At 68.8% G+C, this 54,277-nt stretch carries 40 protein-coding genes; 28 read left to right on the top strand and 12 right to left on the bottom strand.

The annotated features are described in order from the left end of the window. From ACO6D5_RS11550 to ACO6D5_RS11540, 3 genes are all read right to left on the bottom strand, one after another. Nucleotides 1-1,660: acetyl/propionyl/methylcrotonyl-CoA carboxylase subunit alpha (locus tag ACO6D5_RS11550; protein WP_485825465.1), on the bottom strand; the 1,660-nt coding region annotated here is incomplete at its 3' end. A gap of 16 nt (nt 1,661-1,676) precedes the next feature. Next, entirely contained in the window at nt 1,677-3,296 is a 1,620-nt protein-coding gene (locus tag ACO6D5_RS11545; RefSeq protein WP_485825464.1) for a 5-oxoprolinase subunit B/C family protein, read from the bottom strand. Nucleotides 3,297-3,352: 56 nt separating this feature from the next. Continuing rightward, nucleotides 3,353-4,123, bottom strand: coding sequence for a LamB/YcsF family protein (locus tag ACO6D5_RS11540; protein ID WP_485825463.1), 771 nt, complete (start codon nt 4,121-4,123; stop codon nt 3,353-3,355). A 216-nt stretch (nt 4,124-4,339) separates the two neighbouring features. On the opposite strand from ACO6D5_RS11540, the gene ACO6D5_RS11535 reads away from it, so the two are divergent. Continuing rightward, nucleotides 4,340-5,008: a GntR family transcriptional regulator gene (locus ACO6D5_RS11535; RefSeq protein ID WP_315847431.1), complete on the top strand. Its 669-nt coding sequence runs from the start codon at nt 4,340-4,342 to the stop codon at nt 5,006-5,008. Here the strand turns inward: ACO6D5_RS11535 and ACO6D5_RS11530 are convergent. After that, nucleotides 4,975-6,396 carry a PepSY-associated TM helix domain-containing protein gene (locus ACO6D5_RS11530; RefSeq protein ID WP_485825462.1) on the bottom strand — a complete coding sequence of 474 codons (1,422 nt, stop codon included), beginning with the start codon at nt 6,394-6,396 and terminating at the stop codon, nt 4,975-4,977. The two genes, ACO6D5_RS11535 and ACO6D5_RS11530, sit on opposite strands and share 34 nt — an antisense overlap. A gap of 75 nt (nt 6,397-6,471) precedes the next feature. Beyond that, nucleotides 6,472-6,924 carry a DUF2946 family protein gene (locus tag ACO6D5_RS11525; RefSeq protein WP_485825461.1) on the bottom strand — a complete coding sequence of 151 codons (453 nt, stop codon included), beginning with the start codon at nt 6,922-6,924 and terminating at the stop codon, nt 6,472-6,474. Nucleotides 6,925-7,133: 209 nt separating this feature from the next. Here ACO6D5_RS11525 and ACO6D5_RS11520 point away from each other — a divergent pair, with 209 nt between their 5' ends. Together ACO6D5_RS11520 and ACO6D5_RS11515 are read left to right on the top strand one after the other, a co-directional pair. Continuing rightward, entirely contained in the window at nt 7,134-7,517 is a 384-nt protein-coding gene (locus tag ACO6D5_RS11520) for a hypothetical protein (RefSeq protein WP_315847434.1), read from the top strand. Nucleotides 7,518-7,527: 10 nt separating this feature from the next. After that, nucleotides 7,528-7,752, top strand: coding sequence for a hypothetical protein (locus ACO6D5_RS11515; RefSeq protein WP_485825460.1), 225 nt, complete (start codon nt 7,528-7,530; stop codon nt 7,750-7,752). An 89-nt stretch (nt 7,753-7,841) separates the two neighbouring features. Here the strand turns inward: ACO6D5_RS11515 and ACO6D5_RS11510 are convergent, their stop codons facing one another. The 4 genes from ACO6D5_RS11510 to ACO6D5_RS11495 all read right to left on the bottom strand — a co-directional run bounded on the left by ACO6D5_RS11510 (nt 7,842) and on the right by ACO6D5_RS11495 (nt 12,736). Next, complete coding sequence (locus ACO6D5_RS11510) at nt 7,842-8,564, bottom strand: ribonuclease activity regulator RraA (RefSeq protein ID WP_315847436.1); 723 nt, start codon at nt 8,562-8,564, stop codon at nt 7,842-7,844. Between the two features lie 144 nt (nt 8,565-8,708). Beyond that, the gene (locus ACO6D5_RS11505; RefSeq protein WP_485825459.1) at nt 8,709-11,144 is read right to left on the bottom strand and encodes a TonB-dependent receptor; all 2,436 of its coding nucleotides are present in this window, start codon (nt 11,142-11,144) and stop codon (nt 8,709-8,711) included. A 133-nt stretch (nt 11,145-11,277) separates the two neighbouring features. Continuing rightward, nucleotides 11,278-12,246 (bottom strand): FecR family protein, encoded by a 969-nt coding sequence (locus ACO6D5_RS11500; protein WP_485825458.1) that lies wholly within the window; start codon nt 12,244-12,246, stop codon nt 11,278-11,280. Continuing rightward, nucleotides 12,233-12,736 (bottom strand): RNA polymerase sigma factor, encoded by a 504-nt coding sequence (locus ACO6D5_RS11495; protein ID WP_485825457.1) that lies wholly within the window; start codon nt 12,734-12,736, stop codon nt 12,233-12,235. Before ACO6D5_RS11495 ends, ACO6D5_RS11500 begins: the two co-directional genes overlap by 14 nt. Before the next feature lie 315 nt (nt 12,737-13,051). Between ACO6D5_RS11495 and ACO6D5_RS11490 the strand changes: the two genes are divergently transcribed. Genes ACO6D5_RS11490 through ACO6D5_RS11470 form a run of 5 tightly spaced genes read left to right on the top strand, consistent with a single transcriptional unit; the run spans nt 13,052 to nt 17,939 of the window. Further along, nucleotides 13,052-13,819 (top strand): endonuclease/exonuclease/phosphatase family protein, encoded by a 768-nt coding sequence (locus tag ACO6D5_RS11490; protein ID WP_485825456.1) that lies wholly within the window; start codon nt 13,052-13,054, stop codon nt 13,817-13,819. Next, on the top strand, nt 13,816-15,018 hold the full coding sequence (gene clsB, locus ACO6D5_RS11485) for a cardiolipin synthase ClsB (protein WP_485825455.1): 1,203 nt from the start codon (nt 13,816-13,818) through the stop codon (nt 15,016-15,018). Before ACO6D5_RS11490 ends, clsB begins: the two co-directional genes overlap by 4 nt. Beyond that, complete coding sequence (locus tag ACO6D5_RS11480; protein WP_485825454.1) at nt 15,015-16,016, top strand: lysylphosphatidylglycerol synthase domain-containing protein; 1,002 nt, start codon at nt 15,015-15,017, stop codon at nt 16,014-16,016. Before clsB ends, ACO6D5_RS11480 begins: the two co-directional genes overlap by 4 nt. A 44-nt stretch (nt 16,017-16,060) precedes the next feature. Beyond that, complete coding sequence (locus ACO6D5_RS11475; RefSeq protein ID WP_485825453.1) at nt 16,061-17,194, top strand: DUF3182 family protein; 1,134 nt, start codon at nt 16,061-16,063, stop codon at nt 17,192-17,194. Then, a complete protein-coding gene (locus ACO6D5_RS11470; RefSeq protein ID WP_315846933.1) occupies nt 17,181-17,939 on the top strand; it encodes an alpha/beta hydrolase family protein in 759 nt (252 codons plus the stop codon). The genes ACO6D5_RS11475 and ACO6D5_RS11470 overlap by 14 nt, the downstream gene beginning before the upstream one ends. Before the next feature lie 45 nt (nt 17,940-17,984). Here ACO6D5_RS11470 and ACO6D5_RS11465 read toward each other — a convergent pair whose 3' ends face one another. Together ACO6D5_RS11465 and ACO6D5_RS11460 are read right to left on the bottom strand one after the other, a co-directional pair. Beyond that, complete coding sequence (locus ACO6D5_RS11465) at nt 17,985-18,383, bottom strand: PRC-barrel domain-containing protein (protein ID WP_006225852.1); 399 nt, start codon at nt 18,381-18,383, stop codon at nt 17,985-17,987. Nucleotides 18,384-18,467: 84 nt separating this feature from the next. After that, a complete protein-coding gene (locus tag ACO6D5_RS11460) occupies nt 18,468-20,237 on the bottom strand; it encodes a thiamine pyrophosphate-requiring protein (RefSeq protein WP_485825452.1) in 1,770 nt (589 codons plus the stop codon). Between the two features lie 253 nt (nt 20,238-20,490). On the opposite strand from ACO6D5_RS11460, the gene glgA reads away from it, so the two are divergent. The 9 genes from glgA (at nt 20,491) to fhuF (ending at nt 40,554) form a co-directional block, all read left to right on the top strand. After that, the gene (gene glgA / locus ACO6D5_RS11455) at nt 20,491-22,050 is read left to right on the top strand and encodes a glycogen synthase GlgA (RefSeq protein WP_485825451.1); all 1,560 of its coding nucleotides are present in this window, start codon (nt 20,491-20,493) and stop codon (nt 22,048-22,050) included. An 11-nt stretch (nt 22,051-22,061) separates the two neighbouring features. Continuing rightward, the gene (locus ACO6D5_RS11450; RefSeq protein ID WP_485825450.1) at nt 22,062-25,280 is read left to right on the top strand and encodes an alpha-1,4-glucan--maltose-1-phosphate maltosyltransferase; all 3,219 of its coding nucleotides are present in this window, start codon (nt 22,062-22,064) and stop codon (nt 25,278-25,280) included. Nucleotides 25,281-25,300: 20 nt separating this feature from the next. Continuing rightward, the gene (gene treS / locus ACO6D5_RS11445; RefSeq protein ID WP_485825449.1) at nt 25,301-28,657 is read left to right on the top strand and encodes a maltose alpha-D-glucosyltransferase; all 3,357 of its coding nucleotides are present in this window, start codon (nt 25,301-25,303) and stop codon (nt 28,655-28,657) included. After that, nucleotides 28,654-30,861: a 1,4-alpha-glucan branching protein GlgB gene (gene glgB, locus ACO6D5_RS11440; protein WP_485825448.1), complete on the top strand. Its 2,208-nt coding sequence runs from the start codon at nt 28,654-28,656 to the stop codon at nt 30,859-30,861. The genes treS and glgB overlap by 4 nt, the downstream gene beginning before the upstream one ends. A gap of 3 nt (nt 30,862-30,864) precedes the next feature. Beyond that, a complete protein-coding gene (glgX, locus tag ACO6D5_RS11435) occupies nt 30,865-32,976 on the top strand; it encodes a glycogen debranching protein GlgX (RefSeq protein WP_485825447.1) in 2,112 nt (703 codons plus the stop codon). Next, a complete protein-coding gene (gene treZ / locus ACO6D5_RS11430) occupies nt 32,973-34,772 on the top strand; it encodes a malto-oligosyltrehalose trehalohydrolase (RefSeq protein WP_485825446.1) in 1,800 nt (599 codons plus the stop codon). Before glgX ends, treZ begins: the two co-directional genes overlap by 4 nt. Then, nucleotides 34,769-36,934 carry a 4-alpha-glucanotransferase gene (gene malQ / locus ACO6D5_RS11425; protein WP_485825445.1) on the top strand — a complete coding sequence of 722 codons (2,166 nt, stop codon included), beginning with the start codon at nt 34,769-34,771 and terminating at the stop codon, nt 36,932-36,934. The genes treZ and malQ overlap by 4 nt, the downstream gene beginning before the upstream one ends. Next, on the top strand, nt 36,931-39,585 hold the full coding sequence (treY, locus tag ACO6D5_RS11420) for a malto-oligosyltrehalose synthase (protein WP_485825444.1): 2,655 nt from the start codon (nt 36,931-36,933) through the stop codon (nt 39,583-39,585). Before malQ ends, treY begins: the two co-directional genes overlap by 4 nt. A gap of 210 nt (nt 39,586-39,795) precedes the next feature. Next, complete coding sequence (fhuF, locus tag ACO6D5_RS11415) at nt 39,796-40,554, top strand: siderophore-iron reductase FhuF (protein ID WP_485825443.1); 759 nt, start codon at nt 39,796-39,798, stop codon at nt 40,552-40,554. Between the two features lie 27 nt (nt 40,555-40,581). Here fhuF and ACO6D5_RS11410 read toward each other — a convergent pair whose 3' ends face one another. Continuing rightward, on the bottom strand, nt 40,582-41,454 hold the full coding sequence (locus ACO6D5_RS11410; protein WP_315846138.1) for a GntR family transcriptional regulator: 873 nt from the start codon (nt 41,452-41,454) through the stop codon (nt 40,582-40,584). 170 nt (nt 41,455-41,624) lie between these two features. On the opposite strand from ACO6D5_RS11410, the gene ACO6D5_RS11405 reads away from it, so the two are divergent. From ACO6D5_RS11405 to ACO6D5_RS11355, 11 genes are all read left to right on the top strand, one after another. Then, nucleotides 41,625-42,788 (top strand): C45 family autoproteolytic acyltransferase/hydrolase, encoded by a 1,164-nt coding sequence (locus ACO6D5_RS11405; RefSeq protein ID WP_315846139.1) that lies wholly within the window; start codon nt 41,625-41,627, stop codon nt 42,786-42,788. Nucleotides 42,789-42,792: 4 nt separating this feature from the next. Continuing rightward, on the top strand, nt 42,793-43,737 hold the full coding sequence (locus ACO6D5_RS11400) for an ABC transporter permease subunit (RefSeq protein ID WP_315846140.1): 945 nt from the start codon (nt 42,793-42,795) through the stop codon (nt 43,735-43,737). After that, on the top strand, nt 43,734-44,552 hold the full coding sequence (locus tag ACO6D5_RS11395) for an ABC transporter permease (RefSeq protein WP_485825442.1): 819 nt from the start codon (nt 43,734-43,736) through the stop codon (nt 44,550-44,552). The genes ACO6D5_RS11400 and ACO6D5_RS11395 overlap by 4 nt, the downstream gene beginning before the upstream one ends. Next, nucleotides 44,549-46,216, top strand: a complete 1,668-nt coding sequence (locus ACO6D5_RS11390) for a dipeptide ABC transporter ATP-binding protein (RefSeq protein WP_485825441.1) — start codon at nt 44,549-44,551, stop codon at nt 46,214-46,216. The genes ACO6D5_RS11395 and ACO6D5_RS11390 overlap by 4 nt, the downstream gene beginning before the upstream one ends. Nucleotides 46,217-46,228: 12 nt before the next feature. Then, nucleotides 46,229-47,083, top strand: a complete 855-nt coding sequence (locus ACO6D5_RS11385; protein WP_485825440.1) for an alpha/beta hydrolase — start codon at nt 46,229-46,231, stop codon at nt 47,081-47,083. Between the two features lie 24 nt (nt 47,084-47,107). Further along, nucleotides 47,108-48,661, top strand: coding sequence for an ABC transporter substrate-binding protein (locus tag ACO6D5_RS11380; RefSeq protein WP_485825439.1), 1,554 nt, complete (start codon nt 47,108-47,110; stop codon nt 48,659-48,661). A gap of 14 nt (nt 48,662-48,675) precedes the next feature. Next, nucleotides 48,676-50,112 carry an amidase gene (locus ACO6D5_RS11375; RefSeq protein WP_485825438.1) on the top strand — a complete coding sequence of 479 codons (1,437 nt, stop codon included), beginning with the start codon at nt 48,676-48,678 and terminating at the stop codon, nt 50,110-50,112. Between the two features lie 9 nt (nt 50,113-50,121). After that, nucleotides 50,122-50,748 (top strand): FMN-binding negative transcriptional regulator, encoded by a 627-nt coding sequence (locus tag ACO6D5_RS11370; RefSeq protein ID WP_485825437.1) that lies wholly within the window; start codon nt 50,122-50,124, stop codon nt 50,746-50,748. Nucleotides 50,749-50,921: 173 nt separating this feature from the next. Beyond that, nucleotides 50,922-52,064 carry a metallophosphoesterase gene (locus ACO6D5_RS11365; RefSeq protein ID WP_485825436.1) on the top strand — a complete coding sequence of 381 codons (1,143 nt, stop codon included), beginning with the start codon at nt 50,922-50,924 and terminating at the stop codon, nt 52,062-52,064. Between the two features lie 30 nt (nt 52,065-52,094). After that, a complete protein-coding gene (locus tag ACO6D5_RS11360; protein ID WP_485825435.1) occupies nt 52,095-53,555 on the top strand; it encodes a hypothetical protein in 1,461 nt (486 codons plus the stop codon). Nucleotides 53,556-53,637: 82 nt separating this feature from the next. After that, nucleotides 53,638-54,277: ProQ/FinO family protein (locus ACO6D5_RS11355; protein ID WP_485825434.1), on the top strand; the 640-nt coding region annotated here is incomplete at its 3' end.

Here is a 54,277-nt window from a genome sequence, read left to right as displayed (position 1 = left end):
CCCGGTGCGCGAGCACCTGCATTTCCATCTTCATGGCTTCCATCGTGGCGATCAGTTCGCCTTGCTTGACCGTCGCGCCGTCTTCGGCGTTCCACGACTGGATAGTGCCCGCAATCGGTGCGGCCACGCTTTGCGCGCTGGCTTGCGCCGGGGCGGCAGTTGCCTCGCCCCCGGCCGCCGCGCCTGCGGATTGCAGGCCGCGCAGCAGTTCGGCCGGCAGCCCCAGGGACACACGCCGGCCGTCGATTTCCACGGCGGTGCGGTGAAGGTTCACGGCGCCCAGCGGGGCCGGCCGCACGGCGGCTTCCAGGTCGTTGGCGAAGTCGGTTTCGATCCAGCGGGTGTGCACCTTGAAGCCTGCGCCATCGCCGATGAAATCGGCATGGTCCAGCACCGCGCGGTGGAACGGCAGCACCGAGGCCACGCCTTCGATGCGGAATTCGGCCAGCGCGCGGCGGGCGCGCGCAATCGCCTGTTCACGCGTGGCGCCGGTGACGATCAGCTTGGCCAGCAACGAATCGAACGTGCCCGGAATGGTCGAACCGGATTCCACGCCGCTGTCCACGCGCACGCCTGGGCCGGACGGGGCGGCGAACGTCGCGATGAGGCCCGGCGACGGCAGGAAGCCGCGGCCCACGTCTTCGGCATTGATGCGGAATTCGATGGCATGGCCGCGCGGCGCGGGGGCCGAGTCGATAGCTAGCGGCAGGCCATCGGCGATGCGCAGTTGCTCGACCACGAGATCCAGGCCGCAGGTCTCTTCGGTGACGGGGTGCTCCACCTGCAGGCGGGTATTGACCTCCAGGAACGAAATGGAACCCGATGCGCTCAGCAGGAATTCGACCGTGCCGGCGCCCACGTAGCCGGCATGCGCGCAGATGTCGCGCGCCGACGCGTGGATGCGCTGGCGCTGCGCGTCGCTCAGGAACGGCGCGGGCGCCTCTTCCACCAGTTTCTGGTTGCGGCGCTGCAGCGAGCAATCGCGCGTACCCAGCACCACCACCTTGCCGTGCTTGTCGGCCAGCACCTGCGCCTCGACGTGGCGCGGGTGGTCCAGGAATTGTTCGACATAGCATTCGCCGCGGCCGAACGCCGTCACGGCTTCGCGCACGGCGGATTCGTACAGGTCGGCCACGTCTTCCATGCGCCAGACGACCTTCAGGCCACGCCCGCCCCCGCCAAACGCGGCCTTGATGGCAATCGGCAAGCCATGTTCATGCGCGAAGGCCAGCACTTCTTCGGCGCCGCCGACCGGACCGGGCGTGCCCGCCACCAGCGGCGCGCCGACTTCCATGGCGATTTTGCGGGCCTGCACTTTGTCGCCCAGGCGTTCGATGGTTTCCGGCGACGGGCCGATCCAGGTCAGGCCGGCGTCGATCACGGCGCGCGCGAAGCCGGCGCTTTCGGACAGGAATCCGTAGCCCGGATGCACGGCGTCGGCACCGCTGCGGCGGGCAACGGCCAACAGCTTGTCGATATTGAGGTAGGTATCGGCCGGGCGGTCGCCCTCCAAGCCGAATGCCTCGTCGGCCATGCGCGTGTGCAGCGCGTCGAAATCGGCGTCGGCGTAGACCGCGACGGACTTCACGCCGTAGTCGGCGCAAGCGCGGATGATGCGCACCGCGATTTCGCCACGGTTGGCGATAAGGACTTTCTTCATGGCTGGCATATTCTGATTATTGCGTTGTGACTTGCGCGGCGGGGACATCAACCGGGACAAAGTCGGAAACAGGGTTCAAGCGCACGCGCGCGCCGATGGGGATCTGCGCCGCGCGGTCCAGGTGCCAGGGCGCGACCGAGCCGATCACCGGGTAGCCGCCCGTTAGCGGGTGGTCGGCCAGGAACAGCACCGGCTGGCCACTGGCCGGCACCTGGATCGACCCCTTGCGGGTGCCCTCGCTGGGCAGTTCGGCATGGTTGGCGCGCTGCAGCGGCCGGTCGCCGTTCAAGCGGATGCCGACACGATTGGACTGCGGGGTGACGGTCCAGGCCTGGCTGGCAAGCAACGCCACGGCATCGGCATCGCACCAATCGGTACGCGGCCCCAGCACGACGTCCAGCACGACCTCGACGTCCTGCACGGGCAGGTCCGCCGCCGGCAATTCCGGCGCGCCGACGATGGCGCCCTGCCCGGCCGGCAGGATGCCGATGCGGTCGCCGGCGGCAAGCGGCTCAGGGCCGACGCGCGCCAGCGTATCGGTCGAACGGCTGCCCAGCACGGGTTCCACATCGAAGCCGCCGCGCACCGCCAGGTAATAACGGATGCCCGCTACCGGCTGCCCGAGCGTGAGCGTGTCGCCGTCGTTCAAGGCGATGGCCTCGTGGCCAGGAACGGTCCAGCTGGATCCTTTGGCATCGCGCAGCGTCAGGTCGCCCCGCGCGCCGGTCACGGCCGCCACGCAGGCGCCATGCGCGCGGACCTGGAAGCCGCCGTAGACGATTTCGATGCAGGCCTGGCCGGGCGGGTTGCCGACCAGCCGGTTGGCGGCGCGCAGCGCGCCGCGGTCCATGGCGCCGGAGGCGGCCACGCCCTGGCGGGCCTGGCCGGGGCGGCCCAGGTCCTGGAAAAGCGCTTGCAGGCCGGGCGCCACGACTTCCAGCGAAGGCGTGGCGGTGCCAGCCCGGCGGGACGCGGCGGGATCCGTGCCGGTGGCGGCAGTCGGCGACGCCGCGGCGGCAGCCGCGGGGCCGGCGTCGATGAAGCGGACGCGATAGCCCGGCTGGAGCAAAGCCGGCGTGTCGCGGGACAGGTCCCACATGGGGGTCGGCGTCACGCCAAGGATCTGCCAACCGCCGGGGCTGGCTTGCGGATAAACGCCGCTGAATGTGCCGGCCAGCGCCACGGCGCCCGCCGGGATGCGGGTGCGAGGCGTCTTGCGGCGCGGCACGTCCAGGGTGGGATCGCCGCCGCTCAGGTACGCAAAGCCCGGGGCAAAGCCGGTGAACGCGACGCTATAGGTGCTGCCGGTGTGGCGGCGCACCACTTCTTCAGGCGAGATGCCGAGCAGCGTGGCGACTTCGCCCAGGTCTTCGCCGTTGTAATGCACGGGAATTTCGATCAGCGTGCCGTCCCGCGCAACGCGACCCGACGTGTCGCGGGCGCCGATATCGGCGATCAATGCCTCGCGCGTCACGCAGTCCGGGCGGAACACCACCAGCACGGTACGCGCAGCCGGCACCAGTTCGGTCACGCCGGCGATCGGCCGGGCCTGCAGCGCATCAAACAGCGCCAGCGTCTGCTCCAGATCGTCCAGTTCAACGAGCAGGGCATCGGTATTCACGGGCAGAAAGCGCACGTGTTCTCCTAGGCGGGAAATTCCCGGGGGTTCAACGTCGATGGGGCAAGGTGGCGTTACGTGGCGGCGCCGGCAAACGAGCGAATGGTAACGCCAGACTGCTCCAGGCGGCGGCGCACTTCGCGCGCCATGTCCACCGCGCCCGGGCTGTCGCCGTGCACGCAGAGGGAATCCGCCTGCACCCGGGTCAGCGAGCCGTCGATGGCTTGGACCACGCCTTCCTCGACCAGGCGCACCATACGCTCGGCCACCGCTTGCGCATCATGCAGCACGGCGCCTTTTTCGCGACGCGAGACCAAGGCGCCTTGCGGGGTATAGGCCCGGTCGGCGAACGCCTCGGACACGACGCGCAAGCCGCGCTCCCGAGCCAGCGTCAGCAGGGGCGAACCGGCCAGGCAGACCAGCGCCAGCGCCGGATCGATCTCAAGGATGGCGGTGATGACGTCGTTGCCCTGGCGCGCGTCATGCGCGATGGTGTTGTACAGCGCGCCGTGCGGCTTGACGTAGCTGACCTGCGTACCCGCGGCAGCTGCCAGGCCCTTGAGCGCGCCGATCTGATAGATCACGTCGGCAATCAGGTCGGCGCTGGCCACGTCCATGTTGCGCCGGCCGAAACCCGTCAGGTCCGGGTAGGACACGTGCGCACCCACCGCGACGCCGTTGGCGGCCGCGTTTTTCAGCGTGGCCAGGATGCCGGCCGGGTCGCCGGCATGGAAGCCGCAGGCCACGTTGGCGCTGGAGACCAGCGCCAGCATTGCGGCGTCGTCGCCCATGTTCCAGGCCCCCAGGCTTTCGCCCAGGTCGCTGTTCAGATCTATCGTGGCCATTGCTTGTTCGCCATTTGCTGTCAGGTCCAGAGTGTAGAACGTACGTTACATGATTGTTCTACACTTTTTTATGAATAGTAGATCAGATAAAAGGAAATTGCCTATCAGTACTTGCCCCAAGTCAGCACAAAATTGCTCACTATGAGGGGCAATCTGGCGGGCGCTCAGATACACTCGGCAGCAAGCAGCCTATTCGCCTGCGCCACTTTTCCGCCTATGACTGATCCCACCGCGCACCAGACCCTGACCGACAAAGTCACCGAACAGATCCGCCGCCGGCTGATCAACGGCGAATTCGCGCCCGGCCAACGGCTGTCCGAGGCGACGTTGACGCAAAGTATGGATGTATCGCGCAACACGTTGCGCGAAGCGTTCCGCAACCTGACCAAGGAAGGCTTGCTGACCCATTCGCCTAACCGCGGCGTGGCGGTGGCCGTGCCCAGCATGGCGTCCATCATCGATCTTTACCGCGTGCGGCGCATGATCGAATGCCAGGCGCTGGCCCAGGCTTACCCGCACCATCCCGCGCACCAGCGCATGCGCCAGGCGGTGGATGACGCGGTGGCCTGCCGGCAAAGCCAGGACTGGCCGGGCGTGGGAACGGCCAACATGGCCTTCCACATGGCCATCGTGCAACTGGCCGACAGCGAACGGCTGAATGCCATGTTTTCGCTGCTGCTGGCCGAGCTGCGCCTGGTCTTCGGCCTGCTGCAGGACCCGGAATTCCTGCACGCGCCGTACGCCGAAATGAACAAGCGGATACTGGAACTCGTCGAAGCCGGCGAATTCCAGAAAGCCGCCGATGCGCTCAAGGACTACCTGGCCCAATCCGAGCGCATCGTGCTGGCGAGCTATACGCGGCGCGTCAGCGCGGCAGGCGGCTGAGCCCGCCACGTCCGCAGCACGTCCACCAACAGGAACGCCAGCAGGCTGACGCCCATCACGGGCAGGCACCACCCCAGCGCTACCGCCACGCTGGCCGCCAGGATGCGCGCCGGCCAGAACAATTCGCGCCACGCCTGCGTCAGCGTCTGCCCCGATGCACCCGCCGCCGGACGGCGCAACCACCACATGCGGTAGCCCAGGACGATCATCGTAGTAAGGGCCACGCCAATCGCGGCCATGAGCAACTGGTTGGGCCAGCCGAACAGGATCCCCATGTGCATGTCCACGCCCCAACGGATCAGCTTGGCGATCAGCGGAAACGTGGCGAAGTCCGCACGGCTGGTGATGGCGTAGGTGGTCGGATCGATGGCAATGGTGTCCACCTGCGTGGGCCACGACCGGTCCACTTCGCGCACCGTCCAGGCCTGGTCGGCAGTGCGCGGCGGGCGGATCTCCAATTGGTCGCTGTCGATGCCGCCGGCGCGGGCGGCATCCAGGATGCGGTCGATATCGCCCGCCGGCGACGCCGCGGGCGTCATGGCCATGCCGGCCATTGCCCCATGATGATGCGCGTGTTCGCCCTCGCCCTGCCCCGCCGGCATGCCGGCGGCGGGCAGCTTCAGCGACACCGATGGCGTGATCCAGCCCAGTTGCGCCCGCAGTTGATCCACGCGCCCGCCCGCCCAGTTCGACCAGGTCAGGCCGGTCGCGGACAAAAACAACAGCCCCGCCGCCAGCCACAAACCCAAGATCGTGTGCAGGCGGCGCGTGCGCAGCCGCGGGCTGCGCGCCTCTGCCGCCGGATTGCGGCGGCGTCCCGCCAGCCACATGACCAGCCCGCCCAGCGTGGCCAGCCACATCCACGAGGCGGCCAGTTCGCTGTAGTTGCGCCCCAGTTCGCCCAGCATCAAGTTGCGGTGCAGATAGTCCAGCGCCGTGCGGAACGGCAACGTGCCGCTGGTGCCGTAGACGATCATGTCGCCCTTGATGTCCAGCGTGACGGGGTCCACGAACAAGGCCCGGCTTTCCGAATCGCCCAGGCCCGCGTACGTGAACATCACGCGCGTGGTGTCGCCCGGACCGGGCGCCGGACGCACGGCGAACAGCCGCGGCCCGGCGCCGATGCGGGCTTGGGCCGCCTGGACCTGACTGGCCAATGGCTGCGCGGGGCCGGTCGATGCGGTGCGCAGCTGATCGGCGTAAAGCAGGTTTTCGATCTGCGGGGTCAGCACGAACAACGTGCCGGTGACCGCCGCCACCAGGATGAAGGGGCCGACGAACAGCCCGATATAGAAATGCAGGCGGGTGATCAGCGCCAGCCAGGCGCTGCGCCCCGCGGCCCGCTCGCGCGCAGGCGCCGCGGGGGAATCCAGGGTTTGGGTGGACATGGGGTCCTCGAATACGAACGACGCCGCCCTGCCCGGGCGGCATTCATGCGCGCAGCGCGCGCACGCCAATTGCGGTCATTCGAAGACGGAGGGTGGCGCGCGTGGCCCCACCGGCGGCCCGGCGGCCGGCATGGGCGGCCGCGGGCTGTCGGCCTGGAGCGGCATCTGCGCCAGCCAGCGCAGCAGCACGGGCGCCGCCGCCAGCATCGGCGGCACATCCAGCACTTGATGAGCGCATAGCCCGAATGGGCATTCCTGCCCAGCCCCGCCGGACTCGTCGGGCGCGCCATGGCCATGATGGCCGTCGTGGGGATCCGGCTGCGCGGTCAGCAGGCGCAGCGCCGACAACGACCCGCCGCCCGCCGCGCAGAATCCCAGGGCCAGCCGGCCCTGGCGCAGCGCGTCGGCGTCCGGCATATAGCCGACCGGCACCCAGGCCCGCGCCACCAGCAACAGCAGCAGCAATAGCCGCCCGAAATCGGCGGCCGAGGCAATGCGGAGGAGTCGACAGGAAAGACCGGTGCGCATGCGCCCCATCCAGCGCGCCGGCGGATTCCGGCGCCATGCCGGAATTCTACTCGCGCCCCAGGGCAAGCCGGTCCACGCATTCTGCTTGCGAATGCCTTCTTTCGGGCATAAATTGAGCAGACCCGTTTCTGGCCCGGGCCCACCGGTCCGCGCCATGGACGGCGTCGAAAGGTCGTTTTTTATCTTTTAAGCCCGCGAGGAGCGTTGCGATGAAAGTGAAACACCTGTTAGGCCCGGCAGCCCTTGCGCTGTCCCTGCTGTTCACCACGCCTGGCGTGGCCCAAACCGCCGATCCAGCCCCCATCATCACCGGGAAGCAATGGACGGAATCCGATGCCAGCCATAAGAAAGCCTACCTGCTGGGAATCGCCAACCTTCTGCAAGTCGAACGCGCCTACCAGGAACGGCGCAAGCTCAACGACACCCAGACGCTGGTGCCCAGATTCATGACCGGCCTGCAATCCCATACACTCGATTCGGTGCGCGAAGGGCTGGACAGCTGGTATGCCGCGAACCCCACCAAGCTGGACCGCCCCGTGATCGAGACCTTGTGGTTCGAGATCGTCGTCCCCGGCGCGAAGCGCAAGCCTTGAAGGAACCGTCATGAAGCTCATTCGATCGATTGTCATCAGTGTCGCGATAGGGACGCTTGCGGCCTGCACGAACATGACGCCCAAGCAGCAAGGCACCGTGTCCGGTGCCGCCATCGGCGCTGCCGCGGGCGCAGGTATTGCCGCCATCGCGGGCGGCAGCGCATGGACGGGAGCCGCCATCGGCGGCGTGGCGGGCGGCGTCGCGGGCAATATCCGCGGCGGCAAATCCTACTGACCCCGCACCTGGCCCCGGGGCGTGGCGCTTGCGCAGCCGCCACCCGGGGCCTCCAGCAGGCCGGTCACCTCAGCCTGCCCACAGGTCCCCTAGCCCTGTTTGGCGCGCCAGGCTTGGTACTTGGCCTGGTTTTCCTGGTTGGGCGGATACAGTCCGGGCAGCTTCTCGCCCGCTTCCACCTGCTGCATGATCCAGCCTTCCAGGCGCTCCTGCTCGATGGCGATCTCGACGACCTCGTCCAGCAAGGCCGCCGGAATCAGCACCGCGCCGTCGCGGTCCAGCACGATCACGTCATTCGGAAACACCGCGACGCCGCCGCAGCCGACCGGTTCCTGCCAGCCCACGAAGGTCAGGCCGGCAACCGATGGCGGCGCAGCCGCGCCGCTGCACCACACCGGCAGGCCGGTGCCCTCGACGCCCTCCAGATCGCGGACTACACCGTCCGTCACCAGTGCGGCCACGCCGCGCTTTTGCATCCGGGCGCACAGGATGTCGCCGAAGATGCCGGCATCCGTCACGCCCATCGCGTCCACCACGGCAATGCAGCCTTCTGGCATGTCTTCAATCGCCGCCCGCGTGGAAATGGGCGACGCCCACGAGGCCGGCGTGGCCAGGTCCTCGCGGGCCGGCACGAAGCGCAGCGTAAACGCGCGCCCCACGATCCGCTTGGCGCCCGGCGCCAACGGCCGCGCGCCGCGCAGCCATACGTTGCGCAGCCCCTTCTTGAGCAGCACGGTGGTCAGCGTGGCTGTGGTGATGCCGGCCAAGGCCTGGACGACGCGGGCGTCCAAAGGCTGAGGTGCAATCGTCATGATGCAGGTTCTCCTTGAATGGACTTCGATTGTGACCCTGCGCAAAACGCAACACAACACGGTTTTTGCAGATTCAGAATCCGTTTTTTATACCTGCGTCTTCGGTCTCGCCCTTGCCGCGCACGCCGCCCCGGCCCCTTACGCTTACCAGCGGTGCTGGTACGTCAGCGTCAACACGGTGCCGGCCGCGGGCAGGCGGCTGGTATTCGTGCCGCTGCGCATCAACTGGCTATATAGCGGGTAGTACTCGCGGTTGAACAGGTTTTCGATGCCGACCGTCACCGTGTCCTTCTTGGTGAACTGGTATCGGCTCATGACGTCCACCGTGAAATAGCTGTTGACCTCGCGCCGCCCGAAGCTGGCCACGCCGTCCAGCCGATAGTCCTTGCTGGCGTAGTAGTTGGCCTGGATGCGGTTACTCCAGCGCTCGTTCGGCCGGTACTGCACGTAACCCGTCAACTTCACTGGCGGAATGCGGTATCCCGTCATGTTGCGCCATTCGCCGCCATCGGGCTGCTCCTGACCCTTCATCCAGGTGAACGTGCCGCCCGCGCCCCAGATTTCGTCGTCGGTCAGGTAATCCGCAGCGGCTTCCACGCCGTACACGCGTTCCTTGGTGCGGGTCAGGATGAGGCCGTTGTTGAAGCTCTGCACGTCGCCCAGTTTCGACGTGGTGTAGAACACCGCCACCGACGCCGTGGTGTTGTTGCCCACGGCGCCGCGCCAGCCCAGCTCGTAGTTGTTGGTCTTGACGGGCTCCAGTTCCGACGAGCCGATGTCGAAGCCCGGCCGCGCATTGCGCATCTGCACGCCGATGTCGGGCAATTGGAAACCCTGGCTGAACGACGTGTAGAACTCCTGGCCGCGCACGGGCTCATAGCTCAAGCCCAGGTTGAACAGCAAGGCGTCGTAATTCACGGTGCCGCCCTGCACCGTGACGGGCGACGGCACCCGCGACTGCGACAGCGGCACGAAATCATTGAAACGGGCCGACGAATATTCGTAGCGCACGCCGCCCTGCCCCGACCACTGGTCGTTGAAGCGGTGTTCCAGCTGGCCGAAGATGCCGGTGCTGCGCGTGGTCAACTCCGGCATGTAGGTCAGCGTGCCCGTCTTGCGGAATACGCGGCCGCCACTGCTGTCGAACGCGGCCGGGTCGAAGATATCGATCGGCATGTCGCTGCGTTCCTGGTTGAAGTCCACGCCCCATAGCAAGCGGGTCTTGTCGGAGGCGCCCAATGGCGTGTCGATCGTCAGGCGGCTGCCCAGCACCTTCGAATTCTGCATGGCCTGGTCCACGTTGCCGCCCCGGGTGACCACGGCGCGGGCGTCGAACGGCGTGAAACGCGTGTAGTAGTCGCGGTAATAGACCTGGGCCGACAGCTTGCTGCCCCACAGGTTCTGGTGCTGGTATTCCAGGTTCACCAGCGTATTGCGGATCTGGTTCTGGTCGGCCAGTTCCAGCCCGCCCAGCGGCAAGGCGCGCGCGGTGCCCGGCGGCAAGCGGCCCACTGAAGGGTCTGAGCCGTAATTGCTGTCCTGATCGGCGTTGTAGTAGCTGGCCGACAGTTGCACCCGCTGGTCATCGTCGATGCGCAGCCCCAGTTTGCCGCCCACGCTGTAGATGTTGGAATCGAACAGGTCGCCCTGGCTGGGCTCGGAGGCGATCCGGCGGCCCTGCGCGTCGTACGACGCGCCGTTGTGCCGCGCGCCCAGGTCCAGCGCGTAATCGAGCTTGCCCTGGCTGCCGGCAAAATGCTGCTGCAGCTGGCCGCCCAGGCCGTCGGCCCGCAGGCGGCTCAGCGGAGAGACGGCGGTCAACGTGGTCTCGGACACGGGTTCGCCCCCGGCCGGGCGCGTCGTGATTGACACGATCCCGCCCGTCGCGCCCGCGCCATAGATCGAGCTGCTGCCCCGCAGCACTTCGACGCGTTCGATGATGGCCGGATCGATGTTGGCCAGGTTGCGCGACGAGTCGCGGTTGGTATTCAGCGGTATGCCGTCCACCAGCACCAGGATGCCGCGGCCGCGCAGGGTCTGGCCGTAATCGGTGATGGTGCGGCTGGAGTCCGCCATGCCGGGCACGACCTTGGACAGGACGGTGGCCAGGCTGTCGGAGCCTGTGCGCAGTTCTTGCAGGTTGTCGCGCTCCAGCACGATGGTCTGCTGCACCGGGCTGACCAGGTTGCTGGCCATGCGCGAGGCGCTGACCTCGATCGGCGCCAACACCGTCGGCGCGGCCGCGCTGGCCGGCTCAAGAATGATGGCGCTGCCTTCTCGGCGGGCGCGCAGCGGGGTGTCGCGCAGCAAGGCGTCCAGCGCCTGTTCGGGCGTCATCGTGCCCGACACCGCCTGCGCCTGCATGCCCGCCACGGCCTGCGGCGTATAGAAAATCTGCAAGCCATGCTGCTGCGCCAACCGCTTGAGCGCGCCGTCCAACGGCTGGGCGGGGATGTCGATGGCGACCGGCGGCGACGCCGCCCAGGCGGCAGGCGCCCCCAATGCGATCAACACTGCCGCGCTGACGGCCCTGATCCGGCAAGCCACCGGCCGCGCGCGCTTGTTCTTATTGCGATCCACTTCATCCTCTCCTGAGTGGGGCGGTCTCCGGCCCCCTTGGCCGGCATAGCCCCGCAATAAGAGAGAAGACGCAAAAACGGAAAAAAACCTGAATGCCGGCCCGAAATATTTTTGCCGGGCCACCGTCGCGGGCTCACCGGCCCGCGATCTCGGCCCGTCCGTCGGGCAGCGTGCGCACCGTCACCGGCAGGATGTGCGGCAGCGCCGTCAGGAAGGCGTCGGTGTCGTCGATACGGAAGACGCTGGTCAGGCGCAGGTCCGCCAAGCCCTTGCCGTCGGCCAGCACGATCGTTTGCGCGCGATAGCGCGACACCTCGCGCACCGCGCTGGCCAGGTCGGTGTCGCTGAAGACGATCTGCCCCGCGCGCCAGGCCAGCGCCGACGCCACAGGCGCCGTTTGCGGCGGCTCGACCTTGCCCTGGGCGCCGATCCGGGCGCCGAGTCCGGGCGTCACCGACACGGCATGGCCGGCCTCATCCTGCCGCCCAGCCACCCGCACCGACCCGGATTCGACCATCACCCGCACTTCGTCCCCGTCGCGCCGAACGTCGAACCGCGTGCCCGTAACGGTGGCCGTGCCCAGCCCGGCGTCCACCACGAACGGGCGGCCGGCGTCCTTGTCGACGGCGAACAGCGCTTCGCCTTCTACCAGTTCGACCTGTCTTGTCCCCGCGTCGAACCGCACTTTCAAATGAGTGCGGCTGTTCAATTCCGCGCTGGACCCGTCGGGCAGCGCCACCACGCGGCGCTCACCCGGCGCTGTCCGGTACTCCGCCGTCTGCACCGCGGCGGGCTGATACCGCTGCCAGAACAGGACGCCCGCGCCGACTGCCAGCGCAGTCAGGCTCAACGCCAGCACCTGGCGCCGTCCGGACGACGATGCGCGCCGGCGCGGCTGGGCCAGCGCCCGCAAGCGGTCGGCAGGCACGACGGCCGCGGCCTGCCAGATGGATTCGAGCACGCGGTATTCGTAGGCATGGCGCGGATCGGCGGCCAGCCAGGCCTGCAGCTCGGCCTGCCCGGCGGCATCCAGTTCGCCGGACCGCGTGCGGGCGAACCATTTGGCTGCCTCGACCCGCGGCGCGTCGCTAGCTGGGCGCATAAGCCCCCAAGCGGTCGCGCAGGTGCAAGGCGGTACGGATCATGTATTTTTCGACCATGTTTTTGCTCAGGCCCATGCGCTCGGCGATCTCGGCCTGCGTCAGGCCCTCCAGCCGTTGCCAGATGAAGACCTGGCGGCATTTGAGCGGCAATTCGGCCAGCGCCGTCTCCAGCGCCTGCCCCAATTGCTGCGTGCGCGCCTCGGCCACGGGATCGCCCAGCTCGCTGGGATGGGTCGCTATGGTATCAAGCGTCACCCACTCTTGCCCGCCTTCGCGGCGGAAGCTGTCGACGGCCGTATTGCGCGCCGCCTGATGCAGGTAGGCGCGCGGCTGTTCGACGTGGGCGGAACCGGCCTCCAGGCACTTCACGAAGGCGTCATGGGTCAAGTCCTGCGCGGCGTCGCGGCAACCCAGCTTGCGGGTCCAGACGGCGAGCAGTTCTTCGTAATAGGCAAGAAAGCCGTGTGGACGGGACCGGGAAGATGACATGGGGCAGAATCAATGCGAAGCGGCATGATAATGCTTTTTATTACCGATTGTCATTCGCCCCCTGCAAGATCGCGGCTGCGGCGTCTGAAGCCCTGCTTCTCCCAAGCCGCCGGCAACAGCGGCATGCCAGGCTTGCGGCAAGCCCAGACCCCCTCCTCCCCGGCGTCGGGAAAATCTGCCAGGCGTACCGGTTTTTCCGCACCAGCCGGCCCGCGGCCAGGGCGTGGCCGGCGATTTCCCCTGCTGACGCCGGCGCCGAGCCGGCCCGGGCACGCTAATTGCGCCTGGCTGGGGGTTTCCCATCCCGGAGAGTCCATGCCCGCCCCGAACCACGATGCCTCCCGGAGGTTGACGGTGCTGACCGTCAACACCCATAAAGGATTCACCAGCTTCAACCGGCGCTTCATGCTGCACGACCTGCGCGCAGCCCTGCGGACCGCCGCTCCCGACGTGGTGTTCCTGCAGGAAGTGCTGGGCGAGCATCAGGCGCATGCCGAACGCCACCCGGCAGCCTGGCCGGCGTTGTCGCAGTATGAATTCCTGGCCGACTCGCTGTGGACGGACTTCGCCTATGGCCGCAACGCCGTCTATCCGGCCGGCCATCATGGCAATGCGATCCTGTCGCGCTACCCCATCGAGCGGTACGAAAACCATGACGTCAGCGTGGATGGGCACGAAGGCCGCGGCTTGCTCCATTGTGTGCTGCGGGTGCCGGACAGCGCGCCCGTCCATGCGATCTGCGTGCACCTGGGCTTGCTGGAACGCCATCGGGGCCAGCAATTGAATGGACTATGCGAGCTGGTCAGCCGCGACGTGCCGGCGGGCGAACCGCTGCTGATCGCGGGCGACTTCAACGATTGGCGCTTGAATGCGGACAGGTTGATGGCCGGCTGCGGCACGCAGGAAGTGTTCACCACCCGTCTTGGCCGCCCTGCCCGCACCTTCCCGGCCCGCTGGCCCTTGCTGCGGCTGGACAGAATCTATGTGCGCAGCGTGCGCGACTGGCGTCCCGTCCCCCTGGCCTCCCGCGTCTGGTCGCGCCTGTCGGATCATGTGCCGATTTCCGCGGAGATCGCGCTATGACGGCCGTTGATCTGGGTTGGCGGGAGGGCAACCGCTACACGCTGCTGGAGAATGGCGAGGTCTATTTCCCCGCGGTGCGGCGCGCCATCGACTCGGCCCAGCACGAAGTGCTGGTCGAGACCTTCATCCTGTTCGACGACAAGGTCGGGCAGGCATTGCAGCAGACGCTGATTGCCGCCGCCGGGCGCGGCGTCAGTGTGGACCTGCTGGTGGACGGCTACGGATCGGACGAATTGACGCCCGAGTTCATCGGCGCCATGACCGAAAGCGGCGTGCGCGTCCATATTTTCGACCCGCGCCCAAGGCTGCTGGGCATCCGGACCAACGTGTTCCGCCGCATGCACCGCAAGATCGTCGCGGTGGACGGCCGGTGCGCCCTGGTGGGCGGCATCAATTTCTCGGCGGACCATCTGCCGGATTTCGGCCCCGAAGCCAAGCAGGATTACGCCGTGCAGGTGGACGGGCCGTTGGCGGCCGACATTGCCGACTACGCCCGCGCGGCCTTGCAGCGGCGCCCGCCGCGCCGGTGGCGGCGGCCGCCTGCGGCATCAATGCCCGACGGCGACGGCGGCGGGCGCCTGGTGGTGCGCGACAACCTGGGCCACACGACCGACATCGAGCGCTATTACCGCGCCGGCCTGCGCGCCGCCAAGCGCGACGTGCTGATCGCCAACGCCTATTTCTTCCCCGGCTATCGACTGCTGCGAGACCTGGCCAACGCCGCGCGCCGGGGCGTCCGCGTGCGCCTGCTGCTGCAGGGCGAACCCGACATGCTGGTGGCCCGCCTTGCCGCCACGATGCTCTATGACCACCTGATGAGCGCGGGCGTCGAGATCTTCGAGTATTGCAAGCGGCCGCTGCACGGCAAGGTGGCCTGCATGGATGACGACTGGTGCACCGTGGGCTCCAGCAACCTGGATCCGCTGAGCCTGGCCTTGAACCTGGAGGCCAACGTGGTGGCGCGCGACGCGTCGCTGAACGGCGCGTTGCGCGAAAGCCTGGAGCGCCTGATCGCGCAGGACTGCAAGCCGGTCCCCAGGAGCCCGAAGCCCACCCGGGCGTTGCGGCGCTTCTGGGTAGGCGTGGTGGTATTCCACTTCCTGCGGCGCTTTCCGGCCTGGGCGGGTTCACTGCCGGCCCACAAGCCCAAGCTGCAGACCATCAAGCCCGCCCCGCCAGGCGAAGGCGAGGCGGCATGAGGGTGTTCCGCACGACGCTCATGCGCTCGCTGCGCCATCGCTGGCCGCGCATCAAGAAGGTGCTGCCCTGGCTGATACTGGCCGCGGTGGCGGGTCTGCTGTTCTATTTCGGCCGCTCCGTGGATTGGCCCGAGGTGTGGCAGGCCATGCGCCGCATTCCCCACGATGCCATCTTCATGGCGGGCGGTTTGGTCGCGCTGGGCTATCTGAGCTATGCCACGCTGGATCTGTTGGGGCGCCGCTACACGGGCCACAAGTTGCCGTGGCCGACCGTGGTGGGCGTGGCGGTGCTTAGCTACGCCTTGAACCTGAACCTGGGCGTGCTGCTCGGCGGCCTGGGTACACGCCTGCGCCTGTACGCGCGGCTGGGTTGCCGCAAGGCGGTGGCGACGCGCGTCGCCCTGTTTTCGGCGGCCTCGAACTGGATCGGCTACGCGTGGGTGGCGGGCGCGGTGTTCGTCAGCGGCGCATTGCCGGTGCCGCAAGGTTGGGATGTCGGCAGCGGCGTCCTCCGGCTGATCGGCGCGGCCATGCTGGCCGCAGGCGTCGGCTATGTGTGGGCATGCGCCCGCGCGCGCCGGCGGTCCGCCACCTGGTTCGGCCAGCGCATCACGTTGCCGCGGGCGCGCATGGCGGCGCTGCAGTGCCTGTTCGCCGGCCTGTCGTGGATGCTCATGGGGGCCGTGGCCTATGTGCTGCTGCAGGGCAAAGCCCCCTACCCGGTGGTGCTGGGCATTTTGCTGTGCTCGAGCTTTGCCGCCGTGCTGACGCGCGTGCCCGGCGGCCTGGGCACCACGGAGGCGATTTTCGTGGCCGTGCTGGCGCCGAAATTGCCGTACTCCGAGGTGCTGGGCGCCGCCTTGGCCTACCGCGCCTGCTACGCCCTGGCCCCGCTGTGCCTGGCGCTGGCCGCCTTCCCGATCGTGGAAGCGCGCATCGCATGGCGCAAGCGCCAGACGCCGGCCGCGTTGACCGGGCATGAAAAAGCGTCTTCCTAGGCGCCGGCGCCTGCCCGGGCACGCCGCTTGCTGCCATCGCCGACATGAGAAAAATCCCGCACCCGCCTGAGTCCGACCTGGTCGTCGCCTACCCTCGCCGGGCCAACGCGTCTGAACACGAGATCGCGTCCCAGGAAGCCATGGCCGCTCGCCTGGCCGCGTTGCTGGGGCGCCGGTTCAAGCCGGATTACCGGCCGAGCCGCCATCGGGACGAACCGCCCCCTTATTACGTGCCCGACCGCACGCTGATCGGCGTGGTCCGCGCCGCGCGACTGGGCATCACCCGGGCAGCGGACCTGTACGGGGGCGTCGCCCCGCATTCCTTTGTGGCGGGCAAGTCCATTACCCATGGGCTGGCCGGCCCCCATGCCAAGGCACCGAAAGCGTGGGTGGCAAGCCTGGGCGACACCTTGCGCGACGTGGTCCTGACCGGATACACGGCCTTCACCCCCCAGGACGCCGAGGCCGCCGGCCTGCTGTTGCTCAAGCGCGGACGGCTGCGCATCAAGCCCGCGGATGCCACCGCCGGGCGTGGTCAAGTCGTCGTGCGCAACGCGGCCGAATTGCGCACGGCGCTGGCGGACCAATCGGCCACGGCCATGCGCAGGCTCGGCCTGGTGCTCGAGGAAGACCTGGAAGACGTCACGACCTACAGCGTCGGTTGGGCGCGCGTAGGCAAGATGGAAATCTCGTACGTCGGCACCCAGTCGCTGACGCCGGACAATACGGGCGTGCCGGTATACGGCGGATCGGAATTGCGGCTGGCGCGGGGCGGCTTTGACGCCCTTCGGGCATTGGATCTGGAACCCCGGGAACGGCAGGCCGTGGACATGGCCTGCCACTACGACGCCGCGGTGTCGACCGCGTATCCCCAACTGTTCGCCTCGCGGCGCAATTACGACGTGGCGTTCGGCCGCAACGCGGCGGGCGAAACACGGGGCGGCGTCCTGGAGCAATCATGGCGTGCGGGCGGCGCCAGCCTGGCCGAACTGGCCGCCATGCAGGCATTCGCCCTGTCGCCGGCGATGGCGTCGGTGCGCGCCGCTACCCGTGAACGCTACGGCCCGGATGCGCCCCGACCGATCCCGCAGCATCTGGTCTTCCATGGGGAGGATTCCGCCGTCGGCCACATCAGCAAGTCCGGCGGCGTGTTGGAGGACACCGATGGCGGCGCATAGCGATCCCATCGCGCTATCGGTCGACGGCCAGACCCTTGACGGCACATTCCTGACGCCGGAAGACAAAGTGCCCGGCGTGCTCTTCATCCATGGGTGGGGCGGCAGCCAGGCCTTCGACCTGAACCGCGCCAAGGGGATTGCCGCGCTGGGATGCGTCTGCCTGACGTTCGACCTGCGCGGCCACGCCGCCACCCGCGAGCAGCAATTGCAGGTCACCCGGGAAGACAATCTGCGCGACGTGGTGGCGGCCTACGACCGCCTGGCCGCGCACCCGTCGCTGGACTCCGGGTCGGTGGCGGTGGTGGGCAGCAGCTATGGCGGCTATCTGGCCGCCCTGCTCAGCAGCCTGCGCCGCGTGCGGTGGCTGGCCTTACACGTGCCGGCCCTGTATCTGGATGACGAATGGCTGTTGCCCAAGAACCAGTTGAACCGCGAGACGCTGCGCGCGTACCGCAACAGCTACGTCCCGCCGGAGTCGAATCGGGCCCTGAAGGCCTGCGCGGATTTCGCGGGCGACGTGCTGATCGTCGAGGCCGAACACGATACGTTCATTCCCCACTCCACCATCATGAGCTACCGCTCGGCGTTTCGCCGGTCGCATTCGCTGACGCACCGCATCATCGACGGCGCGGACCACGCGCTCACGGAAAAAACGGCGCAGCGCGCCTATACCTCGATCCTGGTCAACTGGGTGACGGAAATGGTGACCGGCGCGCGGATCGCGGACCCGCGGCCGGTTCCGTGACGCCGGAGCCTGGCGGCCCCGGGCATCATGGCCTGCCGTGATGGCCTACCAATAGATGTCCTGCTTGTAATAGGTGTGCAGGCTCCTCGCCCACGTCTCGTCCGCCATGCTGGGCCAATTGTCCTTGTCGAACCCCGGCGCGTTCTTCAGGGTCTCCTTGTCGACGTTCAACACGAAGCACTTGCGGTCGGTGTCCAGCGTCAACGCGCCCCAGGGGATCGCGAACAGCTTGTCGCCGATGCCCAGCACGCCGCCGCGCGACAGGACCGCATAGGCCACGCGTCCGCGCGGCACGTCGATCATGATGTCCTTGATCGATCCCAGTTCCTCGCCGGCCGAGTTGTATACGTCATTACCTTCCAACGTATCGGCCGCCATGACCTGCGGACCCGGGCCGGTCGGGTTGCTCTTGGGGCCGCCCACGATGTTGGTCTGAGTTTCCATGGTCTATCTCCTTTGCCGGGGCATGCGCCCCGCGTTGTGGTGGTAGGAGCCTGTTCCTCCGCAAGCGCCGTGCCGCACGCGGCCCTAGCTTGCCCACCATTGCTTGATCGTTGCGCGCAGCGCCGCGGCGCCGGTGGCGGCGTCCTCCTTGCGCAGCGCCGCCAGGTAGGCGCCGAACTGCTTGACCGAGATATGCGGCGGCATCGGCGGCACTTCCGGGTCCGTAACCATTTCCAGCACGACCGGCCGTGCGGCGGACAGCGCACGGTCCCAGGCGGGACCGACGTCGTCCGGTTCGGTCACGCGTATTCCCTCCAGCCCCAGCATGCGGCCATATTCGGCGTAGGAGAACGGCGGCAGCCACTGCGAGTCGCCAAAGCGCGGATCGCCGCCCATGACGCGTTGCTCCCAGGTCACCAGGTTCAAATCGCCGTTGTTCAGCACCAGCACGACCAGCGTGGGGTTGGCCCAGCCCTTCCAGCGATGGGCGATCGTGATCAGTTCATTGATGCCCAGCATCTGCATGGCGCCATCGCCCACCAGCGCGACGACCGGACGGCCCGGATGCGCCAGCTTGGCCGCCAGCGCGTAGGGCACGCCGCAGCCCATGCTGGCCAGGCCGCCCGATACCGATCCCATCATGCCGTCGCGCAACTGCACGTCGCGCGCGTACCAGTTGGCGGCCGAGCCGGAATCGCAGGTGACGATGCATTGCGGCGGCAAACGGCGGGACAGCTCAACGAACGGCCGCTGGGGATTGATGCCGTTGGCCTGCACCATCGCGCGGTCCACGACCGTCTCGCGCCAGCGGGCCACGCGCTTTTCGATCCCCTTGCGCCAACGGTCGGACTTTTTTTCCTCCAGCCGGGGCAGCAAGGCCTGCAAGGTCAGGCGCGCATCACCGACCAGCCCGGCCTCGACCGGATAGCGCAGGCTGAGCTTGCGGCCGTCCACGTCGATCTGCACGGCCCGGGCCTGCCCTTCCTTGGGCAGGAATTCGGCATAGGGAAACGAGGTGCCCACCATCAGCAAGGTGTCGCACTCGTTCATCATTTCCCAGCTGGGTTGCGTGCCCAAAAGGCCGATGGCGCCCGTCACGTAAGGCAATTCATCCGGCACGACCGCCTTGCCCAGCAGCGCTTTGGCCACGCCTGCCCCCAGGCGCTGCGCCACGGCCTGCACGTCGGCGCCGGCGTCCAGCGCGCCCGCGCCCACCAGCATCGCGACGCGCTCCCCCCGGTTCAGGATGGCGGCGGCGTTTTCCAGCGCCGCGTCCGGCGGCACGGCCGCGTGCGAGGTCAGGCCGATGCCAGTATGCACCGTCCCGTGCTCGCGGGGCGGCGTTTCGACCGCCTCCAGGTCCTGCACGTCGTTGGGAAAGATCAGGCACGTCACGCCGCGCCGCTCCATGGCGATGCGCATGGCGCGGTCCACCATATGCCGCGCCTGCAACGGCGAGGTCACCATATGGACGAAGTCGTGCGCCACGTCCTTGAACAGGCTGACCAGATCCACCTCTTGCTGGTAGTCGCCGCCCAGGGCGCTGCGGGCCTGCTGCCCCACGATCGCCACCACGGGCTGATGGTCCAGCTTGGCGTCGTACAGGCCGTTGAGCAGATGGATGGCCCCGGGGCCGGACGTCGCCAGGCAAACCCCGACCTGGCCCGTGAACTTGGCATGGGCACATGCCATGAACGCCGCCCCTTCTTCGTGGCGCGCCTGGACGAATTCCAGTTCCTCGTTTCGGCCGAACGCGCCGATCAGCCCGTTGATCCCGTCGCCGGGGTAGCCGAACACGCGTTGCACCCCCCATTCGCCGAGCCGGGCAAGAACAAAATCGGAAACGGTTTTCAAGTTGACGCTCCTTTGCATGATCCGCAGGAAACGCGGCGCGCCGCAATCGCCATGCCCGGCCGCCGCCTCGTCCCCGAAATGCTGCGCCGCTCCCAGTTTTACAAACGTCAGCAACAACGACACCCGACGGTCCCCGAATACGCAACACCTCTTGAACGCAAGGCCGTGGGCACGCGTCTTGCGCATCGATGGCCTTACGGAATCGGGCCCCCTTTTTCAGCGGCCCTCCGACCTTCCCCCCGGAGCAACAAGCATGGCGACGACGACAATACTCATAGTGGCTGCTGAAGCATTCCCCCTGGCCAAGACTGGCGGGCTTGGGGACGCCATCACCGGCATGGCCCGCGCACTGTCCGAACGCGGCCTGACCGCAACCATCCTGCTGCCCGCCTACCGCGGCGTGGCCAGCCGTCTGGACGGACCGCACGAAGTGGCCTGGCTGGAAGATCTGCCTGGCGGCGATGCGCGTCTGCTGGCCGGGGTCTGCCCCGTGTCGGAGCTGCCCTTCCTGCTGCTGGAGAACGACGCGCTCTACAACCGCAGCGGCCTGTATATGGATGATGACGGCCGCGAACACGGCGACAACGGCTTGCGCTATGCCGCGCTGTGCCATGCAGCGGTGCGGATCGCGCGCGGCCTGCCGGGCCTGCCCCGCCCCACGGTGGTGCACGCGCACGATTGGCACGCGGCCCTGACGCCGATGCTGCTGCGCGAGGCCCGCATCGCCGACGTGAAAAGCGTGCTGACCATCCACAACCTGGCATTCCAGGGGCAGTTCCCGCTGGCGGACGCCGCCGCGATGGGCATCCCGCCCGCCTGCCGAAGCGAAGACACCATGGTGGCCTGGGACAAGCTCAACTTCATGAAGGCCGGCATTCGCCATGCCGACCGCGTGACGACCGTCAGCCGCACGTATGCCCGCGAGATCCTGACCCCCGCGTTCGGTTGCGGGCTGGACGGGCTGCTGCGCGAACGGGCCGCCGACCTGATGGCGATCCCCAACGGCATCGATACCGAGCTCTGGGACCCGTCGCGCGACCAGCAGCTGGGGCAGTTGCGCTATCACGCCGGCGACCTCGCCAACAAGCGGCTGTGCAAGACGGTCCTGCAGCGGGAATTCGATCTGCAGCCGGACCCGCAGGCCACGCTGGTTGTCCTGGGCAGCCGGCTGACCGAGCAGAAGATGGCGGACGTCGCGGCCGAAGCCTTGCCCCGCGCGCTGGACGCGCACCCGGAAATGCAGGTGGCCATCCTGGGCCAGGGCGACCGCCGGCTGGAAGGCGCGCTGGCATCGCTGGCGGGGCGCTACCCCGAACGCTGCGCAACCCGCATCGGGTACAACGAGACCGGCGCGCACCGGCTGCACGCGGGCGGAGACATCCTGCTGCATGGCAGCCGTTTCGAGCCGTTCGGTTTGACCCCGTTGTACGCCATGCGCTACGGCACCGTGCCGATCGGGTCGCGCGTGGGGGGCATGGCCGACACGATCAACGACCCGGGCGCGGATGCGCCGCTGACGGCGATGGCGTTCGCCAACGGCCTGCTGTTTGACGGCGACGCGCCCGACGCCATGGCCGACGCGCTGTCGCGCGCGATGCACCTGCGCCGCCATCCCACCTTGTGGCGGGCCATGCAACGCAACGCCATGACCAGCGATTTCAGCTGGCAGCGCGCCGTCGGCCCCTACGAGGAACTGCTCAATTCGCTGGCGGGCCATCCCGTGCCAGAGGACGCCGCCGCAGCTGCCGCGCCCGTCGCCGCGGAACTTCGCCGCGCTCGGCAGGCGCGCGGCTCGATGCCGATGCCCCGTTGAGGCGGACACCTATGGCTGCTGCCCACCGACCCGTCCCGGCCCCGCAGGCGCCCTTGCGCATCTGCCATGCGCCGCAAGGCTTGCCGGACCCTGCGCCGGCGGCAGCAGGCGCGGACGCGCTGGAGGCCAGACTTACCCGCATCCGGCAGGCCGGCTTCGACGCCGTACTGATCCCCGCGCCGTGGCTGTTGCCGGCCGGCGCCCATTCCCTGGCGCCCGTCGACGCGGACCTGAGTGCAATCGGGAGCCGGACGGAACCCATCACCGACCGGCTCTCGCGGCTTTCCCAGGCCACGGCGGCCCAGGATCTGAAGCTGATGGTCCGGCTGAGGTTCGACCGGGTGTCGGTGGAGGCCGGCGCGGGCACCGCGCCGCCGGGCTGGTATCGCGCCCATCCTGAAGACCCGGCGCGGGACCCCCGGATGCCGGTCAGCGACCGGGGCCTGATGCCGCTGCAAGACCATCCGCCGGCAGGCTTTGCGGCACGCTGGGCGGCGCGGCTGTCGGGCTGGGCCGACGCGGGCGTGTCGGGCTTCCTGTTCGATGCGCCGCAGTGCCTGCCGGCCCATGCCTGGCAGGAATTGCTGGCCACGCTGCGGCAGCACGCGCCCCCGCCCGCGTGCCTGGCATGGACGCCCGGCCTCAACCCCCAGCAACTGGACGCGTTGCGCGACGCCGGCTTCGACGGCGTGTTCTCGTCCCTGCCGTGGTGGGACTACAAATCCGCCTGGCTGGCCGAAGAGGCTGCGCGGCTGGAGCGCGTCGCCCCCGTCCTGGCCAGCGTGTCTCCCCTGGACGCCGTGAAGGCAGGCCCAGCCCGCACCGACCCGCGCAGCGCCTGGGCCGCCGCCTTCACGGCGTGCGGCTGGGTGGCCGACGAAGCGGACATCGACCCGCCCGGCCCGGCAGAGGACGTCAACCACTGGCTCGGCGCCCAACCGCTGCCGACCGGCCCGCCCCATGTGCTGGCCGGCCGCGACGGCCGGGCGACGCTGGTGCTGCGCGAGGCGGCGGAAGGCGCCACCGCCATTCTTGCCCTGAATCCCGCCGCCGCCGCGCCTGCCCAGCTTGATTGGGATGCCGTGGCGTCCAGTTTGCCCGCCGGCGACATCCTGCCGCATCGCGAAGGCGACGCTCGCGCGCTTGACGCCGACGCGCTGCCCCCTGCCGGCTGCGCCGTCATGGCGGTGACGCCCATGCCGCCGGTCCGCGAATCCTCCCGCCACCCCGGACCGCGTACCGAAGGCGGGGCCGGCCTGCGCATTGCCATCGAAAGCGTCTCGCCTGCCGTCGACGACGGCGCGCATCCCGTCAAATGCGTCGTGCACGAGCGCGTCACGGTGCAGGCGGATCTGCTGATGGACGGCCACGACCGCATCGCCGCCGAACTGCGCTGGCGCGCGGCCGACGAGCCGCAATGGCGCCGGGTTCCTCTGCGCCTTGTGACCAACGACCGCTGGCAAGCCAGCTTCCGTCCGCGCCGCGTCGGCCCGCACGAGTTCCAGGTAGCGGCGTGGTTCGACGTCTGGCAGACATACCACCATGACCTGGACGTCAAGCACCGGGCCGGCCTCGATCTGCGGCTGGAAGTCGCCGAAGGCGCGCAGTTGCTGCGCGAGGCTGACAAGCGGGCGGCCCGGCAAGCGTCCCCGGACGCCAGCGTCGCCACCCTCAAACGCGTCCTGAACGCACTGCCCGATGCCTTGACCGACGCCGCGCCGACGGACGAGCAGATCGCCCTGCTGCTTGGCGCCGACCTGGCGCGCGCCATGCACGAACTGGACGCGCATCCTTTTGAATCCGTCACGGCGCTGCGCTATCCCGTCTGGGTGGACCGGCCCCAAGCCGCCCACGGCGCATGGTATGAACTCTTCCCGCGCTCGCAGGCGCGCGAACCCGGGCGTCACGGCACGTTCGACGACGTCATCGGGCGGCTGCCCGACATCCGTGAAATGGGGTTCGACGTGCTGTACCTGCCGCCCATCCACCCCATCGGCCTGCGCAACCGAAAAGGCCGCAACAACAGCCTGACCGCGGGACCGGACGATGTCGGCAGCCCCTACGCCATCGGCTCGGCCGAGGGCGGGCACGACGCCATCGAGCCCAAGCTGGGCACGCTTGCGGACTTCCTGCGCCTGGTAGGCGCGGCCCAAGGCCATGGCATGGAAGTGGCGCTGGACTTCGCCATCCAGTGCTCGCCCGACCACCCGTGGCTGGCGGCGCATCCCGACTGGTTCTCGTGGCGCCCCGACGGATCGCTGCGCTATGCCGAGAACCCGCCGAAGAAATACCAGGACATCGTGAACGTCTCGTTCTACGGCGGGCCGCCCCGCCGGGCCCGCAAGCTGGCGCTGTGGCGGGCGCTGCGCGACGTGGTGCTGTTCTGGGTCGACAACGGCGTGCGCATATTCCGGGTGGACAACCCCCACACCAAACCGCTGCCGTTTTGGCAATGGCTGATCGCCGAGGTGCATGGCCAGCATCCCGACGTGCTGTTCCTGTCCGAAGCCTTCACCCGCCCCAAGATGATGTACCGGCTGGCGAAGGTGGGGTTCACGCAGTCTTACACTTATTTCACTTGGCGCAACGACCGGGCCGAACTGCAGGCCTATCTGGAAGAAATCTCGCGGCCGCCGCCAGCGGACTTCTTCCGGCCGCATTTCTTCGTCAACACGCCGGACATCAACCCGCTGTTCCTGCAGACCTCGGGCCGCGCCGGCTTCCTGATCCGCGCCGCGCTGGCCGCGATGGGCTCGGGCCTGTGGGGCATGTATAGCGGGTTCGAATTGTGCGAGGCCGCGCCCATACCGGGCAAAGAGGAATACCTGGATTCCGAAAAGTACGAACTGCGCCCGCGCGACTGGCATCAGCCCGGCAATATCCGCGCCGACATCACGCGCCTGAACCAGATCCGGCGCGCCAATCCCGCGTTGCAGACGCATCGCGGCCTGACGGCGATCCCCAGCGGCAACGACCGCGTGCTGGCCTTCGTGAAGGCGACGCCGGGACTGGGCAACGTCGTGCTCACGGTGATCAGCCTGGACCCTTTCCACCCGCAGACCGCGCATCTGGACGCCCCGCTGTGGCTATTCGCCGACGCCGGCCCGGCGCAGCTGGCGGCCGAAGACCTGCTGACGGACAGCCGCGAGACCTGGCGCGGCGCGGCGCGCGCCGTGACGCTGTCCCCCGACCAACCCTATCGCGTCTGGCGCCTGTCCCTCAATGGTTGACGCCGAACGGAGCCCGACAAATGATCAGTGAAACCCAGCCCATCAAGGACGACGGCCTTTGGTACAAGGACGCGGTCATCTACCAGCTGCATGTGAAGTCGTTCTTCGACTCCAATGACGACGGGGTGGGAGACGTGCCCGGCCTGATCATGAAGCTGGACTACATCGCCAGCCTGGGCGTGAACACGATCTGGCTGCTGCCCTTTTACCCCTCGCCCCGGCGCGACGACGGCTACGACATCGCGGACTACCGCGGCGTGCACCCCGACTATGGCACCGTGGCGGATGTGCGCAAGCTCATCCGCGAGGCCCACGCGCGGGGTTTGCGCGTCATCACCGAGCTGGTCGTGAACCATACGTCGGACCAGCACCGGTGGTTCCAGCGCGCCCGCACGTCGCGCCCGGGATCGGCGGCGCGTAATTTCTACGTCTGGTCGGACAACGACAAGGCCTATGCCGGCACCCGCATCATCTTCTGCGACACGGAGAAATCCAACTGGACGTGGGACCCCGAAGCCAACGCCTATTTCTGGCACCGCTTCTATTCCCATCAGCCCGACCTGAACTACGACAATCCGCAGGTCCTGAAGGAAGTACTGTCGGTCATGCGCCACTGGCTGGACATGGGCGTGGACGGGCTGCGCCTGGACGCCGTGCCCTATCTGGTCGAACGCGAAGGCACCAACAACGAGAACCTGCCCGAGACGCACCAGGTCCTCAAGCAAATACGCGCGGTGATCGACGCCGAATACCCGGGCCGCCTGCTCCTGGCCGAGGCCAACCAGTGGCCCGAGGACGCCCAGGAATACTTCGGCAGCGGCGACGAATGCCATATGTCGTTCCACTTTCCGCTGATGCCGCGCATGTACATGGCGATCGCGCAGGAGGACCGCTTTCCGATCACCGACATCATCCGCCAGACGCCCGACATCCCGGCCACCTGCCAATGGGCCATTTTCCTGCGCAACCACGACGAGTTGACGCTGGAGATGGTGACAAGCCGCGAACGCGACTATCTGTGGAGCGTGTACGCCGCCGACCCGCGCGCCCGTATCAACCTGGGCATCCGCCGCCGGCTGGCCCCCTTGCTGGAGCGCGACCGCCGGCGGGTAGAACTGATGAACAGTCTGCTGCTGTCGATGCCCGGCACGCCGGTGCTGTACTACGGCGATGAGCTGGGCATGGGCGACAACGTGCACCTGGGCGACCGCGACGGCGTGCGCACGCCGATGCAATGGTCGCCCGACCGCAACGGCGGCTTCTCGCGCGCTGATCCCGAACGCCTGCCCTTGCCCGTGTTGATGGGCCCGCTTTACGGCTACGAGGCCGTCAACGTCGAAGCCCAGCAGCGCGACCCGCATTCGCTGCTTAACTGGACGCGGCGCATGCTGGCGCAACGGCGCCAGACGCATGCGTTCGGCCGCGGCACGCTGCGCTTCATCCTGGCCGGCAACCGCAAGATCCTGGCCTACCTGCGGCAATGGAACGACACCATCATCCTGTGCGTGGCGAACCTGTCCAATGCCGCGCAGCCCGTCGAACTGCCGTTGCAGGCGTTCAACGGCCGGGTGCCCGTCGAAATGCTGGGCGGCACGCCGTTCCCCGCCATCGGCGAACTGCCTTATCTGCTGACGCTGCCGCCCTATGGCTTTTACTGGATGGACCTGAGCGCGGACGCGGCGCCGCCCGGATGGCATGCCAGCGGCCCCGCCCAGATGCCCGAACTGACGACGCTGGTGCTGAAGTCGCGCGGCGGCGCCGCCCTGACCGATTCGTCGCGCGCCACACTGGAAAACGAAGTCCTGCCCGAGTACCTGGCGCGTCAGCGCTGGTTTCCCGGTTCGCATGCGCCCGCCCGCGCCCGCCTGGCCTACGCCACGCCCTTCACGGCCACGGGCGGGGAATACTACTGGGCCGAGGTCGAACCCGAAGACGGCGTGGATGGCTTGCGCGCCCAGGCGCCCTTCGTCCTGGTGTGGGACGAAACGGCACAGGTGCAGTACCCCATCGCGCGCGTGCGCCGGGGCGCCGAAGTCGGCACGCTTGCCGATGCCTTCCTGCAACCCGGCTTCGTGCTGGGCGTGGTCGAGGCGTTGCGCGCCAGCCGCGAGCTGGACGGCCGCGCCGCCGGCAAGCCGGGCGACAAGCCCGGCATCATCCGCTACCTGCCCGAGCCCGGCCTGGCGGAGGTGGAATTCGGCGAGGAACCCGCGCTGCAGTGGATCAGCGGCGAGCAATCCAACAGCTCGGTCATCATCGGCGGCCACGCCATCCTGAAGCTGATCCGCAACGTCCAGCCCGGCGTCTCGCCGGAAGTCGAATTGACGCGCCACCTGACCCGCGCCGGCTACGCGAACATTCCCGCGCTGCTGGGCGAGGTGCTGCGGATTGACGCCGACGGCGTGCCGCATACGCTTGCCGTGCTGCACGCGTTCGTCACCAACGAAGGCGACGCCTGGACGTGGACGCTGGACTTCCTGAAACGCACCTTGGGCGCCGCGCTGCTGGGCGGCGACAGCCCCGACGAGTTCGAGGCCTCCCTGGAGGGATACACCGTCATGGCGGCCACGATCGGACGACGCCTGGCCGAATTGCACAACGCCCTGGCGCAGCCGTCTGACGACCCCGCCTTCGCGCTGCGCACGGCGACAAAAGCAGACACAGAGGGACACGCCGCCCGGATCATTGCCCAGCTGAACCGCGCGGAGCAAGACCTGCGCGCGGTGCTGGACACCCTGGAGGCCCCTTCGCACGCCTGCGCGCAGTGGTTCTTCGAACATCACGCGCGCCTGGTCAAACAGGTCGACGCCATGGCCAAGGCGCTGACCGGCGCCCCGCTGATCCGGGTGCACGGCGACTTCCATCTGGGCCAGGTGCTGGTGGCGCAGACCGATGCCTACCTGATCGACTTCGAAGGCGAGCCGATCCAGAGCCTGGAGGCGCGCCGGCAGGTCAACACCCCCTACAAGGACGTGGCCGGCATGCTGCGTTCGTTCGACTATGCCGCGGCGTCCATCGCGCGGGGCGATCCCCTGGGCGGCGCGCCCACGGACGCCAACGCGGGGCCGGCGGATACGCCTGCCGCGCCCGGCGCGCCCGTGGAACTGCGCGATACCTTGCTGGCGCGCTTCGGCTCCCGCTCGGCGGAGGCCTTTCTGCAGGGCTACCAGGAGGCCACCAGCACCGCCATCGCCTTGCCGCCCGCGCAGGAAGATCCGTTGCTGAAACTGGCCGTGCTGGAAAAGGCCGCCTACGAGGTCAGCTATGAAGCCGCGCACCGTCCCGACTGGATTTCCATCCCCCTATGCGCGCTGACCGGGCTGGCGCGCGAACTGCTGCAGGCTGCCGCGATCAGCAGCGAGGAACACGCACAATGAACAGCACCGCCAACGCCACGTTGCCGCCCCGCGCCAAGCCGGCCGGTCAGGTCGATCCGGCAACCCTTGCCGCGCTGGCTTGCGGCCTGCATGCCGACCCGTTCTCGGTGCTCGGCCCCCACGAGGGCGTGGTCCGGACGCTGGCGCCCGGCGCGGCCGCGGTAGAGGTCGTCACGCCGGACGGGCGGCGCGTAGCGCTGCAAGAGCAGGCGCACGGGCTGTACACCGGTTCGGCCCCGAGCGCCTGCCCCGGTCAGCCGGGCTCGTACCAATTGGCGATCGAATGGCCGGATGCGGAACAAGTGACCCCTGACCCTTATGCGTTCGGCCCCATGCTGTCTGCCCGGGACCTGGATGCGCTTGCCAGCGGAGACTGGCGCGCCGCGCTGGAACTGCTGGGGGCCAAGCTGGCCGACATGGACGGCATCGCCGGCCTGCGTTGCGCGGTATGGGCGCCCAATGCGCGCCGCGTGGCGGTCGTGGGCGACTTCAACAGCTGGGACGGCCGCCGCCACCCGATGCGCTTGCGCCACGCCGCCGGCGTCTGGGAACTGTTCATTCCCGGCATCCAGGCCGGTGACCGGTACAAGTTCGCCATCACCGACGCCAATGGCGCCATCGCGCTCAAGGCCGATCCCATGGCGCGCCGCGCCCAGGCGGCCCCGGCCACGGCATCCGTCGTGGACGACCCCTCACCCTACCCCTGGACGGACGACGCATGGATGCGAACCCGCGCCGCGCGCCAAGCGCGCCAAGCCCCTATTTCCATCTACGAAGTGCACGCCGGCTCCTGGCTCGCGCCCGATGGCGCGCCTTGCGTCTGGGACCAGTTGGCCGACAAGCTGCCCGCCTACGCGCACGCCATGGGGTTCTCGCATGTCGAGTTGATGCCGATCATGGAGTATCCGTTCGGCGGTTCCTGGGGCTACCAGCCGCTGGGCCTGTTCGCGCCGTCCGCGCGCTTTGGGCCGCCCGACGCCTTCGCGCGCTTCATCGACCGCTGCCACGCCGCCGGCATCGGCGTCATCCTGGATTGGGTTCCCGCCCATTTTCCCGATGACCCCCACGGCTTGGCGCGCTTTGACGGCTCGCCGCTCTATGAATACGCGGACCCGCGCGAAGGCTATCACCCGGACTGGAACACGCTGGTCTACAACCTGGGCCGCACCGAGGTCAAAGCCTTCATGATCGCCAGCGCCATGCACTGGCTGCGGCGTTTCCATATCGACGGCCTGCGGGTGGACGCGGTGGCGTCCATGCTGTATCGCGACTACAGCCGCCAGCCCGGCGAATGGATCCCGAACCGCCACGGCGGGCGCGAAAACCTGGAAGCCGTCGCGTTCCTGCAGGAGTTGAACGCCACGGTCCGCGAAGAAGCACCCGACACCATCGTCGTGGCCGAGGAATCCACCGCCTGGCCCGGCGTCACCGCGCCGGTGCAAGAAGGCGGCCTGGGCTTTCACTACAAATGGAACATGGGCTGGATGCACGACACGCTGCGCTATCTGCATGAAGATCCCGTGCACCGCAAGCACCATCACCACGACATCACCTTCGGCATGGCCTACGCCTATTCCGAACGCTTCGTCCTGCCCCTTTCGCACGACGAAGTGGTGCACGGCAAGGGCTCGCTGCTGAACAAGATGCCCGGCGACCGCGCGGCCAAGCTGGCGAACCTGCGCGCCTACCTGGGCTTCATGTGGGCGCATCCGGGCAAGAAGCTGCTGTTCATGGGCGGCGAACTGGCCAGCCCGACCGAGTGGAACCACGATGCCGCGCTGGATTGGAATCTGCTGGACGACCCCGGCCACAAGGGCGTGCAGCGCCTGGTCGCCGACCTGAACCGGCTGTATCGGGAAACGCCCGCGCTGCACGAGCTGGACACCGACCCGGCGGGCTTTTCCTGGGTGGTGATGGACGACGCCGACAACAGCGTCGCCGCATTCCTGCGCCAGGCCGGCGGATCGCTGGTGCTGGCCGTGTCGAATTTCACGCCCGTGGCGCGCCATGGCTACCGCGTCGGCGTGCCGATGGCCGGAGGCTGGAGGGAAACACTGAACACCGACGCGGGCTGCTACGGCGGCTCGGGCCAGGGCAACCAGGGCGCCGCGCTCACCGTGGCGGAACCTTCGCACGGCCACGCGCAGTCGCTGCCCCTGACGCTGCCGCCGCTCTCCACCCTTTTCCTCACGCTACAAGGCTGATCCATGGACCCCTCACAATTGACCCGCCTTACCACCGGCCAGCCGTACCCGTTGGGCGCGGTCAGCGACGGCCTGGGCGTGAACTTCGCCGTCTTCTCCGCCAACGCCACGCGCATCGAGTTGTGCGTGTTCGACGCGCGCGGCCGCAAGGAGCTTCGGCGCTTCGATCTGCCGGAATGCACGGACGAGGTCTGGCACGGCTACCTGCCGGACGCCCAGCCTGGCCTGGTCTATGGCTACCGCGCGCACGGCCCCTATGACCCCCGCAACGGCCACCGCTTCAATCCGCACAAGCTGCTGCTGGATCCCTACGCACGCCAGCTGACCGGTCCGGCCAGCTGGAGCGACGCGCTCTTCGGCTACCGGCTGAACCACGCGCGCGCCGACTTGTCGATGGACCGCCGCGACAGCGCGCCGGCCATGCCCAAGGCGATCGTGACGGAAGACATCCCGTTCAACTGGGGCAACAGCAAGGCGCCGCACACGCCATGGGTGGACACCACGATCTACGAAGTGCATCTGCGCGGCGTGTCGATGCAGCGCGAAGACCTGCGCCAGCCGCTGCGCGGCACCTGCGCCGCACTGGCCGACCCGCGCTTCATCGAGCACCTGCACCGCCTGGGTGTCACCGCTGTCGAACTGCTGCCGGTGCACGCCTTCCTGCAGGACCGGTTCCTGCTGGAGCGCGGCCTGCGCAATTACTGGGGCTACAACACGCTGTCGTTCTTCGCGCCCGAGCCCGCGTACCTGCAGCGCGGTCCCAATGACCTGCGCCAGGCGGTCCGCCGCCTGCACGCCGCCGGGCTCGAAGTGATCCTGGACGTGGTCTACAACCACACTTGCGAAGGCAGCGAGCTTGGCCCCACGCTGTCCTGGCGCGGGCTGGACAACGCCAGCTATTACCGCCTGATGCCGGGCGAAGAGCGCTACTACATCAACGACACCGGCTGTGGCAATACGGTGAACCTGTCGCACCCGCGCGTCCTGCAGATGGTGATGGATTCGCTGCGCTACTGGACGGATTCGTATGGCGTGGACGGCTTCCGCTTCGACCTGGGCGTGACGCTTGGGCGCGAGGGCACGGGCTTCGACCCGGGGTCGGGCTTTTTCGACGCCCTGTTGCAAGACCCGGTGCTGGCCGGCGTGAAACTGATCTCGGAACCGTGGGACATCGGGCCGGATGGCTATCAGCTGGGCAACCACCCGCCCGGGCTGGCGGAATGGAACGACCGCTACCGCGACACGGTGCGGCGCTATTGGCGCGGCGATGAAGGCATGCGCGGCGACATGGCGGCCAGGCTGTGCGGTTCGCGCGACGTCTTCGACCGGCGCCATCGCCGGCCTTGGGCCAGCGTCAACTTCGTGGCATCCCACGACGGCTTCACGACGCAAGACCTGGTGAGCTATGACGGCAGCCACAACGAGGCCAATGGCGAAGGCGGCAACGACGGCCACGGCGAGAACTACAGCCACAACTGGGGCGAGGAAGGGCCGACGCAGGACGAAGCCATCCTGGAACGGCGCGGTCAAGTGCAGCGGGCGCTTCTGGCGACGCTGTTCCTGTCCGACGGCACGCCGATGATGCTGGCCGGGGACGAATTCGGCAACAGCCAGGACGGCAACAACAATGCGTACTGCCAGGACAGCCCCCTGTCGTGGCTGGACTGGACGCTGGCGCAAAGCGATGCCGGCCGCGCCTTGAGCCATTTCGTGGCGCGTGCCGTGGCGTTGCGCCGCGACCATCCCAGCTTGCGCGCCGCGCGCTTTGGCGACGCCGCCCAGGAAATCTGCCCGGGTGTCGCGGCCATCGGCTGGTTCGACACCGCCGGCGGCCCGATCGGCCAGGAGGCCTGGGACGACCCGCAAGCGCTCACCATGGCGCTGCGCCGCGCCGCGCTGCGCGAAGACGGCAGCGCGGACATCACGCTGCTGCTGCTGAATCCGGGCGCCGAACCCGCCGTTTTCACCCTGCCCCCGCCCGCGCAACCGTGGATCCGGGAACTGGATTCCGCCACGCAGGTCCCGGCGGCGCCGGTCGCCGAGACCGACGTCACCGTGCAGGCGCACAGCCTCGTGCTGCTGTCGGCCACCTGCATTCCCGGAGCGTCGTCATGACGGCCTGGCCCGAGCCCTACACCCATGGCGCGCTGCCCCTGCCCGACGGGGGCACGCGCTTTCGCCTGTGGGCGCCCACCGCGCCCGCCGGGCTGGCCTTGCTGATCGACGGACGCGACCCGATCCCCCTGCGCCCCGACGCGGAGGGCTACGCCCAGACCGACGTCGATTGCCCGCCGGGCACCCGCTACCGCTACCGCATCGGCGACGGATTGGCCGTGCCGGACCCGGCCTCGCGCCAGCAAGACGGCGACGTGCACGGCGCCAGCATCGTCGCCGAGCCCGACACGTATGCCTGGCAGCACCCGGCCTGGCATGGCCGGCCGTGGGAGGAATCCGTCATCTACGAAGCGCACGCGGGCCTGGCGGGCGGCTTTGCGGGCTTGGCAGACCGGCTGCCGGCGCTGGCGGCGTTGGGCGTCACCGTCATCGAACTGATGCCCGTCGCGGATTTCCCCGGCCCGCGCAACTGGGGCTATGACGGCGTGCTGCCCTACGCGCCGGACGCGGCCTATGGGCCCCCGGACGCGCTCAAGCATCTGGTGGACACGGCGCACGGCCTGGGGATGAGCATGATGCTGGACGTGGTCTACAACCATTTCGGCCCGGACGGCAATTACCTGCCGCAGTACGCCGCGCCCTTCTTCCGCAACGACGTGGCCACGCCGTGGGGCAACGCCATCGATTTCCGCCAGCCGGCGGTGCGCCGCTATTTCGAAGAGAACGCCTTGTATTGGCTGACGGAGTTCCGTTTCGACGGCCTCCGGCTGGACGCCGTGCACGCGATCTCGGACCCGGACTGGCTGGTCGAGCTGGCGCAATTCGTCCGCGGACAGATCCCCGCGCAACGCCACGTCCATCTGGTCCTGGAAAACGACGACAACCGCGCCAGCCTGCTCGTCCAGGGGTTCGACGCCCAATGGAATGACGACGCGCACCATGTGCTGCATCACCTGTTGACTGGCGAATCGCATGGCTACTATGCCGACTATGCGAACCGCCCGGCCGAGGCCCTGGCGCGGTGCCTGGCGCAAGGCTGGCTCTACCAGGGCCAGCCTTCGCCCTTTCGCCAGGGCGCCCCACGCGGCGAACCCAGCGGCCATCTGCCCCCCACGGCGTTCGTCCTCTTCCTGCAGAACCACGACCAGACCGGCAACCGGGCCGCTGGCGAGCGCTTGACGGTGTTGGCCGAAAACACGGAACGCCTGCGCGCCGCCGTCGCGCTGCAACTGCTTGCGCCGCAGATTCCGCTGATCTTCATGGGCGAGGAATCCGGCAGCCGCGCGCCCTTTCTCTATTTCACCAGCCACACGGATCCGGACCTGGCCCAAGCGGTTCGGGAAGGACGCCAGCGGGAGTTTTCGGCCTTTCCCGGCTTTGAGGACGGCGGCGCCCACGGCGTGCCAGACCCCAATGCCCCCGCCACCTTCAGCCGAAGCGATCCATGGCAGCCAGGCAACAACGACGACGCCCAGCGTTGGCGCACGCTCTACGAGGCGCTGCTGCAGCTGCGCCAACGCGTGATCGCGCCAAGGCTGCAAGGCGCTCGCAACGTGTTTGGCCACGCCGTCGGCAAGCACGGCGTCCACGCGCAATGGCGCCTGGGCGATGGCGCCCGGCTGACGCTGTACGCCAACCTGGGGCCGGTGCAGGAAGCGCTGCCGCCCAAGTTCTCGGCGGCTGGCCATTTATTTTCTTCGCTGCTCTTCGAATCCCGCGCAGGGGCATTCGATGCCTTGTCCCTGGGCAGCATGTGTTCGGAGAGCACGGTGTGGCTGCTGGAGGACGCGACATGAGCACCATCGCGCCAACCGCCTTGTCCGCCCTGGCCGCCGAAGCCGGCATCGCCGAAGACTGGACCGGCGCCGACCGCCGCCCTCGCCGCGTGTCCCCCGATACGCTGCGCGCCTTGCTTGACGCGATGGACCTGCCCGCCGGTTCCGACGCGGACATCCGCGACAGCCGCCAGCGCCTGTCCGCGGCCTCGGCACAAAACCATCTGCCCGCGATGCTGATCGCGTTGCCGAGCGAAGCGGTGCCGTTGCCCGCGGATTGCGCCGGGACCTGCCAGATGCAGGCGCCGTCGCAAGCGCCCCTCTCCACCCGCACCGCCCCCGGCCCGGACGGCGCGCCAACGCTGCGCGCGCCCGCCACCCCTGGCTACTACGCGCTGAGCACGCCAGGTGGCGACACCACGCTTGCCGTCGCGCCCCGACGCGCGCCGACGATCGACGAGCTGGCGGGCGTCAAGGATGCCCGCGCGTGGGGACTGGCCGTGCAGCTCTACAGCCTGCGCCGCCCCTCCTCGGACCTGACCCAAGCCACGCACGGCTTCGGCGATTTCGGCGCCTTGCGCGATCTGGCCGTCGCCGCGGGGGCCGCGGGCGCGGATGCGCTGGCCATCAGCCCCGTCCACGCGATGTTCGCGGCGGACCCCGCGCAGTGCAGCCCTTACTCGCCGTCCAGCCGACTGTTCCTGAATACGCTGTATGCCGACCCCGCCGGCGTGCTTGGCGAAGGCGCGGTGCGCGCTGCGCTGGCCGGCATGGACCAGACCCGATTGCGCGCGCTGGACGCCCGCCCGCTGATCGATTGGCCCGCCGCGGCCACCCTGCGCCATCAACTGCTGCGGCGCCTGCACGCCGGCTTCCCGGCGGACGCCACGGCGGCGCACCGCCAGGCCTATGACGCCTACCGCGATGCGGCCGGCCCCGACCTGCGCGATCACGCCTTGTTCGAATCGCTGCATGCGGATCAGACGCAAGCGCATGGCGCGCCCCTCGCCTGGACCGACTGGCCCGCGGGCCTGCGTGATCCACGATCCGCGGACGTGCGACGCTACGCCGACGGCCACGCCGAAGACATCGACGCGCACATGTTTGGTCAATGGCTGGCCTCGGCCAGTCTGGCGCGGGCACAACAAGCCGCTCGCGACGCCGGCATGCGCGTCGGCTTGCTGGCAGACCTGGCGGTAGGCGGCAGCCCCGCAGGCAGCCACGCCTGGAGCCGCCAGGCCGACCTGATGTCGCGCACCAGTGTGGGGGCGCCGCCGGACCTGCACAACCCCCTGGGCCAAGGTTGGGGGCTGACCGCCCTGTCGCCCGCCGCCTTGCGGGAGTCCGGCTACTCGGCGTTTCTTGCCATGCTGCGCGCCAGCCTCGCCCACGCGGGCGGCGTGCGCATCGACCATATCCTGGGCATGGCGCGGATGTGGCTGATCCCCGATGGCGCCCGCCCGCAGGACGGCGCCTACCTGCGCTACCCGCTGGCGCAGTTGCTGCGGTTGACGGCGCTCGAAGCCTGGCTGCATGGCGCGTTGGTCATCGGCGAGAACCTGGGCACCGTGCCTGAGGGCTTCGACGCCCAACTGGAAGACCACGGGCTGCTGGGCATGAACGTACTGTGGTTCATGCGCGCGGCCGATCCGGCGCCGCAGGAGGCGTCAGACCCGGCCGGGGACGCCCTCCCGGAAGCGGCCTCGCCCGCCGCCTTCCTGGCCCCGAACGACTGGCCGGCGCACGCCGTGGCAATGACGACCACGCACGACCTGCCCACGCTGGAGGGCTGGTGGCACGCGCAAGACATCCTGTGGCGTTCCCGGCTGCAATTGCTGGGCCCGGACCAGGACGAGGCCGCGATGCGCGCCGCGCGGCTGGAAGACCGCGCCGCCCTGTGGCGGACCGTGCAGTCGACCTCGTCCACCGCCGCCAGGCAACCGACGCCGCGCGAACCGCCTGGCGCCGAACTGCTGGGCTTCGTCGCGTCCACGCCTTGCCCGTTGATGCTGGTGGCGCTGGAAGACCTGACCGGCCAGCTGGATCAGCCCAACCTGCCCGGCACCATCGCCGACCATCCCAACTGGCGCCAGCGCGTGCCGCTCTCCGTCGCCGACTGCCTGAATGCGCCAGCCAGCGTGGCGCGTCTGCAGCCGGTACGCGCCTTGCGGGGCCGCCCATGAACGCCCCTCGCGCCACCGCGCGCCTGCAACTGCATGCCGGGTTCACGCTGGACGACGCCCGCGCGCAGCTTCCCTACTACGCCGCGCTGGGCGTCAGCCACCTGTACCTGTCGCCCGTCACGCAGGCCCGCGACGGCTCGACGCACGGCTACGACGTCATCGACCACCAGCGCGTCAACGCGGCGCTGGGCGGAGAAGCGGCGCTGCGCCGCCTGGCCGCGGCCGCCCGCGACCTGGGCGTAGGCCTCATTGCGGACATCGTGCCCAACCACATGGCTGCCCACGCCTCGAACGCGTGGTGGGCCGACGTGTTGCGCCTGGGCCAGCGCAGCCCGCATGCGCGCGTGTTCGATATCGATTGGCAGGCGCCCGACCCGGCCTTGCGCGGCAAGGTGCTGCTGCCGGTGCTGCCGGACCCCTACGGGGCATGCCTGGCATCGGGCGCGATACAGCTTGTCCACGACCAGGACGCCTTCTTCGTGTCGGTCAGCGCTCAGCGCCTGCCCCTTGCTCCGGGATTCGCTGCGGACGCAGGCGGCCCCGAGACGACCTGCGCGGCGTACAACGCACAGACTGCCGACGCGCGGGCCCGCCTGCACGATCTGCTGGAACGCCAGCACTACCGCCTGGCTTGGTGGCGGACCGCGCCGGAACAGATCAACTGGCGGCGCTTCTTCGAAATCAGCGAACTGGTCGGCGTGCGGGTGGAGGACGACATCGTCTTCGACGCCGTGCATGGCATGGCGCTGCGCTTGTACCGGGAAGGCGTGCTGGACGGCCTGCGCATTGACCATGTCGACGGCCTGACCAGCCCCGGCGCCTACCTGCGGCGCTTGCGCCAGAGGCTGACGCAGGCACGCGGCGAACGGGCAAGCGCCTACCTGATCGTGGAAAAGATACTGGCCGACGGCGAAACCCTGGATTTCCGCTGGCCGGCCGACGGCACGACCGGTTACGACTTCATGGATCAGGTCGGCGCGCTGCTGCACGCCCCGGGCGCCAAAGCGCCGCTTGAGGCATTCTGGAATTCGCTCACGGGCGATCCCCGCGACGCGTCCGCCCAATTGCAGGACGCGCGCCACCGGATGCTGGCCCGCCATTTCCCGGCCGAACGCCAGGCCCTGGCGCGGGCGCTGGCACGCGTCGCCCGGATGGACCTGCGTACCCGCGACTGGACCGTCACCGCCATCGACCGCGTGCTGACCGCCTTGCTGGCCGCGTTTCCCGTGTATCGCACGTATGCGGAAGACGGCGGACGCAGCCCGGCGGATGCCGACTGGTTCCGCGCCGCGCTTGAGCACGCGCGCGCGGCGCTGGGGCCGGACACGGCGGACGCGCGCCTGCTCGAGCAGATAGACCCATGGCTAAGCGGCGCCCCCGTGGAGGAGCGCCTTGCGACCAGCGGCGACGGCGCCCCCGAACCGCACGCGTTGGCCGAGGCCCTGGCCCACTGCGTGCGGCGCTTTCAGCAACTGACGCCGCCATTGGCAGCCAAGGCGCTGGAAGACACGCTGTTCTACCGCCGCGGCCCGCTGCTGTCGCGCAATGAAGTGGGGTCCAGCGCCGAACGGTTCTCCTTGTCCCCCGACGAGTTCCACGCGCTAAGCGCCGAACGTGCCGCCACGCACCCCCATGCCATGCTGGCCACGGCAACCCACGACCACAAGCGGGGCGAAGACACGCGGGCCCGCCTGGCGGCGCTGAGCGAAGCGCCCGACGAATGGATCGCCCTTGCCCAAGCGTGGGTCCCGCGACTGGCCCGGCCCGGCCCCATCGCGCCTGCCGACGCCTATCTGCTGCTGCAAAGCCTGGTCGGCGCGTGGCCGCTGGCCCTGCCGTCCGAGCCCTCTGACGGCGCGTTGGCCGACTATCTGGCCCGTATCGCGCAATGGCAGGAAAAGGCGCTGCGCGAGGCCAAGCTGCGCACCAGCTGGACGGACCCGGACGCAGGCTATGAACAAGCGGCGCAGCGCTGCGTCGACGCGCTGCAAGAGTCGGATGAAGGCCAAGGCCTGCTGCGCGAAATTGCCGCCTACACGCTACGCCTCGCGCCGGCCGGCCTGGTCAACAGCCTTGCGCAGGCCTTGCTGCGCTGCACGTTGCCGGGCGTGCCCGACCTGTACCAGGGCGCGGACCTGTGGGACTTCAGCCTGGTTGATCCCGACAACCGGCGCCCCGTTGACTATCCCACGCGGACCGGCCTGCTGGCCCTGGACGATCCCGGCACACCTATAGCCACCAGCGCCGCGGCATGGCAAAGCGGCGCCATCAAGCAGGCGCTGATCCGCCGCGCGCTGACCCTGCGCGCCCGCGACCCCGCGCTTTTCAGCGACGGGCGCTGCGAAGCGCTTGCCGTGAGCGGCCCGCAGGCCGCCCACGCGCTGGCCTACGTGCGTCGCCATGAAACGCGATGGGTGCTCGTCGTCGCCCCGCGGCTGTGCGCGCGCGCGTTGGCCCCTTACGCGCAGGGCCAAGCCGGCCAGGCGCATCGGTTCTGGGACGGCACCCGGATCCAGCTGCCGCCCGGCCTGCCTGCGGCGGACCTCGTCGATGCGCTGTCCGGACGCCACCCCGGCGCCGACGCCGCCGGCGACATCGACCTGGGCGACCTGCTGCGCGATTGCCCGGTCGCGCTGTGCGTGGCGGCCTGACACGTTCGGCGTCGCCCGCCGCCCACCAGGACGCCGCCCCCGCACCGACGCGCATGCCCCCCGCGCCCGACCGGCTTGCCTCCTGGATTTGCGCTGAGGCCGCTTTCTCTTTACGCTCTCGGATCTTTCGCGGGCCGCAAACCATCGGCCCGGCCCGGGATTTCATTCCTTTCCAGACGCCATGATCCGACCCATGCCGGCGCCGCGCGCATGATCGCATTGCTGCAGCCCTTCTTCCGTGAAGACTGGCGCCCCTACGCCGAAACGGTGCTGCTGGGCGCGCCGGCCGACGGTGGACGCAAGGCGGCCGCGCTGCTGGGCGACCCGGCCGGCCTGGCCGAGGCGCTTGCGCGCCACCGCCGCCATTGGTCGGATGCCGATCCGCGCGCCGTGGCCTCCGCCTGGGCGATGAGCTACTTGTGGACGCTGCTGCCGCCCGTGGCCGCGGCCGCCAGCGGCGCGCGCCACCCGCTGCCCGCGCGCCACGACGCCATGTGGATCGAGCTGGACGGCAATGCGGCGCCTGCGCGCTTCCATATCCAGGAGCTGGGCGCGCCGGACCCCGATGGCGACGTCTGGCGCCGCTACGAGGCGCTGGTCTGGCACCACCTGCTGCCGCTGGCGGACACCTTGTTCCACGCCAGCCGGCTGCCGCGCAAAGTCGTCTGGGGCGGCGCGGTGCGCTACCTGGAAGTCGTGCTGAAGGCGGTCGAGACGCAAACGCAAGGCACCGCGGCGAGCGAGGCCGTGCGCCAGGACCGGCTCGCGCTGCTGGAAAACTCCTGGTGGGGCCCGGAGGGCGACGAACGCGCCAATCCGCTGTGCCTACCGCCCAGAACGTCGCGCGGCCCAGGCCCCGCGATCACGCTGCACCGTGAGTGCTGCCTCTACCATCTGCTGCCGACCGCGCAGTACTGCGCGGCCTGCCCGCTGGCGCCGCAGCACCGGGCGGCGGCCAAGCCCCGCTGACGGGGCCGATTTAACCTGAGCCCTGCTTCAAATATCCGCTGAGCGCGTGATGTGCCGTCTGAGCAGCGCCGTGGCGTAATCCCGGTCGCCCTCGGCCAGGGCCGCCAGAATCCCCAGGTGGTCGGTACACGCCTGATGGATATGGACGTCGGCCAGATGCCCGAAATTGGCGTATTCCGTCATGCGCCGCAACGAGTTCTGGCGCCGCACGGCTTCGGTCAGGAAGCGGTTGTTCGACCAAGCGGCCAGCGTTTCATGAAAGGCCGCGTTCGCGTTGAACCAGGCGTCGCGTTGCAGCTGCTCGACCGGCATCTGCAGGATCTCGGTCTGTTCGCGCTGCAACGCCGCCAATTGGTCGGGACGCGGCGCGTAGCCCGGCGTCATCAGCGCATTGCACTCGACGATCAGCCGGAACTCGTAGCTTTCGTTCACCGCCTGCTCGTTGTCCAGGCTTTCCGCAAAGTGCCAGCCATGCCCGGGCAGCCGTTCGGCCAGCCCTTCCGTCGCAAAGCGCATCAGCGCGCGCCGCACGGCGCCACGCGTCACCTGGAATTGCTCGACCAGTTGCGCTTCGGACACTTCCGCGCCCAGCCGGCCGACCGCGCGCGCGCTCATCAGGTCGCCATACAGGCTTTCCGATTCGGAATGCGGCATCAGCGCGTCCAGGCTTTCGTCGCTGCCCGGCTCGCGTTCCAGCCGGTAGCCCTTGCCCGGCGTGTATGCCACCAGGCCCTGCCGGGTCAGCAGGTTCAACGCCTGCCGGATCGGCGTCCGCGACACCTTGAGATCCTGCGCCAGGCGCGCGTCCGACAGGCGTTCGCCCACCTGCCAGCGCCCGCTTTGAATCAGCGCCGTCAGCTTGCGGGCAACTTCGATCTGTAGGGGACTGAGCTCCTGCATGGCATCGCGCTCCTGCGCTTTACGGGTGGTTCCTATCCTCAATGCCAAATCGCATCCTTGGCATTCACGTTTTCCCTAGATTTCATATACCGCGCCATAAAACAGATTGACAGCCGACAACCGGGCTAATTAGTGTATTACACAGCAACAAAATACAAAAGGACGGATACATGGCGATCACCCCTTTTCCCTGCGTCACGTTGACGGGCGGCCCTGAAAGCCGCGGCCGCCAGTACGGGCAGGCGCTGAAACCCCGGATCCACCAGAGCGTGGCGCTGTATGGCGGGGCCTTGGACGGATTCGGCATGAGCGCCGCGCAGAAGACGGCCCTGATCGCCGACTACGCGCGTCGCATCGGCGACTTCGACGAACGCTATGTCGAGGAAATGCACGGCATCGCGGCGGGCGCCGGCGTGGCGTTCGAAGACATCGTCATGATCAACGCCCGCACCGAAGTCATGGCGTTGGCGCGCGCCCAATGCAGCACGGCCGCCGCCGACGACGAGGCCGACGACGGCTGCACCGGCGCGATCCTCTTGCCCGAGCGCAGCGCCTCCGGCAACCTGATCCACGCGCAGAACTGGGACTGGCGCGCCGAGTGCGCCGATACCGGCGTGGTGCTGCGGGTGCGCCAGGAGCACGGGCCCGACTACCTGACCTTTGTCGAAGCGGGCGGACTGGCGCGCAGCGGCCTGAACGCGGCCGGCGTATCCATCACCGCGAACTACCTGGAGTGCGACCGCGACTACAAGTCGCTGGGCGTGCCGCTGGGGCTGATCCGCCGCAAGGTGCTGGAGCAGGAACACTTCGCGCTGGCCGCCAAGGTCGTGGCGACCACGCCGAAGTCCTGCTCGAACAACATCATGATCGCGTCGGCGGCGGGCTTCGGCATCGATTTCGAATGCGCGCCGGACGAGGCGTTCCCGCTGTACCCGGACGACGGCCTGATCGTGCACGCGAACCACTGGGTCGGCGCCATCGCGCTGTCCAAGCTGCGCGACACGGGCATTCCGCACGTGCCCGAAAGCTTCTACCGCGACTGGCGCGTGCGCCGGCTGCTGCAGGAACAAGGCCGCCTGCTGGACCGCGAAGGCGTCAAGGCCGCGCTGTTCGACGACTTCCTGGCGCCCTATTCCGTGTGCCGCCCCGCGCGCCACGGCGACGGCGGCAACCTGACCGCCACGGTGGCGATGATCGTCATGGAGCCGGCGCTGGGCGTGATGGAAATCGCGCCCATGCCCGCGGCCAACCGTCGCTTCACCACCTACCGGCTGGACGGCGACGAACCGCAGGACGCGGTCGACGTGCGCGAGTCCGAACTGGCGGCAGGCTGACGCCATGCTCAGATTCGTCGCCTCGCGGATCGGCATGGCGCTGCCCACGCTGCTGATCGTTGCGCTTGCCGTGTTCATCCTGGTGCGCCTGATCCCCGGCGATCCGGCCGCGCTGATGCTGGGCGACTCGGCGGATGCGGCCAGCCTTGCCGCGTTGCGCGAACAACTGGGCTTGAACGCCAGTTGGCCGACGCAGTTCGCCATCTGGGCCGGGCACGTGCTGCAAGGCGACCTGGGGCAATCCATCGCCAACCGCCAGCCGGTCATGTCGCTGATCCTTGACCGTTTCGCGGTGAGCGCGCAGATCGTGCTGCCGGCCGTGGTGCTGGCCACCCTGGTGGCGGTGCCGGCCGGCATGTTCGCCGCCTGGCGCCAAGGCCGCATGGCCGACCTGGCGCTGGTGGCCGGCGCCACGCTGCTGCTGTCGCTGCCGGCGTTCTGGATGGGCCTGCTGCTGCTTTTGCTCTTTGCGCTGAAGCTGGGCTGGTTTCCCGTCGTGGGCTTCGTGGCCTTCAGCGAAAACCCCGGCCGCGCGCTGCTGTACCTGGTGTTGCCGGTGGCCACGTTGCTGCTGCACGAGATCGGGGTGATCCTGCGCATGACCCGCGCTTCCACGCTGGAAGTCCTGCACCTGGATTACATCACCCACGCCCGCGCCAAGGGCCTGCCGGAAAGCAAGGTGATGTGGCGCCACGCCTTCAAGAATTCGTTCGGTCCCACCTGGACCTTGCTGGGCCTGATCCTGGGCAACCTGCTGGCCGGCATCGCGGTCATCGAAACCGTGTTCACCATTCCCGGGCTGGGGCGCCTGCTGGTGGATGCGATCTTCGCCCGCGACTATCCCGTCATCCAGGGCTGCCTGCTTTTCATCGCCACCGTCTATGTCCTGGTGAACCTGGTGGTGGACCTGCTGTATCCGATCTTCGACCCCAGGGTGGCCGCGAAATGAACCGTCGTTCCCTTACCGCCGTCGTGGGCGGCACCTTGGTCGCGGCCGTGGTCATCACCGCGCTGGTGGCCGTGTTCTGGACCCCCTACGACCCCCTCAAGCTCAATTTCAAGGCCCGCCTGGCCGCGCCCAGCCTGACCCACCTGATGGGCACGGACGAACTCGGCCGGGACGTGTTCAGCCGGCTGATGCGCGGCACCACCGCCAGCCTGCGCGTCAGCCTGATGACCGTGCTGCTGGCCACCGGCGCCGGCGTGCTGATCGGCGCGGTCAGCGGCTACCTGCGCGGCTGGCCGGACCGGGTGCTGATGGCGTTGAACGATGCGCTGCTGGCCTTTCCCGGACTGCTCCTGGCGCTGGGCCTGCTGGCGGTCTTCGGCGCCAGCGAGACCGGCATCATCCTGGCGCTGGCGCTGGCCTACATGTCGTCGGTCGTGCGGGTGGTGCGCGGCACCGTACTGAGCCTGCGCGAACGCGAATTCGTCCGCGCCTCCCGCGTGATGGGCAATTCCGAGCTCTACACGCTGATGCGCCACCTGCTGCCCAACTGCCTGGCGCCGGTGATCGTCATGGCCACGTCCATGTGCGGCTGGATCATCCTGGCCGAAAGCTCGCTCAGCTTCCTGGGCCTGGGCGTGGCCCCGCCCGCGCCGACCTGGGGCAACATGCTGGCCGGCAGCCGCACCTACATCGGCCAGGCAGCCTGGCTGGCCATCTTCCCTGGCCTGGCGATTTCGCTGTCGCTGCTGGGCATCAACCTGCTGGGCGACGCCTTGCGCGACCGGCTGGACCCCCGCATGCGGAGGCGCGTATGACATCCCCCGTCCTGCTCGATATCGACGGCCTGACGCTGGCCGCCGGCCACGGCCACACCGTGGTGTCCCAAGCCAGCATGCAGGTCGCGCGCGGCGAGATCGTCGGCGTGGTGGGCGAATCGGGCTCCGGCAAGACCATGCTGGGCCGCGCCATCTTGCGGCTGACCCCGCAAGCCATCGACCGCGCGGGCGGCGACATCAAGGTGGAAGGCACCTCCGTCTTCGGACTGCGCCCCGCGCAGCTGCGCGCGCTGCGCGGGCCGAAGGTGGCGATGGTGTTCCAGGAACCCATGACGTCTCTCACGCCGTCGCTCACCGTGGGCCAGCAATTGGCCGAGGGGCTGGAGCAGCATGTGCCCGCCGAACGCGCGACGCACCGCGACCGCATCGAGGCGATGCTGCGCCGCGTGGGCCTGCGTGACGTCTCCCGCGTGCTGGACGCCTATCCGCACGAATTCTCGGGCGGCATGCGCCAGCGCATCATGATCGCCTCGGCCATGTTGCTGCGTCCCGCGCTGCTGATCGCCGACGAGCCCACCACGGCGCTGGACGCGGTGATCCAGCGCGAAGTGATGGAAATGCTGGTGGAACTGACCCAGGAAAACGGCACGGCGGTGCTGCTGATCAGCCACGACCTGCCCATGGTGGCGCGCTATGCGCAGCGCATGGTGGTGATGCGGCGCGGCGACATCGTCGAAACCGGCTCTACCGCGCAGGTGCTGGCCGCCCCGGCGCACGAGTACACCCGCCAGTTGCTGGCGACCTTGCCGCAACGGCGCCCCCCGCGTCCCTTGGCCACCCAGGCGCCGCTGCTGTCGGCGCGCGGCCTGACGGTGGAGTACGGCGCGCGCCAGGGCTGGTTCACCAAGCAGGCGGGCAACCGGGTGCTGCACGGCATCGACCTGGACATCCACCCCGGCGAAGTCGTGGCCGTCGTGGGCGAATCCGGCTCGGGCAAGACTACCTTGGGGTCCGTGCTGACGGGGCTGGTCGCGCCCACCGGCGGCGCGCTGCGCTACAAGGGCCAGCCGCTGGCCTCGCGCGGCGCCGTCTTCAATGACTACCGCTACAACTGCCAGATGGTCTTCCAGGACCCGTATTCGTCGCTGGACCCGCGGATGACCGTGTCGGCGCTGGTGGCCGAGGCGCTGCGGCTGGCGCCCGGGCTCACCCCCGCGCAAAAGGACGAACGCGTCGCCGACACCTTGCAGGACGTGGGCCTGGGCGGCGATTTCGGCTTGCGCTACCCGCACGAGCTGTCCGGCGGCCAGCGCCAGCGCGTGGCCATCGCGCGCGCCCTGGTGCGCCGGCCGGCGCTTCTGATCGCCGACGAAGCGGTGTCGGCGCTGGACGTCACGGTGCGCGCCCAGGTGCTGGACCTGCTGGCCGACCTGCAGCAACGCTACGGCTTTTCGTGCCTGTTCATCAGCCATGACCTGGGGGTGGTCGAGCAGATCGCCGACCGCGTCATCGTGATGCAAGCAGGCCGGATCGTCGAGGAAGGCGTGCGCGACGCCATTTTCGACCGCCCCCGTGAACCGTACACGCGCCAATTGCTGGGCGCCATCCCCATGCTGGAGGCCACCGCCGCCGGCGGCGTGCGCCTGAAGTGGCGCAACGACGCCCAGGCCAGCCAGCCGCTGGCCGCCGTATCCCTTATCTAGGAGACCCCATCCATGTCCACGCATCCCCCGCGCCGCCAAGGCCACGGCGTCAAGCTCAGCTTCTACGACTTCGGCGCCACGCCATTCTTCGCCAGCCAGTTCGACCAGCGCTTCAGCTATTGCCTGTACGTGCCGCCGGACTATGACGAGGCCGCGTCCAAGGCCTACGACCTGGCCGTGATCGTGCATGGCACCGGCCGCACGGCCACCGAGTACCGGGACCGCTTCGCCGATTTCGCGCAGCGCAACGACTGCATCGTGCTCGCGCCGCTGTTCCCGGTGGGCATCATCGAACCCGGCGACCTGGCCAACTACAAGCGCATCCAGTTCCACGACATCCGCTACGACCACGTGCTGCTGTCGATGGTGGACGAAACCATCGCCAAGTACCGCATCAATGGCAGCCGCTTCCTGCTGTACGGCTATTCGGGTGGCGGGCAGTTCTGCCAGCGCTTCTTCATGCTGCACCCGGAACGCCTGCAGGCCGTCTCCATCGGCGCGCCCGGCGTGGTGACGCTGCTGAACCAGGACTACGACTGGTGGGTGGGCGTGCGCGACGTGCCGGCCCGTTTCGGCCGCGCGATCGATATCGACGCCATGCGCGAGGTCGCGGTGCAGACGCTCGTCGGCACCGAAGACACCGCCACCTGGGAAATCACCATCCCGCGCGACAGCAAGCTGTGGATGCCGGGCGCGGAACTGCAAGGCGACAACCGCATCCAGCGGATCGAGGCGCTGGCCAAGAGCTTCGAGGCCCATGGCATCAAGGTGCGCCGCGACACCGTGCCCGGCGTCGCCCACGAACCCTTCAAAGTCATCGAACCCGTGCAGGCGTTCTTCGAGGACTTTTTGAAGTCCCGCCGCTAAGCCATTAAAAATACAGGGGAAACCATGAACACGAACCTTGCCTTGCCTGCCTTGCTGTTAAGCGGCCTGCTGGCCGCCCCGGCCCATGCCGCGGGCGATGCCGAGATGCTGCGCGTGGCGCTGCACGCCGACATCGCCAGCATCAATCCGGGGGTCAATCGCGACGCCAATGCCGACATGGTGCTGGCGCACGTCGTCGAGGGCCTGGTCGCCTACGGCGACGACCTGAAGATCAAGCCCGTGCTGGCGGAAAGCTGGCAGGTCAGCGACGACGGCAAGGTCTACGAGTTCAAGCTGCGCCCCAAAGTGCACTTCCAGAACGGCAGCGTGTTGACGGCGGACACCGTCGTCTGGAACTTCAAGCGCTACCTGGATCCGAAGACCAACTTCCAGTGCGTCAACCGCTACAACGGCAAGATCGGGCCCGCGTTGCAGGACGTGCAGGCGGTGGACCCGCTGACCGTGCGCTTCACGTTTTCGGCGCCGGCACCCAATTTCCCGATGACGATGGCCACCGTCCAGTGCACGCCGTGGATCCTGCATCCGGATTCGGTCAAGGCAGACGGCAGCTTCAATGCCCCCATCGGCACCGGCCCCTATGCCTTTGGCGGCATGATGCAGGGCCGCCAACTGGACCTGAAGCGCTTTGCCGACTATGACGCCCTGCCCGGCGCGCGCGACGGCTATGCGGGCAACAAGACGGCCACCATCCCCGTGCTGCGCTTCATGACGGTGCCCGACGCCAGCACCCGCAGCAACGGGCTGCTGTCGGGCGATCTGGACGTGGTGGACGGTATCGAGCCCGCCACCATGGAGACCTTGCGCGGCCAGGGCATTCCCGTTCAGGTGCAGCAAACACCCAGCTGGCTGGTGATGCAGGTGCAAACCAATGCCCCGGCGCTGCAAGACGTGCGGATGCGCCAGGCCATTGCCCAGGCGCTCAGCCTGCCGGACCTGGCCGAAGCGTCGGGCGAAGGGCTGTACACGGCCAACCCGTCGGTGCTGGTGCCGCAAAGCCCCTATTACGACGCGCGCAGCAAGACCTGGCCGGCCTACGACCCGGCGGCGGCACGCAAGCTGCTGGCGCAGGCCGGCTACAAGGGCCAGCCGATCACCCTGCTGGTGGCCAACCGCCAGGAACGCGTGCAGGCCGCCACCATCGTGCAGGCCATGCTGGCCGCCTCCGGCATCAACGTGGAATTGAAGGTGCGCGACTGGGCCTCGCAGTTGGACCTGTACGGACGCGGCCAATATGAACTGGCGATCTTCGGCTACTCGGCCCGCCTGGACCCGCTGCTGATGTACGAATCGCTGATCGGCGACAAGAAGCTCGAGCCGACCCGCCAGTGGGACGATCCCAAGGCTGCCGCGCTGCTCAAGCAGGTTGCGATGGAACCCGACCTGGCCAAGCGCCGCGACGGCTTCAACCAGCTGCACGAACTGATGGCGCGCGACATCCCCATCATCGGCCTGTTCAACCTGCCCGTCGTGACCGCGCTGCGGCCCGTCGTGCAAGGCTACGAAGGCTGGCCGGCCGGCACGCACCGCTTCTGGGGCGTGACCAAGACCCAACCCTGACCCCGCATTCCGACATGTCCTACTCTGAAATCGATTATCTACAGTCCGACGCAACCGCGCTGGCGGCCGCCATCCGCGGCGGCCAGCTCAGCCCCTCGGACGCCGTGGCGCACGCGTTTGCCGCCATCGACCGCGTCAATCCCCAGTTGAACGCCGTCATCCTGACGATGCGCGAGGCGGCCGACGAGCAATTGCGCCAGTTGCCCGCCGACGCGCCGCTACGCGGCGTGCCCGTGCTGTTGAAGGACGACTGCCCCACCTATGCCGGCGTGCCGATGTCCTTCGGCTGCCGGGCCGCCCGCGGCTATGTGCCGGCACAGGACCACGAGATCGTGCGCCGCTACAAGGCGGCCGGCATGGTCATCGTGGGCAAGACCAACCTGCCGGAGTTTTCCGGCAACATCGCCACGTCGCCCACGCTGCACGGCGCCACGCTGAACCCGTGGGACGCCGGCCGCAGCATCGGCGGGTCGTCCGGCGGGGCGGCCGCCGCCGTGGCCGCCCGAATGGTGCCCCTGGCCTATGGCAATGACGGCGCAGGCTCCATCCGCATTCCGGCGTCCTGCGGCGGCCTGTTCGGTCTGCGGGCCTCGCGCGGGCGCACGCCTTGCGGGCCGGTGTCCAGCGAGAACTGGGGCGGGCTGGTCAGCCACCACGCCCTGACGCGATCCGTGCGCGATTCGGCCTTGCTGCTGGACCTGACGGACGCCCCCGAGGCCGGCGCCCTTTACGCCGCGCCGGCCAAGTCCGGCCCGTATGCGCAGGCGGCGTCCCGCGATCCGCGCCCGCTACGCATCGGCGTCATCTCGCAGCCCGGCATGGGTTTGCGCGTGGACGACGACATCGCCGCGGCGCTCGAGGACGCCTCGGCGCTTTGCCGCCAATTGGGGCACCGTGTCGAGGCCGCCGCCTTCAACTTCGACGAATCCGCCCTGGCCGACGCCTACCTGCGGATCATTGCCGCCTACACGGCGCTGGAGGTGGACGCCATCGCCGCCGACACCGGTCGGCCGGCGGACGCCGACGGCTTCGAGCCCGTCAACCTGGGCCTGGCCGAATTCGGCCGCCGCTTGTCCGCCCCCGCCCTGCTGGCCGCGCGCAACACCGCCAACAGCGTCGCGCGCAGCCTGGGCCGGCTGTTCGCCGAGGTCGACATCCTGCTGACCCCCGTCATGCCGACGCTGCCCGCGCCCATGACCGCGCTGGACGTGCGCGGCCCGGACTGGCGCGCCTTTGCCGACGAATTCATGCAGGGCACCGTCTTCACCCGGCCAGCCAACGCCGCCGGCATCCCCGCCATGAGCGTGCCGCTGTTCCAGACTGCCGCCGGACTTCCCGTCGGCATCCAGTTCATGGCGCCCTACGGCGACGAAACCACGCTCTTCGAACTGGCCGGCCAACTGGAACGCGCCCGCCCCTGGACGCACCGCCTGCCCCCGGTCCACGCCTGACCCATCCCCATGCTCTATACGCAACCGCATTACCAGCCCGCCGCCGACACCGACGTGTTCGACCTGGTCGACCGAACCGTCCTGGGCACGCTCATCACCGCCCACCCGGAGGGCGTGGCGATCTCGCATCCCGTCTTCCGCATCGACCGCAGCCGCGGGCCGCACGGCACCCTGGTGTCGCACGTGGCCGCCGCCAACGACCACGTGCGTTTCCTGGAACAGGGGCTGCCCAGCATCGCGATCCTGATGGATAGCGGCCAGTACATCTCGCCGTCCTGGTATCCGGGCTATCCGCAGCGCGACAGCGCGCCGACCTGGGGTTTCATGGTGGCGCACTTCCATGGCCGCCCGGCGCTGCTGTCCCGCGACGACACGGTGCGCCATCTGGCCGACCTGGTCGCCCATATGGAGCGGGGCAGAGAGCAGCCCTGGCAGATGAAGGAACTGGGGCCGGGCGGGGTCGACCGCCGCGTGCCGCGCATCGTCGCGTTCGAGATCCCGGTTGCGTCCTGCGAAATCAAGTTCAAGCTGGGGCAGGACGAACGCCCCGCCGACATGCGCGGCGCCGCCGACCAATTACGGCGCGACGACCACCCCGCGTTGGCGCAAGCCATCGAACGCCACTGCAAGCTGTAGCCGGGCGGCGGCAGGCCGCGCAGACGCATGGCTTGCCGCTGAAGGCATGAGCGGCAAGCCGTTGCTTTGTCCCTACGGGCTGCCGGCCTACCGTGCGTCCTGGGGGGACAGGTCGTCATAATGTCGCTGGCTTCGGCCGCCCCGTCCCCGCCGCTTTCAGTAGGAATTACCGCGTGTTCCATGTCTTCACGGGACTGATCAGTCTCTATGTCATCTGGCGTTGCGTCCTGCCCCAGCCCATTTCCACATCCCGCCGCGTCTTGCTGTCGGCCGCGCTGCTGGCGATCGCCGAACACCATCTGGTGACGCGCAACTTCTTTGGCAGCATGGCGTCGCCCGAAATCCCGTCCGCCCTGCTGATGGCGCTGGGCTGGCTGTTCGGCAGCCTGCTCCTGCTGGCCATGCTGCTGCTGGTCCGCGATGTGGCGGCGCTGGCCGCCTGGGCGGTGTCGCGCGAGCGGGGCCGGCGCCTGTGGGCCGCTCGCCGCTGGAGCCAGGGGGCCGCCGTGCTGGCCCTGGCGCTGTCGGCCATCGGCGTGTGGCAGGCGGTACGCGAACCCGACGTCAAGACCCTGGAAATCGCGGTGCCGAAGCTGCCACCGGCGCTTGACGGGTTCCGCCTGGTGCAACTGACCGACCTGCATGCCAGCCGGCTGCTGGAAGCGCCGTGGATAGACGCCGTCGTCAAGAAAACCGACGCCCTGAATCCCGACCTGATCGTCATCACGGGCGACCTGGTCGATGGCACCACCGCCGCCCGCGCCGCGGACGTGCAGCCGCTGCAGGCGCTGCGCGCCCGCTACGGCGTCTATGCGATCCCCGGCAACCACGAGTACTACGCGGAATACCAGCGCTGGCTGCCTGTGTTCGAACACCTGGGCCTGCGGCTTTTGCTCAACGAGCACGTGACGCTGACGCCGGATGGCCAGCGCCTGGTCCTGGCCGGCGTCACCGACCGGATGGCGGCCGCCTACGCCCAGCCTTTGCCTGACGTGCAGCAGGCGCTGGCCGGCGTGCCCCCGAGCGATCCCGTCATTTTGCTGAGCCATCGCCCCACCGGCGCGGCGCTCAACGCCCGGGCCGGCGCAGGCCTGCAATTGTCCGGCCATACCCATGGCGGCCAGATCCTGGGTCCGCACCTGCTGACGCAGTGGGCCAATGAAGGCTATGTCTCGGGCCTGTACCAAGTCGGCGGCATGACGCTGTATGTCAGCAACGGCACCGGGCTGTGGCCCGGCTTCCCGATCCGGCTGGGGCGTCCTTCGGAAATCACCCAGATCGTGTTGCGTTCGCCGGCGAAGGCCGCGCCGCAATAAACTCCCCGACCACCCAGCCCCGCCACGCCCATGACGTATCTTCTGTGGTCCCTGCCCGCCCTGACCGTGATCGGCGCCATCGCCAGCGGGCGGGTGAACACCACGATCGCCGCCGTGCTGGGGCTGTTTGCCGCCATTCCCATCGCGCTTTACGCCGCGCCCGCGCCCTTCGGCGGCGCTCAGTTGGCGGTGACGCTCGAACGCGGCCTGTGGATCGGCTGGATCATCACCCCTTACATCCTGGGCGGGCTGCTGTTCTGGCAGATGGCCTCGCAAGGCCACCCGCCGGCCGCCGCCGACCAGGCCGGACTGAACGATCCGCTCGCCCGGCGCCGGCGCCTGTTCTTCGCCTGTTTCCTGATCGGCCCGTTTGCCGAGTCCGCCACCGGCTTCGGCGTGGGCATGCTGGGCACGGTGCTGCTGATCCGCCCGCTGGGCTTGAAACCGCGCGACATCATGGTGTTCGCCTTGCTGAGCCAGACCCTGATCCCATGGGGGGCGATGGGCAGCGGCACGCTGCTGGCCTCGGCCTATGCACGGGTGCCCGCTGCGCAGCTGGCGCTGTACAGCATGGTGGCGGTGGCGCTGCTGATGGTCGTGTGGATGATCCTGTTCTGGCGCACCGCGCGCCACGCCGGCCTTCTGGCGGATGCCGCCGAACACCGGCGCGAAGCCGTCTGGCTGGCCGCCAGCCTGGGCCTGCTGACGGCCGCCACCGCCTTGCTGGGACCCGAAACCGCGCTGCTGGCCGCCTATGGCCCGTTGATCGTGCTGCGCTTTCTGCTGGATCGCCGCCCTGGCCGGCCGCAGGCCGTGGCCGCCGCGAGGCGCGCACTGCCCTACATCCTGGTGATCGCGTGCCTGGTGGCCACGCGCCTGATCCCCGGGCTCAATCGCGCCCTGGCGGCGCTGGCCGACATCCGCCCATTCGCGGACCTGCCCGCCTGGATGCCCTTCCTGCACGCGGGCAGCTGGCTGATCGCCGGCGCGCTTGCCATGGCCGCCTGGCACCGCCAGCCCGGCGCGCTGGCCGCCCAGGCCCGCGCCTCATGGAAAACCGGCCGCCATGCCGTCATGTCCGTCTTCCTGTTCGCCATGATGGCCGAAGTGCTGGCAGGCGCCGGCATCTCGCAGGCCTACGCCGACGGCCTGTTCGCCACGCTGCAGGACTGGACCATCCTGATCACCCCCGTGCTGGCCGGCGCCTTCGGCATCCTGGCCAACAGCGGCAACGCGCCGAACAGCCTGTTCATGCCGTCCCAGCTATCATTGGCGGTTCAAGCGGGCCTGAACGTGCCGGCGGCGGCTGCGCTGTTACACGTATCGGGCACGGCGATGGGCATTTTTTCACCGGTAAGAATGTCGATTGCGGCCGGTCTGGCTCACGGCCAAGGGCAAGAACGCAGCGTGTATGTTCTACTACTGCCGTTCGCCTTGGCCGCGTTCGGCATTCTTTTGTCCCTGGCACTGCTTGTCGTGGTGTCGGGATAGCCGCCGGAGCGCTGATGCTCTCGGCCTCAACCTTTTTTTTGTGTAGCACATGGGACTAGAACAGTTAGCCGCGATCCGGGCATTGATTACCAAGCAAGCGCCCGAAGAGCCGACCCCCAAGAAGGAATCGCGTCCTCAGGGCGGCGGCAAGGGACCTCGTTCGCCGCAAGGCGCTGGCAAGGGCCCGCGTCCGCAAGGCGGCGATAAAGGCGCGCGCCCCCAAGGCGGCGACAAGGGCCAACGGCCGCAACGCGCAGAACGCCGCGAGACGCCGGTGGATCCCGTCGTAGTCGCGATTTCGCGCCTGCAACGCCAGTTCCCCAAGGCATTCCCCAAGAACCCCGCTCCCAAGCTTCCGCTGAAGCTCGGCGTGCTGGCGGACCTGGTGCAACACGCCCAGGCCCTGCAGCTGGACGAGACGCAGATCAAGGAAGCGGTCAAGACCTGGTGTGATGGCCGCCGCTACTGGACCTGCATGGTGGAAGACGCGCCGCGCGTGGACCTGAACGGCGAACCCTCGGGCGCCGTGACCGCCAACGAAGCCAAGCACGCCAAGCGCATGGCTTCGCGCAGCGCGTCCAAGAACGCCGCCGCGCGCAACAAGGCCAAGAAGGCGGAAGCCGCTGCCGCAGCCGGAGCCCCGGCCGCCGCTGGCGCGCCTGCCACGGATGCGCCCGTCGCCGACGCCCCGGTTGCCGATCTGCCGGCTTCCGCCGCGCCCG

It is taken from the genome of Achromobacter sp. (assembly GCF_057314935.1).
Note: the sequence above shows the minus strand (reverse complement) of the source record. Positions and strands in the feature narration are given on the sequence as shown.

Excerpts from the sequence above, each read along its gene's own strand:
- ACO6D5_RS11410 (WP_315846138.1), bottom strand. The coding sequence starts at position 41,454 with ATGCAGGAGCTCAGTCCCCTACAGATCGAAGTTGCCCGCAAGCTGACG.
- clsB (WP_485825455.1), top strand. The coding sequence starts at position 13,816 with ATGACGGCCGTTGATCTGGGTTGGCGGGAGGGCAACCGCTACACGCTG.
- ACO6D5_RS11405 (WP_315846139.1), top strand. The coding sequence starts at position 41,625 with ATGGCGATCACCCCTTTTCCCTGCGTCACGTTGACGGGCGGCCCTGAA.
- ACO6D5_RS11500 (WP_485825458.1), bottom strand. The coding sequence starts at position 12,246 with ATGCGCCCAGCTAGCGACGCGCCGCGGGTCGAGGCAGCCAAATGGTTC.
- ACO6D5_RS11510 (WP_315847436.1), bottom strand. The coding sequence starts at position 8,564 with ATGACGATTGCACCTCAGCCTTTGGACGCCCGCGTCGTCCAGGCCTTG.
- ACO6D5_RS11395 (WP_485825442.1), top strand. The coding sequence starts at position 43,734 with ATGAACCGTCGTTCCCTTACCGCCGTCGTGGGCGGCACCTTGGTCGCG.
- ACO6D5_RS11480 (WP_485825454.1), top strand. The coding sequence starts at position 15,015 with ATGAGGGTGTTCCGCACGACGCTCATGCGCTCGCTGCGCCATCGCTGG.
- ACO6D5_RS11465 (WP_006225852.1), bottom strand. The coding sequence starts at position 18,383 with ATGGAAACTCAGACCAACATCGTGGGCGGCCCCAAGAGCAACCCGACC.
- ACO6D5_RS11525 (WP_485825461.1), bottom strand. The coding sequence starts at position 6,924 with ATGCGCACCGGTCTTTCCTGTCGACTCCTCCGCATTGCCTCGGCCGCC.
- ACO6D5_RS11530 (WP_485825462.1), bottom strand. The coding sequence starts at position 6,396 with ATGTCCACCCAAACCCTGGATTCCCCCGCGGCGCCTGCGCGCGAGCGG.
- glgA (WP_485825451.1), top strand. The coding sequence starts at position 20,491 with ATGGCGACGACGACAATACTCATAGTGGCTGCTGAAGCATTCCCCCTG.
- ACO6D5_RS11375 (WP_485825438.1), top strand. The coding sequence starts at position 48,676 with ATGTCCTACTCTGAAATCGATTATCTACAGTCCGACGCAACCGCGCTG.
- treY (WP_485825444.1), top strand. The coding sequence starts at position 36,931 with ATGAACGCCCCTCGCGCCACCGCGCGCCTGCAACTGCATGCCGGGTTC.
- ACO6D5_RS11390 (WP_485825441.1), top strand. The coding sequence starts at position 44,549 with ATGACATCCCCCGTCCTGCTCGATATCGACGGCCTGACGCTGGCCGCC.
- ACO6D5_RS11520 (WP_315847434.1), top strand. The coding sequence starts at position 7,134 with ATGAAAGTGAAACACCTGTTAGGCCCGGCAGCCCTTGCGCTGTCCCTG.
- ACO6D5_RS11450 (WP_485825450.1), top strand. The coding sequence starts at position 22,062 with ATGGCTGCTGCCCACCGACCCGTCCCGGCCCCGCAGGCGCCCTTGCGC.
- treZ (WP_485825446.1), top strand. The coding sequence starts at position 32,973 with ATGACGGCCTGGCCCGAGCCCTACACCCATGGCGCGCTGCCCCTGCCC.
- ACO6D5_RS11490 (WP_485825456.1), top strand. The coding sequence starts at position 13,052 with ATGCCCGCCCCGAACCACGATGCCTCCCGGAGGTTGACGGTGCTGACC.
- ACO6D5_RS11515 (WP_485825460.1), top strand. The coding sequence starts at position 7,528 with ATGAAGCTCATTCGATCGATTGTCATCAGTGTCGCGATAGGGACGCTT.
- ACO6D5_RS11495 (WP_485825457.1), bottom strand. The coding sequence starts at position 12,736 with ATGTCATCTTCCCGGTCCCGTCCACACGGCTTTCTTGCCTATTACGAA.
- glgB (WP_485825448.1), top strand. The coding sequence starts at position 28,654 with ATGAACAGCACCGCCAACGCCACGTTGCCGCCCCGCGCCAAGCCGGCC.
- ACO6D5_RS11535 (WP_315847431.1), top strand. The coding sequence starts at position 4,340 with ATGACTGATCCCACCGCGCACCAGACCCTGACCGACAAAGTCACCGAA.
- ACO6D5_RS11475 (WP_485825453.1), top strand. The coding sequence starts at position 16,061 with ATGAGAAAAATCCCGCACCCGCCTGAGTCCGACCTGGTCGTCGCCTAC.
- ACO6D5_RS11370 (WP_485825437.1), top strand. The coding sequence starts at position 50,122 with ATGCTCTATACGCAACCGCATTACCAGCCCGCCGCCGACACCGACGTG.
- glgX (WP_485825447.1), top strand. The coding sequence starts at position 30,865 with ATGGACCCCTCACAATTGACCCGCCTTACCACCGGCCAGCCGTACCCG.
- fhuF (WP_485825443.1), top strand. The coding sequence starts at position 39,796 with ATGATCGCATTGCTGCAGCCCTTCTTCCGTGAAGACTGGCGCCCCTAC.
- ACO6D5_RS11385 (WP_485825440.1), top strand. The coding sequence starts at position 46,229 with ATGTCCACGCATCCCCCGCGCCGCCAAGGCCACGGCGTCAAGCTCAGC.
- treS (WP_485825449.1), top strand. The coding sequence starts at position 25,301 with ATGATCAGTGAAACCCAGCCCATCAAGGACGACGGCCTTTGGTACAAG.
- ACO6D5_RS11540 (WP_485825463.1), bottom strand. The coding sequence starts at position 4,123 with ATGGCCACGATAGATCTGAACAGCGACCTGGGCGAAAGCCTGGGGGCC.
- ACO6D5_RS11360 (WP_485825435.1), top strand. The coding sequence starts at position 52,095 with ATGACGTATCTTCTGTGGTCCCTGCCCGCCCTGACCGTGATCGGCGCC.
- ACO6D5_RS11400 (WP_315846140.1), top strand. The coding sequence starts at position 42,793 with ATGCTCAGATTCGTCGCCTCGCGGATCGGCATGGCGCTGCCCACGCTG.
- ACO6D5_RS11470 (WP_315846933.1), top strand. The coding sequence starts at position 17,181 with ATGGCGGCGCATAGCGATCCCATCGCGCTATCGGTCGACGGCCAGACC.
- ACO6D5_RS11380 (WP_485825439.1), top strand. The coding sequence starts at position 47,108 with ATGAACACGAACCTTGCCTTGCCTGCCTTGCTGTTAAGCGGCCTGCTG.
- malQ (WP_485825445.1), top strand. The coding sequence starts at position 34,769 with ATGAGCACCATCGCGCCAACCGCCTTGTCCGCCCTGGCCGCCGAAGCC.